This is a genomic window from Micromonospora sp. WMMC241, assembly GCF_027460165.1.
Lineage (GTDB): Bacteria > Actinomycetota > Actinomycetes > Mycobacteriales > Micromonosporaceae > Micromonospora > Micromonospora humi.
In genome coordinates this window covers 6,708,000-6,758,121 of sequence record NZ_JAPZBF010000001.1, presented here as the reverse complement: position 1 = coordinate 6,758,121, position 50,122 = coordinate 6,708,000, and the positions used below count along the sequence as shown (strand labels likewise).

Annotated in this window: 76 protein-coding genes and 1 tRNA gene (1 of these 77 running past the window's edge); 62 read left to right on the top strand and 15 right to left on the bottom strand. The window is 71.8% G+C overall.

The annotated features are described in order from the left end of the window. The 3 genes from O7598_RS31045 to O7598_RS31035 all read right to left on the bottom strand — a co-directional run. Positions 1-255: DNA alkylation repair protein (locus tag O7598_RS31045; protein WP_269694691.1), on the bottom strand; the 255-nt coding region annotated here is incomplete at its 3' end. Between the two features lie 69 nt (positions 256-324). After that, positions 325-1,503, bottom strand: a complete 1,179-nt coding sequence (locus O7598_RS31040; RefSeq protein WP_269689451.1) for a tyrosine-type recombinase/integrase — start codon at positions 1,501-1,503, stop codon at positions 325-327. Between the two features lie 5 nt (positions 1,504-1,508). Then, on the bottom strand, positions 1,509-1,928 hold the full coding sequence (locus tag O7598_RS31035; RefSeq protein ID WP_269689450.1) for a helix-turn-helix domain-containing protein: 420 nt from the start codon (positions 1,926-1,928) through the stop codon (positions 1,509-1,511). 275 nt (positions 1,929-2,203) lie between these two features. Between O7598_RS31035 and O7598_RS31030 the strand changes: the two genes are divergently transcribed. From O7598_RS31030 to O7598_RS30900, 27 genes are all read left to right on the top strand, one after another. After that, the gene (locus O7598_RS31030; RefSeq protein ID WP_269689449.1) at positions 2,204-2,443 is read left to right on the top strand and encodes a helix-turn-helix domain-containing protein; all 240 of its coding nucleotides are present in this window, start codon (positions 2,204-2,206) and stop codon (positions 2,441-2,443) included. Positions 2,444-2,536: 93 nt separating this feature from the next. Continuing rightward, entirely contained in the window at positions 2,537-2,929 is a 393-nt protein-coding gene (locus tag O7598_RS31025; protein ID WP_269689448.1) for a hypothetical protein, read from the top strand. Next, complete coding sequence (locus tag O7598_RS31020; RefSeq protein ID WP_269689447.1) at positions 2,926-3,258, top strand: hypothetical protein; 333 nt, start codon at positions 2,926-2,928, stop codon at positions 3,256-3,258. The genes O7598_RS31025 and O7598_RS31020 overlap by 4 nt, the downstream gene beginning before the upstream one ends. Then, entirely contained in the window at positions 3,255-3,515 is a 261-nt protein-coding gene (locus tag O7598_RS31015; protein ID WP_269689446.1) for a hypothetical protein, read from the top strand. Before O7598_RS31020 ends, O7598_RS31015 begins: the two co-directional genes overlap by 4 nt. Beyond that, the gene (locus O7598_RS31010; protein ID WP_269689445.1) at positions 3,512-3,778 is read left to right on the top strand and encodes a hypothetical protein; all 267 of its coding nucleotides are present in this window, start codon (positions 3,512-3,514) and stop codon (positions 3,776-3,778) included. The genes O7598_RS31015 and O7598_RS31010 overlap by 4 nt, the downstream gene beginning before the upstream one ends. Then, positions 3,775-4,098 (top strand): hypothetical protein, encoded by a 324-nt coding sequence (locus O7598_RS31005; RefSeq protein ID WP_269689444.1) that lies wholly within the window; start codon positions 3,775-3,777, stop codon positions 4,096-4,098. The genes O7598_RS31010 and O7598_RS31005 overlap by 4 nt, the downstream gene beginning before the upstream one ends. Beyond that, complete coding sequence (locus O7598_RS31000; protein ID WP_269689443.1) at positions 4,095-4,538, top strand: hypothetical protein; 444 nt, start codon at positions 4,095-4,097, stop codon at positions 4,536-4,538. Before O7598_RS31005 ends, O7598_RS31000 begins: the two co-directional genes overlap by 4 nt. Next, positions 4,538-4,720 (top strand): hypothetical protein, encoded by a 183-nt coding sequence (locus O7598_RS30995; protein ID WP_269689442.1) that lies wholly within the window; start codon positions 4,538-4,540, stop codon positions 4,718-4,720. Before O7598_RS31000 ends, O7598_RS30995 begins: the two co-directional genes overlap by 1 nt. Continuing rightward, positions 4,717-4,959 (top strand): hypothetical protein, encoded by a 243-nt coding sequence (locus tag O7598_RS30990; protein ID WP_269689441.1) that lies wholly within the window; start codon positions 4,717-4,719, stop codon positions 4,957-4,959. The genes O7598_RS30995 and O7598_RS30990 overlap by 4 nt, the downstream gene beginning before the upstream one ends. Further along, on the top strand, positions 4,956-5,132 hold the full coding sequence (locus tag O7598_RS30985; protein WP_269689440.1) for a hypothetical protein: 177 nt from the start codon (positions 4,956-4,958) through the stop codon (positions 5,130-5,132). The genes O7598_RS30990 and O7598_RS30985 overlap by 4 nt, the downstream gene beginning before the upstream one ends. Before the next feature lie 112 nt (positions 5,133-5,244). Continuing rightward, entirely contained in the window at positions 5,245-5,922 is a 678-nt protein-coding gene (locus tag O7598_RS30980; RefSeq protein ID WP_269689439.1) for a hypothetical protein, read from the top strand. Continuing rightward, the gene (locus tag O7598_RS30975; RefSeq protein ID WP_269689438.1) at positions 5,922-6,185 is read left to right on the top strand and encodes a hypothetical protein; all 264 of its coding nucleotides are present in this window, start codon (positions 5,922-5,924) and stop codon (positions 6,183-6,185) included. Before O7598_RS30980 ends, O7598_RS30975 begins: the two co-directional genes overlap by 1 nt. After that, positions 6,182-6,493 (top strand): hypothetical protein, encoded by a 312-nt coding sequence (locus tag O7598_RS30970; RefSeq protein ID WP_269689437.1) that lies wholly within the window; start codon positions 6,182-6,184, stop codon positions 6,491-6,493. The genes O7598_RS30975 and O7598_RS30970 overlap by 4 nt, the downstream gene beginning before the upstream one ends. Before the next feature lie 73 nt (positions 6,494-6,566). Next, positions 6,567-6,860 carry a WhiB family transcriptional regulator gene (locus tag O7598_RS30965; protein ID WP_269689436.1) on the top strand — a complete coding sequence of 98 codons (294 nt, stop codon included), beginning with the start codon at positions 6,567-6,569 and terminating at the stop codon, positions 6,858-6,860. Further along, entirely contained in the window at positions 6,857-7,393 is a 537-nt protein-coding gene (locus O7598_RS30960) for a helix-turn-helix transcriptional regulator (protein ID WP_269689435.1), read from the top strand. Before O7598_RS30965 ends, O7598_RS30960 begins: the two co-directional genes overlap by 4 nt. Continuing rightward, a complete protein-coding gene (locus tag O7598_RS30955) occupies positions 7,390-7,809 on the top strand; it encodes a WhiB family transcriptional regulator (protein WP_269689434.1) in 420 nt (139 codons plus the stop codon). The genes O7598_RS30960 and O7598_RS30955 overlap by 4 nt, the downstream gene beginning before the upstream one ends. Next, entirely contained in the window at positions 7,806-7,970 is a 165-nt protein-coding gene (locus O7598_RS30950; protein ID WP_269689433.1) for a hypothetical protein, read from the top strand. Before O7598_RS30955 ends, O7598_RS30950 begins: the two co-directional genes overlap by 4 nt. Beyond that, positions 7,967-8,815, top strand: a complete 849-nt coding sequence (locus O7598_RS30945) for a hypothetical protein (RefSeq protein WP_269689432.1) — start codon at positions 7,967-7,969, stop codon at positions 8,813-8,815. Before O7598_RS30950 ends, O7598_RS30945 begins: the two co-directional genes overlap by 4 nt. Beyond that, positions 8,815-9,513, top strand: a complete 699-nt coding sequence (locus O7598_RS30940) for an ERF family protein (protein ID WP_269689431.1) — start codon at positions 8,815-8,817, stop codon at positions 9,511-9,513. Before O7598_RS30945 ends, O7598_RS30940 begins: the two co-directional genes overlap by 1 nt. Continuing rightward, positions 9,510-9,965 (top strand): single-stranded DNA-binding protein, encoded by a 456-nt coding sequence (locus tag O7598_RS30935; protein ID WP_269689430.1) that lies wholly within the window; start codon positions 9,510-9,512, stop codon positions 9,963-9,965. Before O7598_RS30940 ends, O7598_RS30935 begins: the two co-directional genes overlap by 4 nt. A 104-nt stretch (positions 9,966-10,069) precedes the next feature. Next, on the top strand, positions 10,070-10,423 hold the full coding sequence (locus O7598_RS30930) for a hypothetical protein (RefSeq protein WP_269689429.1): 354 nt from the start codon (positions 10,070-10,072) through the stop codon (positions 10,421-10,423). Beyond that, the gene (locus tag O7598_RS30925) at positions 10,420-11,760 is read left to right on the top strand and encodes an AAA family ATPase (RefSeq protein ID WP_269689428.1); all 1,341 of its coding nucleotides are present in this window, start codon (positions 10,420-10,422) and stop codon (positions 11,758-11,760) included. The genes O7598_RS30930 and O7598_RS30925 overlap by 4 nt, the downstream gene beginning before the upstream one ends. A gap of 404 nt (positions 11,761-12,164) precedes the next feature. Then, positions 12,165-12,356 carry a hypothetical protein gene (locus tag O7598_RS30920; RefSeq protein ID WP_269689427.1) on the top strand — a complete coding sequence of 64 codons (192 nt, stop codon included), beginning with the start codon at positions 12,165-12,167 and terminating at the stop codon, positions 12,354-12,356. Next, positions 12,353-12,760: a hypothetical protein gene (locus O7598_RS30915; RefSeq protein WP_269689426.1), complete on the top strand. Its 408-nt coding sequence runs from the start codon at positions 12,353-12,355 to the stop codon at positions 12,758-12,760. The genes O7598_RS30920 and O7598_RS30915 overlap by 4 nt, the downstream gene beginning before the upstream one ends. Beyond that, entirely contained in the window at positions 12,757-13,119 is a 363-nt protein-coding gene (locus tag O7598_RS30910; protein WP_269689425.1) for a restriction endonuclease, read from the top strand. The genes O7598_RS30915 and O7598_RS30910 overlap by 4 nt, the downstream gene beginning before the upstream one ends. Beyond that, entirely contained in the window at positions 13,116-13,244 is a 129-nt protein-coding gene (locus O7598_RS30905) for a hypothetical protein (RefSeq protein ID WP_269689424.1), read from the top strand. The genes O7598_RS30910 and O7598_RS30905 overlap by 4 nt, the downstream gene beginning before the upstream one ends. A gap of 142 nt (positions 13,245-13,386) precedes the next feature. After that, positions 13,387-14,121: a hypothetical protein gene (locus O7598_RS30900; protein ID WP_269689423.1), complete on the top strand. Its 735-nt coding sequence runs from the start codon at positions 13,387-13,389 to the stop codon at positions 14,119-14,121. 36 nt (positions 14,122-14,157) lie between these two features. On the opposite strand, the gene O7598_RS30895 is transcribed toward O7598_RS30900, so the two are convergent. After that, the gene (locus tag O7598_RS30895) at positions 14,158-14,862 is read right to left on the bottom strand and encodes a recombinase family protein (protein ID WP_269689422.1); all 705 of its coding nucleotides are present in this window, start codon (positions 14,860-14,862) and stop codon (positions 14,158-14,160) included. Between the two features lie 345 nt (positions 14,863-15,207). Here O7598_RS30895 and O7598_RS30890 point away from each other — a divergent pair, with 345 nt between their 5' ends. The 15 genes from O7598_RS30890 to gp17 all read left to right on the top strand — a co-directional run bounded on the left by O7598_RS30890 (position 15,208) and on the right by gp17 (position 26,390). After that, positions 15,208-15,609, top strand: coding sequence for an endonuclease domain-containing protein (locus O7598_RS30890; RefSeq protein ID WP_269689421.1), 402 nt, complete (start codon positions 15,208-15,210; stop codon positions 15,607-15,609). 101 nt (positions 15,610-15,710) lie between these two features. Next, the gene (locus O7598_RS30885) at positions 15,711-16,340 is read left to right on the top strand and encodes a DUF7341 domain-containing protein (RefSeq protein ID WP_269689420.1); all 630 of its coding nucleotides are present in this window, start codon (positions 15,711-15,713) and stop codon (positions 16,338-16,340) included. Between the two features lie 719 nt (positions 16,341-17,059). Next, positions 17,060-17,419, top strand: coding sequence for a terminase small subunit (locus O7598_RS30880; protein WP_442929908.1), 360 nt, complete (start codon positions 17,060-17,062; stop codon positions 17,417-17,419). Between the two features lie 91 nt (positions 17,420-17,510). Beyond that, positions 17,511-18,929: a terminase large subunit gene (locus O7598_RS30875; RefSeq protein WP_269689418.1), complete on the top strand. Its 1,419-nt coding sequence runs from the start codon at positions 17,511-17,513 to the stop codon at positions 18,927-18,929. A 19-nt stretch (positions 18,930-18,948) separates the two neighbouring features. Then, positions 18,949-20,175, top strand: a complete 1,227-nt coding sequence (locus O7598_RS30870; RefSeq protein ID WP_269694689.1) for a phage portal protein family protein — start codon at positions 18,949-18,951, stop codon at positions 20,173-20,175. Then, the gene (locus O7598_RS30865) at positions 20,175-21,410 is read left to right on the top strand and encodes a head maturation protease, ClpP-related (RefSeq protein ID WP_269694688.1); all 1,236 of its coding nucleotides are present in this window, start codon (positions 20,175-20,177) and stop codon (positions 21,408-21,410) included. The genes O7598_RS30870 and O7598_RS30865 overlap by 1 nt, the downstream gene beginning before the upstream one ends. Positions 21,411-21,413: 3 nt before the next feature. Continuing rightward, positions 21,414-21,797, top strand: coding sequence for a capsid cement protein (locus O7598_RS30860; protein WP_269694687.1), 384 nt, complete (start codon positions 21,414-21,416; stop codon positions 21,795-21,797). A gap of 22 nt (positions 21,798-21,819) precedes the next feature. Continuing rightward, positions 21,820-22,746: a phage major capsid protein gene (locus O7598_RS30855; protein ID WP_269694686.1), complete on the top strand. Its 927-nt coding sequence runs from the start codon at positions 21,820-21,822 to the stop codon at positions 22,744-22,746. Next, the gene (locus O7598_RS30850) at positions 22,746-23,099 is read left to right on the top strand and encodes a hypothetical protein (protein WP_269694685.1); all 354 of its coding nucleotides are present in this window, start codon (positions 22,746-22,748) and stop codon (positions 23,097-23,099) included. Before O7598_RS30855 ends, O7598_RS30850 begins: the two co-directional genes overlap by 1 nt. Positions 23,100-23,102: 3 nt before the next feature. After that, positions 23,103-23,474, top strand: coding sequence for a hypothetical protein (locus O7598_RS30845; RefSeq protein ID WP_269694684.1), 372 nt, complete (start codon positions 23,103-23,105; stop codon positions 23,472-23,474). A gap of 1 nt (position 23,475) precedes the next feature. Then, positions 23,476-23,904 (top strand): hypothetical protein, encoded by a 429-nt coding sequence (locus O7598_RS30840; protein WP_269694683.1) that lies wholly within the window; start codon positions 23,476-23,478, stop codon positions 23,902-23,904. Positions 23,905-23,917: 13 nt separating this feature from the next. After that, a complete protein-coding gene (locus tag O7598_RS30835; RefSeq protein WP_269694682.1) occupies positions 23,918-25,189 on the top strand; it encodes a hypothetical protein in 1,272 nt (423 codons plus the stop codon). A 12-nt stretch (positions 25,190-25,201) separates the two neighbouring features. Continuing rightward, positions 25,202-25,591: a DUF6093 family protein gene (locus O7598_RS30830; protein ID WP_269694681.1), complete on the top strand. Its 390-nt coding sequence runs from the start codon at positions 25,202-25,204 to the stop codon at positions 25,589-25,591. Continuing rightward, positions 25,591-25,983: a hypothetical protein gene (locus O7598_RS30825; RefSeq protein ID WP_269694679.1), complete on the top strand. Its 393-nt coding sequence runs from the start codon at positions 25,591-25,593 to the stop codon at positions 25,981-25,983. Before O7598_RS30830 ends, O7598_RS30825 begins: the two co-directional genes overlap by 1 nt. Further along, on the top strand, positions 25,980-26,390 hold the full coding sequence (gene gp17 / locus O7598_RS30820) for a tail completion protein gp17 (RefSeq protein WP_442929907.1): 411 nt from the start codon (positions 25,980-25,982) through the stop codon (positions 26,388-26,390). The genes O7598_RS30825 and gp17 overlap by 4 nt, the downstream gene beginning before the upstream one ends. On the opposite strand, the gene O7598_RS30815 is transcribed toward gp17, so the two are convergent. Then, complete coding sequence (locus O7598_RS30815) at positions 26,387-26,584, bottom strand: hypothetical protein (RefSeq protein ID WP_269694677.1); 198 nt, start codon at positions 26,582-26,584, stop codon at positions 26,387-26,389. The two genes, gp17 and O7598_RS30815, sit on opposite strands and share 4 nt — an antisense overlap. A gap of 79 nt (positions 26,585-26,663) precedes the next feature. Between O7598_RS30815 and O7598_RS30810 the strand changes: the two genes are divergently transcribed. The 13 genes from O7598_RS30810 to O7598_RS30750 all read left to right on the top strand — a co-directional run bounded on the left by O7598_RS30810 (position 26,664) and on the right by O7598_RS30750 (position 37,840). Beyond that, entirely contained in the window at positions 26,664-26,999 is a 336-nt protein-coding gene (locus O7598_RS30810; protein WP_269694676.1) for a hypothetical protein, read from the top strand. A 9-nt stretch (positions 27,000-27,008) separates the two neighbouring features. After that, on the top strand, positions 27,009-27,359 hold the full coding sequence (locus tag O7598_RS30805) for a hypothetical protein (RefSeq protein WP_269694675.1): 351 nt from the start codon (positions 27,009-27,011) through the stop codon (positions 27,357-27,359). A gap of 1 nt (position 27,360) precedes the next feature. Next, positions 27,361-27,840 (top strand): phage tail tube protein, encoded by a 480-nt coding sequence (locus tag O7598_RS30800; protein WP_269694674.1) that lies wholly within the window; start codon positions 27,361-27,363, stop codon positions 27,838-27,840. A gap of 73 nt (positions 27,841-27,913) precedes the next feature. Continuing rightward, the gene (locus O7598_RS30795) at positions 27,914-28,453 is read left to right on the top strand and encodes a hypothetical protein (protein ID WP_269694673.1); all 540 of its coding nucleotides are present in this window, start codon (positions 27,914-27,916) and stop codon (positions 28,451-28,453) included. A 110-nt stretch (positions 28,454-28,563) separates the two neighbouring features. Further along, a complete protein-coding gene (locus tag O7598_RS30790) occupies positions 28,564-28,824 on the top strand; it encodes a hypothetical protein (RefSeq protein ID WP_269694672.1) in 261 nt (86 codons plus the stop codon). Between the two features lie 4 nt (positions 28,825-28,828). Next, positions 28,829-32,125 carry a phage tail tape measure protein gene (locus tag O7598_RS30785; protein WP_269694671.1) on the top strand — a complete coding sequence of 1,099 codons (3,297 nt, stop codon included), beginning with the start codon at positions 28,829-28,831 and terminating at the stop codon, positions 32,123-32,125. After that, a complete protein-coding gene (locus tag O7598_RS30780; RefSeq protein ID WP_269694670.1) occupies positions 32,122-33,660 on the top strand; it encodes a hypothetical protein in 1,539 nt (512 codons plus the stop codon). The genes O7598_RS30785 and O7598_RS30780 overlap by 4 nt, the downstream gene beginning before the upstream one ends. After that, on the top strand, positions 33,660-34,046 hold the full coding sequence (locus tag O7598_RS30775) for a hypothetical protein (protein WP_269694669.1): 387 nt from the start codon (positions 33,660-33,662) through the stop codon (positions 34,044-34,046). Before O7598_RS30780 ends, O7598_RS30775 begins: the two co-directional genes overlap by 1 nt. Position 34,047: 1 nt before the next feature. Next, entirely contained in the window at positions 34,048-34,584 is a 537-nt protein-coding gene (locus O7598_RS30770; protein WP_269694667.1) for a hypothetical protein, read from the top strand. A 46-nt stretch (positions 34,585-34,630) separates the two neighbouring features. Continuing rightward, positions 34,631-35,437 carry a PIG-L family deacetylase gene (locus O7598_RS30765; RefSeq protein ID WP_269694666.1) on the top strand — a complete coding sequence of 269 codons (807 nt, stop codon included), beginning with the start codon at positions 34,631-34,633 and terminating at the stop codon, positions 35,435-35,437. Positions 35,438-35,478: 41 nt separating this feature from the next. Continuing rightward, entirely contained in the window at positions 35,479-37,026 is a 1,548-nt protein-coding gene (locus O7598_RS30760; protein ID WP_269694665.1) for a hypothetical protein, read from the top strand. Beyond that, complete coding sequence (locus O7598_RS30755; protein ID WP_269694664.1) at positions 37,026-37,490, top strand: hypothetical protein; 465 nt, start codon at positions 37,026-37,028, stop codon at positions 37,488-37,490. Before O7598_RS30760 ends, O7598_RS30755 begins: the two co-directional genes overlap by 1 nt. Beyond that, positions 37,487-37,840 carry a hypothetical protein gene (locus tag O7598_RS30750; protein ID WP_269694663.1) on the top strand — a complete coding sequence of 118 codons (354 nt, stop codon included), beginning with the start codon at positions 37,487-37,489 and terminating at the stop codon, positions 37,838-37,840. Before O7598_RS30755 ends, O7598_RS30750 begins: the two co-directional genes overlap by 4 nt. Here the strand turns inward: O7598_RS30750 and O7598_RS30745 are convergent. Next, positions 37,837-38,094 carry a hypothetical protein gene (locus tag O7598_RS30745; RefSeq protein ID WP_269694662.1) on the bottom strand — a complete coding sequence of 86 codons (258 nt, stop codon included), beginning with the start codon at positions 38,092-38,094 and terminating at the stop codon, positions 37,837-37,839. The two genes, O7598_RS30750 and O7598_RS30745, sit on opposite strands and share 4 nt — an antisense overlap. Positions 38,095-38,116: 22 nt before the next feature. Between O7598_RS30745 and O7598_RS30740 the strand changes: the two genes are divergently transcribed. Then, entirely contained in the window at positions 38,117-38,476 is a 360-nt protein-coding gene (locus O7598_RS30740) for a hypothetical protein (RefSeq protein ID WP_269694661.1), read from the top strand. An 83-nt stretch (positions 38,477-38,559) separates the two neighbouring features. On the opposite strand, the gene O7598_RS30735 is transcribed toward O7598_RS30740, so the two are convergent. From O7598_RS30735 to O7598_RS30705, 7 genes are all read right to left on the bottom strand, one after another. Then, complete coding sequence (locus tag O7598_RS30735; RefSeq protein ID WP_269694659.1) at positions 38,560-40,482, bottom strand: hypothetical protein; 1,923 nt, start codon at positions 40,480-40,482, stop codon at positions 38,560-38,562. A gap of 83 nt (positions 40,483-40,565) precedes the next feature. Beyond that, entirely contained in the window at positions 40,566-41,531 is a 966-nt protein-coding gene (locus O7598_RS30730; protein WP_269694657.1) for a hypothetical protein, read from the bottom strand. Position 41,532: 1 nt separating this feature from the next. Beyond that, positions 41,533-42,000 (bottom strand): hypothetical protein, encoded by a 468-nt coding sequence (locus tag O7598_RS30725; protein ID WP_269694656.1) that lies wholly within the window; start codon positions 41,998-42,000, stop codon positions 41,533-41,535. A gap of 14 nt (positions 42,001-42,014) precedes the next feature. Then, complete coding sequence (locus O7598_RS30720; RefSeq protein WP_269694655.1) at positions 42,015-42,479, bottom strand: hypothetical protein; 465 nt, start codon at positions 42,477-42,479, stop codon at positions 42,015-42,017. An 8-nt stretch (positions 42,480-42,487) separates the two neighbouring features. After that, positions 42,488-42,781: a hypothetical protein gene (locus O7598_RS30715; RefSeq protein WP_269694654.1), complete on the bottom strand. Its 294-nt coding sequence runs from the start codon at positions 42,779-42,781 to the stop codon at positions 42,488-42,490. A gap of 74 nt (positions 42,782-42,855) precedes the next feature. Further along, positions 42,856-44,232 carry a hypothetical protein gene (locus tag O7598_RS30710; RefSeq protein WP_269694653.1) on the bottom strand — a complete coding sequence of 459 codons (1,377 nt, stop codon included), beginning with the start codon at positions 44,230-44,232 and terminating at the stop codon, positions 42,856-42,858. Between the two features lie 5 nt (positions 44,233-44,237). Next, complete coding sequence (locus O7598_RS30705; protein WP_269694652.1) at positions 44,238-44,507, bottom strand: hypothetical protein; 270 nt, start codon at positions 44,505-44,507, stop codon at positions 44,238-44,240. Positions 44,508-44,603: 96 nt separating this feature from the next. Here O7598_RS30705 and O7598_RS30700 point away from each other — a divergent pair, with 96 nt between their 5' ends. From O7598_RS30700 to O7598_RS30685, 4 genes are all read left to right on the top strand, one after another. Further along, positions 44,604-45,224: a UTRA domain-containing protein gene (locus tag O7598_RS30700; RefSeq protein WP_269694651.1), complete on the top strand. Its 621-nt coding sequence runs from the start codon at positions 44,604-44,606 to the stop codon at positions 45,222-45,224. A gap of 2 nt (positions 45,225-45,226) precedes the next feature. Then, positions 45,227-45,985 (top strand): GntR family transcriptional regulator, encoded by a 759-nt coding sequence (locus O7598_RS30695; RefSeq protein ID WP_269694650.1) that lies wholly within the window; start codon positions 45,227-45,229, stop codon positions 45,983-45,985. 304 nt (positions 45,986-46,289) lie between these two features. Continuing rightward, complete coding sequence (locus O7598_RS30690) at positions 46,290-47,435, top strand: hypothetical protein (protein ID WP_269694649.1); 1,146 nt, start codon at positions 46,290-46,292, stop codon at positions 47,433-47,435. Between the two features lie 130 nt (positions 47,436-47,565). Continuing rightward, positions 47,566-48,003, top strand: coding sequence for a hypothetical protein (locus tag O7598_RS30685; protein WP_269694648.1), 438 nt, complete (start codon positions 47,566-47,568; stop codon positions 48,001-48,003). A gap of 82 nt (positions 48,004-48,085) precedes the next feature. On the opposite strand, the gene O7598_RS30680 is transcribed toward O7598_RS30685, so the two are convergent. Continuing rightward, a tRNA-Ser gene (locus tag O7598_RS30680) sits at positions 48,086-48,172 on the bottom strand. A gap of 72 nt (positions 48,173-48,244) precedes the next feature. Between O7598_RS30680 and O7598_RS30675 the strand changes: the two genes are divergently transcribed. Further along, on the top strand, positions 48,245-49,219 hold the full coding sequence (locus O7598_RS30675) for an NAD(P)H-quinone oxidoreductase (protein ID WP_269694647.1): 975 nt from the start codon (positions 48,245-48,247) through the stop codon (positions 49,217-49,219). Positions 49,220-49,223: 4 nt separating this feature from the next. On the opposite strand, the gene soxR is transcribed toward O7598_RS30675, so the two are convergent. Continuing rightward, a complete protein-coding gene (gene soxR, locus O7598_RS30670; protein WP_269694645.1) occupies positions 49,224-49,667 on the bottom strand; it encodes a redox-sensitive transcriptional activator SoxR in 444 nt (147 codons plus the stop codon). 46 nt (positions 49,668-49,713) lie between these two features. Here soxR and O7598_RS30665 point away from each other — a divergent pair, with 46 nt between their 5' ends. Beyond that, positions 49,714-50,122, top strand: partial view of a transketolase gene (locus tag O7598_RS30665; RefSeq protein ID WP_269694644.1) — the 5' portion only. 275 nt of this gene lie beyond the right edge of the window; 409 of the gene's 684 nt are visible here — the first part of the coding sequence; it begins with the start codon at positions 49,714-49,716; the stop codon falls past the right edge of the window.

The window sequence follows — 50,122 nt, the reverse complement described above, 5'->3', positions numbered from 1 at the left end:
CATCGCGTCCAGCTCGTCCGCCGCGTACGCCTTCGGCCGGCAGATCAGCAGCGCCAGCAGCCGCGCCGCGCTGTCGCCGGTCGCCCACAGCTCCCGGGCCAGCTCATGCTGCGTCTTCAGCCGCTTCGCGATCGCGCGCAGGCTGCCCAGGTTGACCCCGTGGTCGTCACCGTGCCGCTCGTTGACCGCGCGGGCCCTCGGGTCGTCGAGCGCGGCCAGTTCGGCCGTCAGCTCGGCCACCGACGCGTCCGTCACCTGGGCCTCCCCGGCGTTGCGGGCGGAGGGTGTGGGATTCGAACCCGAACCGGGCTCCTGGTGGAGCCGCTACCGCCGTACCTGGCCTGCATTCTGCTCCTGTCGGCTCCGGTCCGCTCCGGTCTGCTCCGGCGGCGTTCCCCCCACCAGCCCCCCATCGGCGGGCGCCGGGAGCATCCCCGCGACCGTCGCCATCACCCCCTCGTCAACCTCGGCGAGCAGGTGCCCGTACACGTCCGACGTGACCGAGATCGACGCGTGACCCATCCGCCGGGACACCGCCGTCAACGGCACCCCCGCACTGATCAGATGCGCGACGTGGGTGTGCCTCAGGTCATGAAGCCGCACCCGACCCAGCCCCGCCTCCGCCAGGACGCGGGGCCACACGCGCTGCCGGAAGTTCCGCGTCACCGCCCGCACGCCATCCAGGTCCCGGAACACCAGATCATCGCGGCCCTTGTCGACCAGCAGCGGCGCCAGCGCATGGCCGACCGCCGGCGGGAACGTAACGGTCCGCCGCGACCGCTCCGACTTCGGATCGGTGAAGATCGGCACCCCGCCGATCCCGTCGTGCATCGCCTCCAGCACCTCCAGCCGGCCGGCGAGCACATCCACCCGGCCCACCTTCAGCGCCACCGCCTCCCCGTACCGCAGCCCCGTCGCGACGAGCAGCGTGACGAAGGGCTTCCAGTGCTCCGGCGTCGCCGCGAGCAGCCGGCCGATCTCCGGCGTGGTCAGGAACCGCATCTCCTGTCGGCGAACCTTCGGCAGGCCGGTCGAGCCAGCGGGGTTGACCCGGATCAGCCGCTGAGCGACCGCGGCGTCGAGCAGCTTGTGGAGGATCGCGTGGCTGTTGCGGATCGTCTTCGGCGTCAGTGGGCGCCCGCCCGGGTACCGGCCGGCGGCGAGCCGGGACACGAACTGCTGCACGGCGAGGGTGTCCACCTCGTCGAGCGGCAAGTCGCCGAGGATCGGGCGGACGTGGTTGCGCACCCGGGAGTCCTCGGTGCGCTGGGTGGTGGCCTTCAGCGTCGCCGCGTACGACGGCCACCAGGCGTCGATCCAGGTGTTGAGGGTGACTCGGCCGGCCCGCGGGTCGATGTACTCCCCCCGCCACCGGTCTGCGGTCATGCGGGTCATGGCGGCCTTGGCGGCGGTCTTCGTCGGGTAGCCGGATTCGATGGTCAGCTTCCGGCCGCCGACTTGCTCGCGGATGCGCCAGCCTGGGCCGTGCTTCTCGACCCACACGGGGGTCAGCCTGCCCGGCGGGAACGGCCCTCGGCCGGGCGAGGCGCGGTGGCCTCGAACCACTCGTTGACTCGCGCCACGAAGCTCAACAGCTCGGCCCGCCGGTTGGGCTCCGCGGTCTGGTAGTGATCCAGCAGCGCCTCCAGCTCCGGGGGGAGCTGGGTGGGGGTGGACGCCTGCGCGAACCCTTCGGCGACACCCGCCCGGGCGGCCAGGTCGTGCGCGGACACGTCGAGCGCTGACGCCAGCTTGGTGATGGCGGCGAGGCTCGGCTTCTGCTTCCCGGAGCGCCAGTTGCTGATCGCGGAGTGGGAGATGTCGGCGGCTTCGGCCAGCGCAACGTCGTAGCGGAACCCGCGGGCATCCTTCAGCCGGTCGAGGTGGGCGACGAACGCCTCACGCTCCGGCCATTCGACTGTGCGCACGCGCACGAGATTAGGGACGGCTGCGCGGGCTGTCACGTGCGTGTGATCACGCACATCGTCGATGCCTTGCGTGTAAGTGCCGAGGTTGGGCGACATCCTCTTGCTCTCCCCGCATTCCTCGGTTGTGCGCGGCTCGCACATCCGACTTTCAGATGATGCCAGACCAGCCCTCCGTACCCCTTGTGCCTGCGCACACATTCGGGCTACGTTCTGTGCGCGGCCAGAAACCGGAGCAGACCGGAGAAGGCCGGAGAGAGATCGAAAGGAGGTACGCCATGACCAGCGAGAAGTGGCTGACGATCGACGAACTCGCCGAGCTGATGAACGTCAAGCGCTCCTGGGTGCGGGACAAGGTCACCGCCCGGGTTCTCCCCCACCGCCGGCCCGCCGGCGGCGTGCGCTTCGCGCCGGAGGACGTCGAGGCCATCAAGCAGCAGCTGTTCGAGCCTGCGGTGACCGCCACCCCCAGCCGCGCCGCTGGCCGCGTTCGCCGCGCCGCTCGCACGGCCGCCTGATCCACCCCGGACCCGACCGGGCCCGGACAGCGAACAGCGCCCCGCATCCCGGCAAGGACATCGCGGAGCGCCGACCGAAAGGCAGGTTACCGGATGACCGGGACCACCAGCACCAAGACCGAACACCCCGCGGACGGGTCGCCCCGCTGGACCGTCGTCGGCGACGCCGGCCGGGTCGTCTACGACACCCTCGGCAACCACCTGGCGCTCATCCCCGCCGGCGGCGACATCGACTCGGTGATGGGGAAGACCCTCGCCCGGGTCCGCGAGTACGCGCAGCTCGGCGAGGACGACGTGGTGTTCGAGATCCTCGGCGAGCTGTACAGCAACGAGCTGGAGTTCCAGGCGATCGTCGAGACGTCGTACACGGACAGGCGGTGCCGCCGCTGCGGTGCCACGCAGGACCTGAAGACGCTGTACTCCGGCCTCGGCTACTCCCAGCGGGAGTGGGAGTGCTGGGACGGCTGCAAGGGTGGCCTCAAGTGACCGCCGCGCCCACCATCCCGAGCTACCCGCACTTCGCGCCCGGCGAGCACCGGCAGGCCATCGCCGAGATCGTCCGCTGGCTGCGCACCAACGGCTGGCCCCGCCTCGGCTCCTACGGCTACCGGTACAACGCCCCCGACACGGCCGACGCGACGATGTGCATCGGCTGGTCGGACGCCTGCGAGCTGATCGGCGTCAGCCGGCGTAGCGGGGGCGGCGAGTGGCAGTTGACGCCGTTCCACCACCGGGTGACGCACCCCGCCGAGGCCGTCAGGTGCCTAATCGCGGTCGGTGTGCTTCCCGTCGGCTTCGAGCAGGTGTCCCGGTGACCGCCCCGACGCGCCCGCCCCGCGTGGTCGACGTCTACCGGGCCGCACACGCCAGCGGCGACCCCGCCCAGCTCCTCGCCGCCGCGATCCTCGCCATGGCCGAGCGCTGCGCCCGCGCCGCCAGCGACCACGGGTACGCGTGGGCGGCGGGTGACTCCGCCGGCCGCACCCGGGCGATCCGGGCGATGAAGCGCCGCTGGGTCGCGCTCAACCGGCTCACCGCCGCCCACACCGCCCTGACCGGGGGTGCCCGGTGACCGCCCCGACGCTGCGGGAGGTCGTCGTCACCGACGCCTGCCACGCCGAATGCGCCGCGATTCGCCCCCTCACCGTCGCCGACGCCTGCCGCCGCTACGCCGTCCGCCTCGTCCGCATGACCGACGAGCAGCTCGCCGTGGAGGCCGCCCGCGTCGAGGCCCTGCCCGGCTCCGAGTACCGGGCGCTGGTCGACGAGCAGATCCAGATCCGTCGGGCCCAGGGCACGGTCCTGCGCCCCACGACCACCGGGAGCACCCGATGAGCAACGACCCCAACGTCCTGCGCGAGCGTCTCGCCACCGAGCTGCACCGCATCGCCTACGACATCGTCAACCTGAAGCTGCCCGTCGCCGACCTGATGAGCGCCCGCCTCTCCGTCGGGGTGCTCGACAGCCGAGCCGACCTGGAGCGGTGGGCCGACCACCTCGGCGTCGAGATCGAGGAGGACGGCGGCACCAGCGGGGACATCCCCCGCATCGAGCACGTGACCCTCTTCGATGGCGAGCGGTGGGGGCCGTCGTTCTCCGTCCACGCGCAGATCCAGCCGGACGGCGGAGCCGCGACTGAGGACGGCACCCGATGACCGGCCCGCTCGACCTCGCCGCCGTCCTCGCCCACACCGGCTGGACCGTCCCCGCACCCCGCAGCGAACTGGAACCCCGCACCCCCACCAACCCCATGCCCAACACCCCCGGCCCCAACGCGTGGCCCGCCACCGCCGAACCCACCACCCACCTCGACCACTGGTGGCGGAACGGCAGCAACGACTTCCCGGTCGCCACCGACCCGGCGCTCGCCGGCCACAACCCCGACGCGCCCACCGCCACCGTCACCCCGCTGCTCCCGGCGGGTGTCGCCGAAGACGCCGAGATCGTCGGCCGGCTGCGGTTCCTCACCCGCGAGATCGCCCACCTCGCCGGCGAGCACCGGGTGCCCGCCGACCTCGCCCAGCTCATCGACCAGGCCCGGCGGATCGCCCACGGCGACCTGCCCCGCACCACCGACACCCGGAGGGCCGCCTGATGACCGCCCCGCTCACCGTCTACATCACGCCCACCGGCCAGCCCGCCGGCATCCCGCCGTGCTGCCCCAACAGCCCCACCGGCTGCCCCGACGACGAGACCGCCTGCGGCACCTGCCTGAACGGCTGCCCCGCCCCCGCCGGCGAGCGGTGCTGCCTCGACGGCCCGGAGGTGACCCAGTGAAGACGCTGCTCATCTCCGCCGGGGTCCTCACCCCCACCATCGCCCTCCCACCCGCCATCACCAGCCGGATCCTCGTCCTCGTCCTGCTCCTGCTCGCCGTCCGCGCCTGGCGGCACGCCCGCGCCGCCGACGGACTCCGGCACCGGCTGTGGGCCGCCGACATCGCGATCCGCGACCCGGAGCTGCGCCGCCAGGCCGCCGCCGACGCGCACCTTCCCGCCGGGCGGCGGGCGGCATGACCACCACCGGCTGGCTGATCGTCACGCTCCTCGGCGTCCTCTGCGCCGTCGTCACCGCTGCGCTGTGGCAGGCCGAGGGCGACCTAGACAAGGTCACCGCCGAGCGCGACGCGGCCCGCCGGCACATCGCCCAACTCCACGCCGAACGCCACGCCACCCGAGGTCACCTGTGAACCGCACCTTCTGGGCTGTCGCCCTCGCCACCGGCGCAGCCCTCTACCTGACCGTGTGGGCCGCCCAGACCGCCACCTGGCGCGTCCTCAACCTCCTGATCGGAGCAGCAGCATGACCACCGACACTGTCACCCCCGCCGACATCGCCGCCGAGCTGATGCTCAACGCGGCCCGCGACATCGACACCCTGACCATCAGCGAGCGCCTCGACGACACCGAGATGCCCGACGAGCCCGACGGGTTCGCCGAGCAGGTCGCCGAGCTGGTCAAGACCGCCAGCATCAGCATCGACTGGCCGGACACCACCGACGGCACCGTCAACGTCGGCGACGGCCTGGTCGGCGCGCTGGTCGCCAAGCTCGGTCAGGAGCGCGACGCCCTCGGCGTCAAGGCCGACGACCAGGCCGCCGAGCTGGACCGGCTCCGCGCGCAGCTCGCCGAGAAGCACGCCGACCTCCACCGCGCCCAGGCCGAGATCGCCAGCCACGCCCAGGCCGTCACCCACTGGGCCAACCAGGTCAACGAGCTGAAGACCGAGCTGACGGCGATGCAGGAGAAGGCAGCCAAGACCGAGCGCGAGCAGGCGCTGGTCGTCGAGTTCAACAGCCGCCACCTGATCGGTACGCCCGTCCGCTACTGGAAGGGCGCGCGCGAGGGCGAGGGCCGCACCAGCAAGACCCGCACCGGCGCCCAGATGCTCAGCGGTCACACCGCTGTCGTGTGGGTCGAGGACGAGGGGGCGTGCATCGCTCTCAGCCACATCGAACCGGTCGAGACGGCGGCCGTCTGATGCCCGTCGGCGACGTCGTCACCCTCACCGCCCTCGGCACCTGCGTCATCGCCGCCGCGCTCCTCCTGGCCGACGCCCTCGCCGAACTCCGACGCGAAGGAAACGGCGTCGCCGACACCGCCCGGGCCGCCACCACCGCCATCCACAACCGCGCGAAGGCCGTGCACCTCACCCACGCCCAAGAGGCAGAACTGGCCCGCTTCCGGGCGTGGATCGACGACACCTCACCCGCCGCGTTCACCTGGAAGGACCTGCTCCCGTGACCGACACCAACACCACCGGCGGCCAGCACCGCTGGCGCAAAGGCGACCCCATCAACGAACACGGCCGCCGCACCATCAGCACCTCCAACTGCGTCTCCGCCGGCTACCGGCCCCCGCCCCGCGACGACGACAACCGGGCCGTCCGCGCCGTCGCCCCCGTCGTCAGCCACGAACGCATCCGCGACGCCATCCGCGACCAGCTCGACAAGCTCCGCGCCGACATCACCGACCCGACCGCGCCCATGCGCGTCGTCCGCGAGGTGTTCGCCGCCGCCGGCGCCGACGACACCCAGGAGGCGACGTCGTGAGCACCCTCCTCGCCATCGCCCTACCCGCCATCGGCACCTACCTCCTCCTGCACCTGCCCACCCGGAGAAAGCCATGAGCACCGGACCGATGAAGCTCGGCGAGTTCCCCGCCTTCCTCGACGAACCCGACGCCGACCCCGCCTGCCGCGGCCAGAACACCGACCTGTTCTTCAGCGACAAGCCCACCGACATCGACGCCGCGAAAGCCATCTGCGGCGACTGCCCCCTGCGCATCCGCTGCCGCCGGTGGGCCATCGACCAGCCCACCGACAAGGTGTACGGCGTGTGGGGCGCCACCAGCCACGCCGACCGCAAAGCCATCAAGCGCCGCAAGAACAGCGGCCGACAGCTGGGGGTGGCGGCGTGATCCTCTTCGACGACCTGCACCCCGACGACCACACCGCCCGCATCAACCTGCGCAACATGCTCGTCGAGCGGCGCGTCGACCTCGGCTACAGCCAGGCCGCCCTCGCCCAGCACATCGGCGCCAGCCAGGGCTGGGTCGCCAACATCGAGACCGGCACCAACTGGCACATCGCCGTCCTCCAACGCCTCGCCCGCGGCATCAACGCCCGCATCGTCCTCTACCCCGACGGCGTCCCCGGCGGCCCCTACGACAACCCCGCCGCCGGCCTGTTCCGCCCCACCGACCCCACCGACGCCGACCGGTGGGACCAGCAAAACCTCCTCGCCGACCTCGCGACCGCCCGCGAGGCGACCGGCCTCACCCGCCGGCAGGTCGGGGAGCGGCTCGGCTGCTCGGGTAGCGCCGTCGGCAACTACGAGCGCACCCGGACCGGCCTGGTGCTGATCAGCCCGCAGCGGTACTGCCGGGCCATCGGCGGGCGGCTCGCCGTCGAGCTGGAACACCTCGACGCGGCCGTGGCGGTGCCGGCATGAGCAACTACCCGGACTTCCTCAACGCCACCACGGCCGCCCCGGCGTGCCGCGGCGTCGACACCACCCTGTTCTTCCCGCCTCGCGGCCAGGACTCCACCGAGGCGAAAGCCATCTTCCGCCGATGCCCGCTGCTCGCCCGCTGCCGGCTGTGGGCACTCGACCAGCCGGTCACCGAACTGCACGGCGTGTGGGGCGGACTCAGCCACGTCGAGCGCATCGACCTGAAGCGGGTGCAGCTGCGCCGGTGGCGCGGCGGACCCGGCGAGCACCACGACCAGATGGTCCAGATGCGCGCCAACGGCGCCACCTGGTCGGAGATCGCTAAGGCGATCGGGTCGACCACCGAGAGCGTCAAGTCGTACTGGAAGCGCCAGCGGCGCGTCCGGCGGATCGCTCAAGAGCAGGTCGCCGCATGACCGCCCCCGCCGAACCCCGCGCCCTCTGCACCGGCTGCGGCAGCCTCCTCGACCCCGCCGCCGCAGCCGGCTGGGACGGCACACCCGCCATCTACGACCGACACCCCGGCTGCGAGAAGCGCGGCGGACACCTCCGACTCGTCAAGGGAAGTGGCAAGTGAAGATCCAGCGCGTCAACCGAGGACGCAACCACTGGTACGTCGACCTCGACACCGGCCAGAAAGTCGACGGCGTCACCACCACCACCGGCAACGGCCTCCCCAAGCCCGCCCTGCTCAACTGGGCCGGCGACGCCACCGCCGAATACGCCGTCGACCACTGGGACGACCTCGCCAAACTCCCCACCTCCGAACGCCTCAAGAAGATCAAGGGCGGCCGGTACGAGAAGCGCGACGCCGCCGCGAACAAAGGCTCCGAGATCCACACCCTCGCCGAGAAGCTCGTCGCCGGCGAACGCGTCACCGTCCCCGACCACCTCACCGGCTACGTCCAAGCCTGCGTCCGGTTCCTCGACGACTTCGACGTCCGGCCCCTCCACGTCGAAGCCGTCGTCTACTCCGAAACCCAGCGGCACGTCGGCACCCTCGACCTGATCGCCGACGTTCTGCTCCCCGACGAGGCGCGCTACGAACACATCCCACGCCGCGACGACGGCTACGCCCGCGGCCTCGTCGACTGGAAGACCGGCAAGTCGGGGATCTTCGGCGACGTCGCCCTCCAGCTCTCCCCGTACCGGTTCTCCGAGTACCTCATCGGCGCCGACGGCGAGCCCGTCGACATGCCCAACGTGGACTTCTGCGCCGGCGTGCACCTGCGCCCCGACGGCGTCTACGACTTCGTGCCGCTGGAGTGCGGCGAGGACCAGTACCGGGACTTCCTCTACGTCAAGGAGGTCGCCCGGATCGTCGGCAGCCTCCGCGACCTGGTCGGTGAGCCGATCGTCGCGCCGACCGCCTCCACCTACGTCCTGGCCAAGGCCGACGAGACCGAAGAGGTGCCGTTCTGATGACCACCAGCCCGCTGCTCGCCGCGCTCGCCGACTTCCAGGCCAAGCCGCCCACCCTCACCAAGAACAAGGCCGGACACCAGTCGAAGTACGCCGACCTCGTTCAGGTCAACGAGCAGGTGCTGGCCCGCCTCAACGAGCTGGGCATCGTCTACACCTGCGCGCCGACCCTCGACGACGACGGCAAGTTCGTCCTCGCCTACGAGCTGACCCACGTCGCGTCGGGCGAGAAGCTTGCCGGCCGGTACCCGCTGAAGCTGGCGGAGAACCCGCAGCAGATGGGCTCGGCGATCACCTACGCCCGCCGGTACGTGCTGCTGGCGCTGACGGGTGTCGCCGCGGAGGACGAGGACGACGACGGGCAGGCCGCGTCGGGCCGGCGCACCGCCCAGCGCGCCCAGCAGAACCGCCCCGCACCCGCCGCCACGGCGGCGCCGGAGCGGGCCACCGCGCAGCGCTCCCCCCGCCCCGCCGGCCCGCCGCTTCCCGGTGACAGCGACGGCATCACCCCGCGTCAGCAGTCCCTGCTGCACGTCCTGCTCGGCAAGGCCGGCAAGGGCCAGCGCGAAGCCGGGCTCGGCTACATCAGCGACGTCCTGGAGCGGGAGATCACCACCACCAAGGAACTGAGCAAGGACGACGCCAAGCGCGTCATCGACCACCTCCAGGCCGCCGTCGACCAGCAGGAGCAGCAGTGAGCAACGAGACCGTCATCACCGTCGTCGGCAACCTGACCGACGACCCCGAGCTGAGGTTCACCCCGTCCGGTGCCCCGGTCGCCAAGTTCCGCATCGCCTCCACCCCCCGCATGTTCGACAAGCAGTCGCAGGAGTGGAAGGACGGGGAGCCGCTGTTCCTGTCCTGCAACGTGTGGCGGCAGGCGGCCGAGAACGTCGCCGAGTCCCTCACCCGTGGCACCCGCGTCATCGTGCAGGGCCGGCTGCGGCAGCGCTCTTTCGAGACCCGCGAGGGTGAGAAGCGCACCGTCATGGAGATCGAGGTCGACGAGATCGGCCCGTCGCTGTTCCGGGCCACCGCGAAGGTCGAGCGCAACAGCAGCGGCGGCGGGGAGCGGCGGCAGTCCCGGCCCGCGCCGGCCCGGCAGGACGACGGCTGGGGCTCGACCCCCGAGGGCGACATCCCGTTCTGATCCACCGGCCCCGCCCGGGCGGCACCACGCCAGGCCGGCACCGCGCATCGAGCGCGCGACGGGGCGCCAACCCGACCACCAGATCAAGCACCAAGGGGGACCTGATGACCAGCACCACCCCGAGCGCCGGCGACATCCTCGCCGCCGCCGACTCCTTGCAGGGCCCTCAGCAGACCTACACCCGAGACGAGGTGGCCCTCCTCATGCACCTCGCCTACGACTCCGGGCGCACCGCCCAGTACGTCGGCGACATCGCCGAACTCCACGCCACCTGGGCCCGCAACCCCATCCACCGGCCCACCGCCGAGGAGCGCTACCGCGAACGGATGGCCGAGATGGACGCCCTCGGGCAGGCCCGCGCCGCCGCCGAAGGCCGCCCCTACCGGCTGCACCCCGGCGGGCCCGTCGACTGGGAAACCGGCCGCGTGCTGGCACCCGGCGAGGACGTGAACGCGTGAGCCTCGACACCGATTGGGACCGCTGGGAAGGCATGGACGTCATCGCCCCCGTCGAACCCAACCCGTTCGACCCGCAGCGGCACCCGGACGAGCACGCCGCTTTCGAGCGGCAGACCGCCGGCGCCCGCGAAGAGGTCGAGCAGGCCAAGGAGCGCCGCCGGCAGGAGCGGAAGGAGGCGAAGGCCCGCTACCTCGAAGACGAGACCGAACGCGAGCTGGTCCGGCTGAAGGCCCGGCACGCCGCCGAGCAGCGGTGGACGCAGGAGCAGGCGGAACTGGCCAAGGCTGCCGCCGACGACGCCGCCCGCGTCCACGACGGCGCCACGTTCCTGCTCGACCTGCCGCCCACCCCGCCCGCCCTGTGGGGCAAGGGCGAGGACATCCTGTGGGCCCGCGGTGAGGCGCTGATGATCGCCGGCCCGCAGGGCGTCGGGAAGACCACCATCGCCGGGCAGCTCCTGCGCGCGGTCGCCGGCATCACGGGGGACGTCCTCGGCTACCCGGTCGAGCCGTGCGAGCGGCGGATCCTCTACCTGGCCATGGACCGGCCCGAGCAGGCCCGCCGCAACCTGGCCCGCATGTTCGCCGACGCCGAGGTGGAGATCGGCCGGGACTACCTCGCCGAGATCCTCCGGTTCTGGTCCGGGCCGCCGCCGTCGGACTTCGCCGCCGACCCGGCAGCGCTGCTGCGGCTGGCCCAGCAGCACGACGCCGACGTGGTGTTCGTCGACAGCTTGAAGGACGCCGCGGTCGGTCTGTCGAAGGACGAGGTCGGCGCCGGCTACAACCGGGCGCGGCAGCTCGCCCTCGCCGAGGGTGTCCAACTCGTCGAGCTGCATCACGTCGTCAAGTCCGGCGCGGACGGAGCCAAACCGAACAACATCAACGGCATCTACGGCTCCACCTGGCTGACCTCGGGCGCCGGATCCGTCGTCATGTTGTGGGGCGACCCGGGCGACCCGGTGATCGAGCTACTGCACCTGAAGCAGCCCATGAACGAGGTGGGGCCGCTGAGTGTGCGGCACAACCGGGAGACGGGGCTGTCGGAGGTGTTCCACGACGAGGACACCGACGTGGTGGCGCTGGCTCGGCGCTGCGCGGAGACGGGTGTGTCGGCGGCTGAGGCTGCCCGGTGCCAGTTCTCGACGGAGACCCCGTCGAAGGCGCAGGTCGAGAAGGCTCGGCGGAAGCTGCGGCAGCTGGTGAAGCAGGGGCTGTTGACGGAGCGCGCCGCGACGGATGGGAAGGGCGGTCGGGGCAACGGTGACCGCTGGTTCGCGGTCGCTCCGGCGTCGTGGGTCGTGGGTGAGGAGGCCCCCGATGACCGATACCAGTAGTGATGCGGCGGGCACGCATCGTGCCGAAGAAAGTCACGGAGAAAGTCACGCGTCGATGTCTGCCCGAAAGTCACGAGGAAAGTCACGCGTCGATACCCCCGTCGAGTTTCCGCAGGTCAGAAAGTCACGCACCGCCGTGGAGAAAGTCACGCGGCCCCTCCCTCGGAAAGTCACGTTTTCCGCCCTTCCTTTAGGGAGGGCGGAACGTGACCCCGAGAGGGGGGAGGTCAACAAAAACCCCACCGCGCCGGCCGCCGCGGACCCCGAGCCCGTCGGCCCCTCGCTGCGCAGTTCCTCGACCGGCTCGCCGCGCAACAGGCCGACCCGGACCTCGCCGCCCGACGACGCGAAGCCCTCGCACGCCTCCGCCAGCAGAAGCCCGCCATCCGCACCAAGGAGCAGCCGTGACCCAGCCGATGCCCGCCTGCGACTTCCCCGGCAAGCCCGGACCCGCCGGCCACATCCCCGCCTGCCAGCTCTGCCCCAACTCGCCCACCTACTGGCGCAACCAGCTCACCGCCGAGGAGCGCGACCTGGCCGCCGCCGTCGACGCCGGGCAGTGGAAAGCCCCGACGCCCGCCGAGGCCACCCCGTGACCCCGCGGACCCTCGCCGACATCCACCGCCACCGCCCACCCCTGGAGCCCGCCATGGCCACCCACCCCATCGCCGACCCCCGCCACACCACCGTCGAACGCCTCCGCCGCGAACGCGACGCCGCCCGCCTCGAAGCCGACGCCCAACGCGCCCGCGCCGACCGCCTCGACGCGCAACTCGCCGCACTCCGCGCCGACCGCGCCACCCTCCCCGCCGCATTCCACGTCACCCGCGGCACCTGGCCTGGCTTCCCCGAAGCCAACTGCCCCTGCCCGAAGGAGCCGTGCGGGTCGGTGGACACCCGGCGCGCGGACCCGGCGTGCGAGCAGCACCCCGCCGGGCGGGCACGGACCATGCGGCAGATGCACCGCGCCGACCGGTGCCCGGCGGAGGTGACCCGGTGAGCCACTACCAGGCGGGTACGAGGTTTGAGCACAAGATCCGCGACGACCTCCGCGACAACGGCTACGAGGTCATGCGAGCCGCGGGGAGCAAGGGCGCATCCAAGGTGGACCTCGTCGCACTGAAGCCCGGCCAGCTCCTGTTCATCCAGGCCAAGCGCTCGGGCACCCTGCCGCCCGCCGAGTGGGACCGGGTGTTCGAGGTCGCCGGCTGGGTCGGCGCCGTGCCGCTGCTCGCCGCGAACGGGCCCCGCGGTCGGGGTGTCGTCTACACGCGGCTGCTGGGTCGGAAGGTGCCGAGGGCGCGGACCCAGCCGTGCGAGCCGTTCCTCCTCGACCAGATCGCGCAGGCCGCGTCGTGATCCCTTCGTGCGCCGTCGAAGCCCACGCCCGCTGGCAGTCCACCCCGCTGCTACGCCGCGCCCGGATCCTCGCCCTCGCCCGCCGGCGTCGGGCCCGCCTGACCGCCCGCCTCTGGAGGAACTGACCATGCGCCCCCTGCACGTCGCGAAAGCGGCCGCTCACGACGCCTGCCACTGCGGCCACGGCCAGTGGTCCCACAAGCGCGGCTCGGGCACCTGCACCGAATGGCCCTGCCGCTGCGACCGCTACGAGCCCAAGGAGGAAGCGTGAAGCGGCCGCTTTTGCTCGACCTGTTCGGCGGAGAAGGCCTCGCCGCCTACGGCTACGCCCTCGCCGGATTCGACGTCACCAGCGTCGAGATCAACCCCGAGCGCATCGCCAACCACGTCCGCCACCCCAACGTCACCGTCGTCGAAGGCGACGCCACCACCTTCCCGCTCGACGGGTTCGAGGTGGTGGTCGCCTCCCCGCCGTGCACCGACCACACCACCCGCGCCACCCTCGCCGAGCACCGCCGCGGCGCCAGCACCGACACCGGCTGGATGCTGCCGCACACCATCAACCGCCTCCGCGCGTGGGGCGACGCCACCGGCGGACTCTGGGTCGTCGAGAACGTCGAGGGCGCCAAGACCATCATGGGATCCCCGCTGATGCTCTGCGGCACCATGTTCGGCCTCACCGACGGCGGGTGGCACCTCGCCCGCCACCGCCTATTCGAGTCCAACGCCCTCCTGATGGCGCCCGGCCCGCACCGGTGCCGCAACCGGGGTGTACGGATCGTCGGCGTCTACGGCGACCTGACCAAGAACGACCGGGCGTGCGGCGGCCGCAATCGACCCGGAGGTGACGTGCGCGCCGGAGTCGACCGGGCCCGCCGGCTGATGGGCGCCCCGTGGGCGTCGCCCCGCGGCCTGGCCCTCGGCATCCCGCCGGCGTACACGCGGTTCATCGGAGAGCAGATCCTCGACCACCTCGGCGCCCGAACCCGCACCGCCGCCTGACCTGATAGCTCCCAGAGACCGGTGAGATCAGCTATGTCAGCTCAGACCAGCCCGTCGGGCCACCGACCGGACCGCCATCGCGGACCATCGGTCGGCCCGGCGCGGCCGGAGCCCAGCGGCGTCCAGCGCGGCGGCAATGACCCGGTACGACTCGCCGGCCTTCCGGCGACGCACGACCTCGTCCCGGGCCACCTGCTCGGCGGGGTTCGGCGCGGCGTCACGCTCGCGCCCCTTGCCCTCACCCCGGAGGCCGAAGGCGTACTGGCCGACCGCGTGCCGGCCCGCCTCGGCTTTGGCCTTGCGGCCGTCGCGCATCCGCTTCACGATCATGCGCCGCTCCAGCCCGGCGAAGACGCCGGCCATCTCCCGCATGGCGGTGCGCATCGGGTCGTCGGGGTCGTCGCGGAGCACCTCGCCGCCGTCGACCGCGAACACCCGGCCGCCCTGGCGCCACACGAGCGCGAGGGTGGCCTCCTGGACGGTGACGGCACGGGCCAGCCGGTCAAGCCGGGGGACGAGCAGACCCTCAGCGGTCCGGGACTCGATGTCGTAGAGCGCGGCGGACAGGCCGGGTCGGTCGGCGGCGTCCTTCGCTCCGGAGATGCCGGCGTCGGTGTGGAGCGAGACGAGGCGGTGCCCGTTGGCGCGGCACCAGGACCGAACGGCCTTTTCCTGGACGTTGAGCCCGAACCCGTCCATCTGGGATTCGGTGCTGACGCGGAGGTATCCGGTGAGCTTCATGATGCCCCTGACCTGCTATGTAAACGAAACTCCAGATTACTTTACAATGGACCTGTGGACGACAGCGACGTAGAGGCGTTCCTGAGCCGGGTTCATGGTCTCCCGCCTCGGCATATCAGCGACGCTTGTGAGGCGCTCACAGGCGCCCGCGAGGCCCGATCCTGCGGTCGTCCTACCCGTCGAGGCACCGCATGCCGCGCCCTCTGCGCCCGCTTCACCCCGGCCTGCTCCGCCCACGCAACGGAGGAAGAGCAGCTCGTCGCCAGGGTCGAGGCCGAGCGACTGTCCTCCCTCATCGTCGAGTGGGAGGACAGTCTCGCGCCGGCGTGCCATGGCTGGTCTGTCATGGATGAACACCGAGCGGAGGCGGCGGCACTGGCCGACATCGGCGACGAGCTGCGCCGATCCCGCCAGGGTCAGGATCTGCTCTGGAAGTGGCAGCGCGGACGGTGCGCCATCTGCGGAGGCGGCGGCCACCAGTGGGCGCCGGACTTTGGTGCCGGCCCGGACTTCGTGGTCGACCACGACCACCACACCGCGCTGGTCCGGGGGTGGCTCTGCCGGTCCTGCAACATCGGCGAGGCTCGCAGCGACCGTGGGGATGCCGCGAAGTACCGCGATCGGCCGCCGGCCGTGATGCTCGGCGTCGCCGTCCGGTACGAGCACCCGTGGTACGGGCTGGTTGAGCCGCAGGAGACGAATGCCGAGTGGTTCGCCCGCACTGTGACGAGCCAGCCGCCGCCCTGAAACCAGCGGTGGGCCGGTCGGGGTCGCCCACCCCGCCGGCCCACCAACGCCACCCGCAGGTAGCCGCCCAACCGCCGGCAAGCCTACAAGGGGGGACCACCATGGACCGGACGCAAACCCTCACCACCATCACCGGCCTCGCCGAGCAACTCTGCGACCCCGGACAACACACCGAACGCATCCCCTACTGGGACGACAACCGCAACCGCAAATACCGCGAATGGCGGACCATCCAACCCGGTCTCCTCGAACAGCTCCACCAAGCCGCTGTAGAGCCCGCAGACGGCCGTACAGAGCCCGGCCCGCGCCCGGTGCCGCGCAGCCGTCCCCCGCTCGCCCTCGAAGCGCTCAGCACCCACGCGGCGATCTGCACCCACGCCGCCCACTGGTGCACATCCCTGGGCATCGACCTCCGCGACACCGTGGAAGCGAACATCCGAGCCCTCGTCGGCGCCGCACCGCAACTCGACGACGACGACCTGCAACTGCTCGCCGGGGAACTGCGCACCTGGCGGCGCTGGGCCGCCGTCGCCACCGGCTGGATCGCCCCCCTCTACCAGCCGCACGTGCCCTGCCCCGCCTGCCACACCACCGGCAAGCTGCGCATCAACCTCACCGCCCAGGCGGCGCACTGCCGGGCCTGCCAAGCCACCTGGGCCGCCGACGACGGCAGCCTCCACGCCCTCGGCGAGTACGTCACCAGCCGCAGCGAACGCGTCACCGCGGCGTGACCAGCGGGTCAGCTTGACGCCAACGCGAGTTGACCTACGATGAATGCCAGCAGCACCACTGTCTCCGAAGCCCCGCCGCATCCCCCAGGACGGCGGGGCTTCGTCATGCCCGGGGGTGAGCCGGTGGCCAGGCGCAGCACCGCAGCCCGCGGCTACGGCCGCAAGCACGAGGATCTGCGGAAGCAGTGGGCGCCGAAGGTGGACGCCGGCACGGTGGACTGCTGGCGGTGTGGTGATCTGATCCAGCCGGGCAGGCCGTGGGACCTGGGCCACGATGATGACGACCGTGGTCAGTACCGGGGGCCTGAGCACAGGACGTGCAACAGGCGAGCCGGTGGTGCGAACGGTGCGCGGGTGGCGAACGCGGGTCGCGGCGTCGGAGTGCGAACGTCCCGTGAGTGGTGACAACGAGTCAACGTTACTCTGCGTGACGTTCGGCAATGTATAACTATGCAATGGTTATGCATAGCGGTGACGGAATGTCCGGTTCAGAAAAATTCGGCAGCAGGCCAGGGGACCACCGGGGCAGTCGCGGAAATCTCCCCCCGGCCAACCCCGTGCCCCCCACTGCATAACCATGCATTGCATATTCATGCATCACATTCCGTGACATACCCACAGTGACTTTCCGTGAGGAGGTGCCGGTCGTGCCGCCTCGCGCTCGCCGCCTCGCAGCGGTTTCCGCCGACCCGGAGGCCACCCGGGAAAGAACCCCTGACCTGCGTGATGCTGTCCGGTCGACGGTCGACGCCATGGACTGGCTCACCCCGACCGACGAGGCGTTGAAGACCCTCGCCCTGCGACAGGCCGAGGAGATCGAGGGGGCTATCGACCGGGCGCGCGAGCTGGAAGCGCTGCGCCGGGACTTGGCCGGCGACGAGTCGGCGTACAAGCGGCTGAAGGCACTCGAAGCGATGTGTGAGGTCACCAAGACCGTCGGCTGGCTGGGCCCGCAGCTCCAGGGCGTGCTGCGCGACCTGGGCGGGACGCCGGCGGCGCGGGCGGCGATGAAGAAGGACAAGCCGGTGGGGGGTCGTCTTGCTCAGATCCGCGCCGCTGCTGGGCAGCACGACTCCTAGGATCTGGACGCCGCCGCTGGTGGTCGGACCGCCTGGGCCGTGTGGCTGCGGGTGCGCGCTCACTCCGGCGACGTCGCACGGCTTCTCGGCTGTGGAGTTCGCCGAGGAGGTGCTCGGCTTCCACCTGATGCCGTGGCAGCGCTGGCTGCTCATTCACTCGCTGGAGCTGCTCGCCGACGGCCGGTTCCGCTTCCGCACGGTGTTGGTGCTGGTGGCCCGCCAGAACGGCAAGACGACGCTGGTGGAGGTCAAGAACCTCTGGAAGATGTTCGTCCTGCGGATCCCGCTGGTCATCGGCACGGCGCAGAACCTGGACGTGTCTGAGGAGTCGTGGGACAAGGCCGTCGAGATCGTCGAGTCGGTGCCGGAGCTGGCCGCCGAGGTCCCGCGTGACGGCGGGATCGTGCGGGTCAACGGCAAGAAGTCGCTGAAGCTCGCGCACGGGTCGCGGTGGAAGGTCGCCGCGGCGTCCCGCAAGGGCGGTCGTGGCTTGTCGGGCGACGACGTGAACCTCGATGAGCTGCGCGAGCATCACACGTGGGAGTCGTGGGCGGCTGTCACGAAGACGACGATGGCCCGCCGCAAGGCGCAGATCTGGGCGTTCTCCAACGCCGGTGACGACCGGTCGGTGGTGCTCAACGCGTTGCAGGAGAAAGGCCGGGCGACCGCCGAGGATCCTGCCGCTGATGCGTCGATGGGCATCTTCGAGTGGTCGGCGCCGGATGACTGCCCGGTCGACGACCCGCAGATGTGGCGGTTGGCGAATCCGTCGCTGGGCTACCCGCAGGGCATCTCGTTCGAGGCGTTGCGGGCGGCGCTGGAGACGGACCCGGAGCCGATTTTCCGCACCGAGTGCCTGTGTCAGCGGGTGCCGGACCTGGAGCCGTCGAAGATCCCGCTGACGGCGTGGGTGAAGTGCGCGGATCCGTCCTCGCGGATCGTCGGGCCGGTGGTGCTGGCGTGGGAGGTGTCGTGGCATCGGGACCGGGCGGCGATCGCCGCGGCGGGTCTACGCGCTGACGGGCTGCCGCATGTGGAGTTGGTCGAGTACCGGGACGGCACGGACTGGGTGGCGGGCCGGCTGGGTGAGATCGCGGGCCGGCAGCCGGTGACGGCGGTGCTGGTGGACCCGTCGGGGCCGGGTGGGTCGCTGCTGTCGGAGGTGACGGAGCGGCTTCCGGCGCGGCTGGATCCGACGCCGCTGACGATGCGTGGTCTGGCGCACGCCTGTGGCCGGCTGTACGACGCGGCGTTGACCGGCCAGTTGCGGCAGTTGGGCGATGACCGGTTGCTGGAGATGCTGCGCAAGTCGTCGACTCGGCAGTTGGCGGATGCGTGGGCGTGGGACCGCAAGCACTCGGGCGGTGACATCTCCGGCCTGGTCGCGGTGACCGCCGCGCTGCACGGGCTGGGCACGGCGGAGAAGCCGCAGCCGCCGGCGGCGCCGGTTATCACTGAGACGTTGACGGTGCGATCCGAGACGAACGAGCTGGCCAGCGCGGGTTTCTGAGAGAGGGGGTGTCGTACCGATGACCGCACCGGTGAACGAGATCGGATACGCCCACCTCGGCGGCAACTGGTGGACCTCTGACGATGAGCCGACGCCGGAGCTGCGGTGGCCGGAGTCGGTGGCCGTGTACGACGCCATGCGCAGCCAGGACTCGCAGGTCGGGTCGGTGCTGCGGGCGGTCACCTATCCGTTGCGGCGGACACCGTGGCGTCTGGACCCGGCGGGCGCCCGCGATGAGGTGGTGCGGCTGGTCGCCGAGGACCTCGGCCTGCCGGTGGCGGGCCGGAACCCGGAGCCGATGCCGCGCACCCGGGACCGTTTCTCCTGGTCTGAGCATCTGCGGCTGGCGTTGCTGATGCTGCCGTTCGGGTTCATGCCGTTCGAGCAGGTGTACCGCATCGACGAGCAGGGACGGGCGCGGCTGCGGAAGCTCGCAGAGCGGATGCCCCGCACCATCGAGAAGATCGATGTGGCGCCGGATGGTGGGCTGGTCTCGATCACGCAGTACGGCGCGAAGACCGAACAGCGGGCCCGCCCGATTCCGGTGGACCGGCTGGTCGTGTACGTGTTGGAGCGTGAGGGCGGCAACTGGCTGGGCCGGTCGGTGCTGCGGTCCTGCTACAAGAACTGGCTGATCAAGGATCGGCTGCTGCGGGTGCAGGCGCAGACGATCGAACGCAACGGCATGGGCGTGCCCTTGTACGAGGGCGCCGAGGGCGAAGAGGACCTGACCAAGGGCGCGCAGATGGCGCAGGCCTGGCGCGCCGGGCAGTCCGCCGGGTCGGCCATCCCGCACGGGGCGAAGATGCGTCTGCTGGGTGTCGAGGGATCCCTCCCGGACGCTGACAAGCCGATCCGCTACCACGACGAGCAGATCGCCCGGGCGGTCCTCGCGCACTTCCTCAACCTCGGCACGCAGACCGGCAGCTGGGCGTTGGGCACGACCTTCGCGGACTTCTTCACCCTCAGCTTGCAGACCCTCGCGCAGCAGATCGCGGATGTCGCCACGCAGCACATCGTCGAGGACCTGGTCGATCTGAACTTTGGGGAGTCGGAGCCGGCGCCGCGGGTGGTGTTCGACGAGATCGGTTCGCGGCAGGCGGCGACGGCTCAGGCGCTGAAGATGCTCGCCGACGCGGGGATCCTGCTGCCGGACCGTTCGCTGGAGGAGGCGGCCCGGCAGGCGTACGGGCTGCCGCCGAAGGACTATCCGCCGCGGACCCCTTCGATCGAGGAGAATCCCTGATGGCTGAGGTTGCCCTGCCGGAGTTGCCGGCGCACCTGGAGCGGCTGCGGGCCCGGCCGACGGCGAAGGCCGGCGACTGGTACCGCATCGAGGCCAAGGCCGGCGCCCGGTCCGCCGTGGTGTCGATCTACGACGAGATCGGTTGGGCCGGCACCACCGCGAAGGACTTCGCCGCCGAGCTGCGCGCTCTGGACGCCGACGACATCACGCTGCGGCTGAACTCCCCTGGCGGGGACGCCTGGGACGGCATCGCGATCTTCAACGCGTTGAAGGACCACCGGGCCAGCGTGCACGTGGTGGTCGACGGGCTGGCGGCGTCGGCGGCGTCGTTCATCGCGCAGGCCGGCGACCGGGTCACGATGAACCGCGGCGCGCAGATGATGATCCACGACGCGGCGGGTCTGGCCATCGGCAACGCCCGGGACATGCGGGACATGGCCGAGGTCCTCGACCGGGTGTCGGACTCGATCGCCAGCATCTACGCGGCCCGCTCGGGCCGCCCGATGGCGGAGTTCCGCACCGCGATGGCCCGCGACACCTGGTACACGGCGCAGGAGGCGGTGGACGCCGGTCTGGCCGACGAGGTGGCCGACGACCCCGACGCGACCGCCACGAACTCCTCCCGGCAGAAGGTCACGGCCGCGGAGGCCGCCCGCCGCATCCACGCGGCGGCGCAGCGAACCACCCCCGTCAACCAGGCGGGGGACGCACCAGAGAAGGGAGCCGGCCGCATGGATCCGGCGAAGATCCGAGAGGCGCTGGGGCTGGCTCCCGGTGCTTCCGACGACGAGGTGAAGGCGGCCCTGGGCTCCGCCGGTCTCGTCGAGAACAGCCAGCCCACCCAGCCGGCCCCGAGCCCGTCGCCGTCCGAGCCCGCGCCCGCGCCGTCGTCTCCCCGCCCTTCGGCGGCCGGGACGATGGTCATCGACGCGAGCGCGTGGGAGGCGCAGCAGGAGGCGATCCGGCAGCTGCAGGCGGCCGACGCCCGGCGTCGCCGCGACGAGCGTGACGAGGTCGTCAACCAGGCCGTGCGGGACGGCAAGTTCGCGCCGGCCCGCAAGGACCACTGGACGCGGCTGTGGGACGCCGACCCGGAGGGCACCCGCGAGGTCATCAACGGCCTGCAGAAGAACGTCATCCCGACCGCGGCGCTCGGCTACGCCGGCCCGGGCGACGACGCCGACTTCGAGATGGAGTTCGCCGGGCTGTTCCCGCCGAACCGGAAGGGGGCCTGAGTCATGGCCGACTACAGCCCGGTCTACGCCGGCGGCGCGCAGCCGATGACGAAGACCGCCAGCACCACCATCACCGGTGGCCAGCTCGTCGAGGCGACCACCGCCAGTTCGGTCGGTACCGCCGGCGCCGCGTCGACGAAGGTCGTCGGGGTGGCCGCGCACGACGCGGCCAGCGGCGCCCGGGTCACGGTGTGGCCCCTGAACAACGTCGAGCACGAGCTGACCTCGACCGGCACGGTCGCCGTCGGTGACGGCATCGTGTCCGCGGCGTCGGGCGTCGCCACCACGGCGTCGGTCGCGACCGCCGCGGCGGCGGGCACCCTGCTCGGCCGCGCCACCACCGCCGCCACCGGCGGCGCCAAGGTCCGCTTCGTCGGCGGCAGCTGAGAAACTCGAAGGGAGATAACAAGTGCCTGGCACCTACCCGGCAGCGGCACCGACCCTTTCGGGCGACTCGCTGACCATCTCGCGCTTCCTCCAGAACCCGGCGCTGATCCAGCGTCGGCTGCGCGACTACCGCGACCTGCGGTTCGTGTCCGACCAGCTGCTCACGCAGCGGTTCCGCACCCAGGGCGGCGCGGTGCTGTACGAGCAGTCGGAGCCGTTCCTGACCGACCGGTCCGTCGAGGCCGTCGGCGCCGGTTCGGTGTACCCGTACGCCAACCTGGCCACCGGTACCGCTGCGGTCGCCGCGATCTCGAAGTGGGGCCAGAAGGTCCTGCTGACGGACGAGGAGATCGCCCGCAACGCGTTCGCGGGGTCGGCGATCGACCGGGCGATGCGCAAGGTCGTCAACTCGATCATCAAGCAGGTCGACGCGATCGCCATGTCGGCGATCCAGTCGGCCGCCGCGGACACCGCGACCGCCGGGTCGTGGGACAACGCGACGGCCGCGAACCGTAAGCCGCTGGAGGACATCCTGCTGGCGGTGCAGCGGATCGAGGACCGCAACCAGGGTTACCGCCCGGACACGCTGGTGGTGTCGCCGAAGGCGTACACGTACCTGATGCTCAACGACGCGATCGCGCAGCTGCGGCAGCGGGAGAGCACTGACAACCCGGTGTACACCGGGGAGATCGAGAAGGTCGCCGGTCTGACGGTCATCAAGACGCCGTCGCTGACGACCGGTGCGCTGGTGCTGGACTCGCAGCAGGTCGGCGGCATGGCCGACGAGACCGACGGGGCCCCGGGCTACGCGGTGTCGGACCTGGCCGTGCAGGTCAAGGCGATCCGCAAGGACGACCAGGACGCCTGGGACCTGCAGGGCCGCCGCAAGACGGTGCCGGTCGTGCAGGAGGCCGGCGCCATCGAAGAGATCACCGGGGTGGTGTCCTGATGAAGGCGTACAAGGTGACGGCGGCGTACGTGACGCTGCGGGTCAACAACGATCTGGGTCAGGACGTCGTGCTGGGTTTCCACCAGGGAGCGGTGCTGCCTGATGGTGTGCAGCAGGAGGACCTGGAGCGTCACGTCCGCAAGGGCATGGTCGCGGAGGAGGGCAGCCGGGAGGCCGACCTGCTCGCGGTTCCGGCTGGCACTCCGGTGCCGGGTGAGCCGCCGAACGTGCCGGTGTCGGAGGCATCGGGGCTGAACCTGGGCACCGCGGACCGGGCTCGGCGGGCGCAGGACGCGTCCGAGGACGGCCGGCGGGCGCGCCGGCAGCGCTCCGGCGACGAGGCCAAGGGCTGAGTCGTGGCGGATCTGTTCGACCTCGGGGACCTGCCGTCATGGCTTCAGGTCCCCGAGGTCGACGCGGAGACGGCGACGCGGGTCCGGCGGGCGGCGAACGGCTGGTTGCAGAACGCCACCGGGCTCACCTCGTGGCCGGATCCGGTTCCGGATCGGCTGTGGGCGTGGGCGGTGGAGCTGGCGGCGATCGCGTTCCGGAACCCGAGCGCGGCGTTGAGCGAGCGGGTGGATGACTACGAGTTCTCGGCGGACCGGGCGCGGCGTGCGGAGATCCTGGCGGACGCGCGGCGGGCGTATCCACCAGCCGGGTCGGGTCCGCAGTGGTCGTTCCCGGAGCCGGATTGGTCGTGGACGAGTAGCACGGTGAGGGGCTGAGATGGCGAACGGCTACTACACGACCGCGGCTGAGGGTTTCATCGCGGGTGAGATCGATCTGGACACGGCGGTCATCAAGGTTGCCCTGGTCAGGGGTTACACGTTCTCGGCGGCGCACAAGTTCGTCTCGGACGTGACGGGTGCCGGGGGCACGATCAACGGCACGTCGGCGGCGTTGGCGAACAAGACGGTGACGGGCGGGGTGTTCGACGCTGACGACACCACGATCAGCGCGTCGGCGTCGGCCAGCAACCACGGCCTGCTGCTGTTCCAGTCGAGCGCGGTGACGGGCGGCGCGGACGTGGCGGCCGGTTCGCAGCGGGTGATCGCCTGGTACGACACGGGGACGGGTCTGCCGATCCAGCCGGGCACGGGCACCGTGACGATTGTCTGGCCCGCTTCCAACCCGAAGATCCTGAAGGTGGGCTGACCGGGAGGTCGTCGTGGCGGTCTCCATCGTCGGCACTCCCACCTCGGGCAACTCGGGTACGGCGAACAACGACACGTTCCCCACCACGTTCCCGGTCGGCTGGGCTGCCGGTGACGTGGCGGTGCTGGTCGGGCACGTCTCCGCGACGAACCTGACCATGGACGCCGGTGCGGGCTGGACGTCGGCGCCGGGGGTCAGCAACCCGACCAACCAGGGCACGGCGTCACGGGCGTACGTGTGGTGGCGGACCCTGCAAGCCGGCGACAGTCCGCCGACGATCGCCAACAGCGGGTTCATCACCGGCGGCTGGTCGATGGTGGTGCTGCGGGACGCCGCGTCGGTGGTGCAGGCGTCGGCGGCGGTGGTGTCGGCGGCGTCGGTGACCCTGCCGACCCTGTCCGGGGTGGGCGCGGGTTCGGCGCTGGTGTGGGCGGCCCACGTGCGGGTCGCTACGGGGACCATTCCGACGGATCTGTCCGCGAACGTGGTCTACACCGAGTCGGTGGATCACGCGACGTCGCGGGCCACGTCGAGCGCGAATGTGCGGATGGCGGCCGGGTATCGGCTGGTCGGTTCGGCGGGCAGCTACGGCGGCGAGGCCGTGTCATCGACCGGTTCGGGGTCGATGGTCGGCGTGCTGCTGGAGGTGTCGGCGGCGTCGGTTGACGCGTCGGTCGGCCCGGACGGTGTGGCGGTGCCCGCCGAGGTGGGTTCCCCGGCGGTGGACGGCACGCTGGCGGCTGCGCCGGATGGTGTGGCCGTGCCGGTGGATGTCGGCGCCCCGGCGGTGGATGGCTCTCTGGGAGTCTCTCCGGCCGGGGTGTCCGTGCCGGTGGCGGTGGGTGCTCCCGGTGTCTCCTGGGCGCTCTCAGCGGCCCCGGATGGTCTTTCGCTGCCGGTGGCGGTGGGTGGCCCGTCGGTGGGCTGGTTGGGTGCTGTCGGGCCGGACGGTGTCGCGGCGCCGGTGGCGGTGGGTGGCCCGGTGGTGGGCTGGTCGGCTCAGGTCGGCCCGGACGGCGTGGTGCTGCCGGTCGAGGTCGGTGACCCGGGGCTGCTCGGGGCGGTGCTCGGCCCGGATGGTGTGCCGGTGCCGGTGCTGCTCGGTGATCCGTCGGTGGTGTGGGCGGGCGAGGTGGCGCCGGATGGTGTGGCCGTGCCGGTGCTGGTCGGTGCGGCGGGGACGTCGGTGCCGGGCCGGCGGGTGTTGCGCCCGTACGCGGGCACGGTGGCCCGGCCGGTGGGTGTGGTGTCCCGGCCGTCGTCTGGTGTGGTGGTCCGACCGTAGAGGGGTGGCCTGGTGGATGCGCTGCTGGCGAGGGGTCGGGCTGCTGCTGAGGCGCTGATGGTCGACGAGTGTGTGGTGCGCCGGCCGACGGGCGAGGGGTCGGACGATGACGGCAACGTGGTGAAGACGTACGAGGACTTGTACGCCGGGAAGTGCCGCTTCCAGAAAGCGTCGCGGGGGCAGGCCGCGCAGGCGGACGTGGGCGAGGACTATGTGCTGTTGCAGCGCGTAGAGGTGCAGTTCCCGATGTCGCTGACCGGGTTGAAGGTCGGCGACGAGGTGCTGGCAACGGTGTCGCAGCTCGATTCGGATCTGCCGGGGCGGGTGTTCATCGTGCGGGATCTGGCGCATGGGACCCACAAGACGGCGCGGCGGGTGGGCGTGACGGAGCGGACGAGCTGATGGCCGCCGGGTTCGTGCACGAGGAGCTGGACCGGTGGGTGGCGAAGCTCGATAGCGTGCTGTCGGCGGCGCCGAAGGAGGTCACGCAGGTGGTGGCCCGTGGCGCGCTGAACATCAAGAAGGATGCGCAGGCGAGGGCGAAGCGGATCGGCCGGCACGTGCGCCGGTATCCGTATTCGATCGGCTACGACCTGCGGCAGGGCCTGCGGGGTCCGGTGGCGGAGATCGGCCCGGAGGTGGGCCGTGGTCAGGGGTCGCTGGGCAGCATCTTGGAGAACGGGTCGCCCACCAGTCCGCCGCATCCGCACATGCTGCCGGCTGGTCAGGCTGAGGCGCCCAAGTTCGAGCGTGCTCTCGAAGATCTGGCGGCGCGGCTGCTGGAGGGGCGATGACGGTCCGGGCGCACGCTGACGCGGTGCTGGCGCTGCTCGCTGCCGCCCCGGGCAATCCGCTGCGGGTGCTGGACGGGGCGGTGCCGACCGGTGTGACCGCACCTTACGTGCTGGTGTACTTCGGTGACGAGGACCCGGAGTTGCCGGACTCCCGGCCGTTGGAGGGCGTCAGCGAGCGGTTCGTGCTGCGGGTCTATGCGCACAGCGTGGGCGGGAACGCGGCGGCGGCGCGGGCGCTCGGTGAGCGTGTCCGTGCGGCGCTGCTCGACGTCACCCCGGCGATCGCGGGCCGTGCGTGTTGGCCGATCCGCCGCGAGGAGGGCTCCCCGCCTCAGCGTGACGAGTCCACCGGGACGCTGGTCATGGACCGCGTCGACATTTACAGGCTCGAAAGCGTCCCGGTCTAGAAGAAGCGGCGGGCGACGTACGTCAGCACGCCGTAGGTGACCGCGAGGGCCAGCACGAACACGATCACGTGCGCGGTGCCGGTGGCGCCGGCCAAGGCCCCGATCATGCCGACGAGCAGGGCGATGAGCACGGCCAGGGCGACCCGGTTGCCGGTGTAGGTGAGGGACCACCGCGACGGGTGCTGATCAGTCATGCCGCGCACCGTACCGGCCGCGCGCCAGTAGCCCCGCCCCCTGTGGCGGATATCCGATCAAGAGAAGGGGGTGCGCCGGATGGCGCTGCTCACCGCAACCTCGGTCACCAGCGCGGCGACCACCGTCACCGCCGCATCCATGACCACGTCCGACACCGTCTCCGGCTCCGACATCGGCCAGAACGGTGCCCTGCTCCAGGTCATCAACGGCGCCGGCTCGCCGGTCAACGTGACCCTGGTCGATCCGAACCTGACCGCGGTGGGCAACGCCGGCACGGCGGTCGCGCAGGCCGTCCCGAACGGGTCGGACCGGTGGTTCCGCCTGTCGCCGGCCCACGTGAACCCGTCCACCGGCGTCGCGGCGGTCACCCTGTCGTCGGCGACGTCGGTGACCTACAAGCTGATCCGCTGCTGAGGAGCACCGATGGCTGAGAAGAAGACGTACTGGCTGACCGACGGCTACGGCACCCACGCCCTGGTCGAGGGCGCCGCCGAGCGGGACCGGTGGGTGCCGCGCGGCTGGTCGGAGGCCGACGAGCCGGCCGGCGCGGAGATGGTGTGGATGCACCACCCGGACACCGACGGCCGGCAGATGTTCGCTGCCGGTGTGGTGGAGACGTGGCGGGCGCTGGGCTGGGTGCCGTCGGCGCCGCCGGAGCCCGTGGACGTGCTGCACGACGCGCAGCTCGTGGATGTCGCCCCGGCAGCCGTGCCGGTGGCGGAGAGCACCAGCAACACCGAGTCCGCCGCCAGCGGCAACGTGAAGGGGAAGTGACGTGCCGGATATCACCGCTGACGGTAAGACCCGGGTCGCCTGGGTGCCGTCGATCAGCAACATCAACGCGCCGACCACGACGGAGCTGAACGCGGGGATGCTGTTGCAGTCCACGCTGACGGCGGATGGTCTGGTGGGGCTGCGGCCGGAGACGGCGGACGTGGACACGTCGGCGCTGGACTCGACGTTCTCCACCACGGTGAACGGCCGGACCAGCTTCTCCGGCACGATGCTGCGGCTGAAGAAGCAGTCGGGCACCGACACGATCTTCGACACGCTGGTGCGGGACGCCGCCGGCTACCTGGTGGTGCGCCGGTCGGTGACCGCGAGCACGGCGTGGGCGAGCGCGCAGAAGGTGGAGGTGTACCCGGCGCTGTGCGGTGAGGTGGCGCGGGTGGACCCGGAGCCGAACACGGTGGAGCGGTACGAGATCCCGCTGAAGATCACGTCGTCGCCGTCGCTGCGCGCGGCCGTCGCCTGACCCTGATCGTGCCCGGCCGGTCCTGTCCCGGAGCCGGCCGGGCACTCCATCCGGGACCCGGGACGGGAGAGTCATGATCGACTTCAAGACGCTGCTCGCCGGCGCGAAGCTCCCCGAGCGGACGGTACCGATCTGCTTGAGAGGGGACCTGACCGCCGAGTTCGAGGCCCTCGAAGAGCAGCTCGAAGAGGCCCTGCGGGTGCCGGCGTCGTCGCTGGAGGGCGACGGGTCGGCGGGCATCGCCGAGCAGATCGAGGCCCTGCGGGAGCAGATGCAGGCGCACACCTACCGCTTCCGGCTGCGGGCGATGCCGCACCACGTGTGGATGGCGTTCTGCGCCGACCACCCGCCGCGCAAGGACGACGACGGTGGGGTCGACGAGCGGGACAAGCTGCTCGGGGTGAACGCGGAGACGTTCTGGCCGGCGCTGGTCCGCCGGTCGGTGGTCGACCCGACCCTCGACGACGGCGAGTGGGCGACGCTGGGTGAGGCGTTGACGGACCGGCAGTTCAACGCGCTCGCCGACGCGGCGTGGGCGCTGAACCGGCGGGAGATCGACGTCCCTTTCTCGCCCGCCGCCTCACGGATGACCAGGGGTTCCGCGACCGAGTAGAGGCGGCCGAGCGGCTCGGTATCCCACCGTCACGGTTCGACGGCCGGGAGCCGGTCGAGACGACGACGTACCACTACAGCCGGCGGGGCCGGCTGGTCCGGTCGGTCACCGTGCGGGAGCCGGAGTGGACGGAGCAGGACCGGGCGGAGATCCTCGCGCTCGGCCTATACCGGGCGGGCCTGTGCCCGCTTCACGGCGGGCCCCTCTCGGAGTGCACGACGCCGGAGGAGTCCGGGGCCCAGTTCGAGGCGGACCGGTCGACGTGCCGGGCCCGCCTGGCGTTGATCGAGGCGCAGCGGGCCGCCGACGACGGCAAGGCACCGGGCCCGTACGCGGGAGCCCGGGTGTGGAAGCTGCGCAAGAGGGGGTGACGGGGTGGCGCTGCGCACTGTAGGAGTCCGGCTGACCGCCGAGGTCGCCGGCTACATGAACAACCTGAAGCAGGCCGGCACCGCCACCCGCAGCCTCATCGGGGAGATCGACAAGGCGGGCCGGGCCGGGCACCTCGACCAGGTCGCCGACCGGGCCGCGCTCGCTGGCGCCGGGCTCCTCGGCCTCGCCGGGGCGGCCGTGAAGTTCGGCATGGACTTCGAGAAGCAGATGTCAGCGGTGTCCGCGGCGACGCACGCCTCGGCGGGTGACATCGAGCGGCTGCGCGCCGCCGCGCTCCAGGCCGGCAAGGACACCGCCTACAGCGCGACGGAGGCCGCGCAGGGCGTCGAAGAGCTGGCCAAGGCCGGCGTGTCCACGGCGGCGATCCTCGGCGGTGGTCTGCGCGGCGCCCTGGACCTCGCCGCCGCCGGTGGCCTGGACGTCGCCGAGGCGGCCGAGACCGCCGCGTCGGCGATGACGCAGTTCAACCTGCAGGGCTCCGACGTGCCGCACATCGCGGACCTCCTCGCCGCCGCCGCCGGTAAGGCGCAGGGCTCCGTGCACGACATGGGGTACGCGCTGTCGCAGGCCGGTCTGGTGTCGCACCAGATGGGCCTGACGGTGGAGGACACCACCGGCACCCTCGCCGCGTTCGCCTCCGCTGGGCTGCTCGGCTCCGACGCTGGCACCAGCCTGAAGACGATGCTCCTGGCGCTGACGAAGCCGTCCGAGGACGCGTCGAAGGCGCTTCAGGCGGCCGGTATCGAGGCCTACGACATGCAGGGCAACTTCATCGGCGTCACGAAGCTGGCCGGGGAGCTGCGCACCAAGCTCGGCGGGCTGACGCAGGAGCAGCGCAACGCCACCCTCTCCGTGGTGTTCGGGTCGGATGCGATCCGCGCCGCGTCGGTGCTGTACGAGCAGGGCGCCGAGGGCATCCAGTCGTGGATCGACAAGACCAACGATGCCGGGTTCGCCGCGGAGACGGCGCGGATGCGCACCGACAACCTCGCCGGTGACATCGAGCGGCTGAAGGGCTCGCTGGAGACGTTGGCGATCGAGTCGTCGTCCGGGGCCAACGGTGGGCTGCGGGTGTTGACGCAGGGCCTCGATGGGGTGGTCGGGGAGCTGTCGCAGATGCCGCCGGCGGTGGGCAGCACCATCACGGTGCTCGCCGCGCTCGGCGGTGCGACGACCTTGCTCGGTGCCGGGTGGGTGAAGACCCGCCGGGCGAACGCGGAGTTCCGGGCGGAGTTGGAGGCCACCGGCCCTGCTGGCGCTCGGGCGGCGCGAGGGTTGGAGACGGCGTCGAAGTGGGCGGGCAGGGCGGCGGTGGCGTTCGCCGCGTTCCAGGTCGCCGGCATGGTCGTCAACAAGATGGTCGGGGATCTGAGCCCGCAGATCGACGCCATGGCCACGGGCCTGGAGTCGTGGGGTAAGTCCGGCACGCTGGCCGGTGAGTCGGCGCGGGTCCTCGGCGCGGACATGGCCGACCTGAACGTGGGCCTGAAGTTCCTGGCCGACACCGACAACGACCGGCGGAAGTTCGTGAGGTGGGGTCAGGACCTGCTGGAGGGCCTGGTCCCGGGCCTCGACTCGACGAACACCAGCCTGACGCGCACCCGGGAGCGGGTGACGGCGATGGACGCGGCGTTCGCGCAGCTCGTCTCGTCGGGGAAGGCGGACGCGGCGCGGCAGGCGTTCGACCGGCTCGCCGCCGAGGCCGCCAAGTCGAACGTGTCGATGGATGAGCTGCGGAAGCTGTTCCCGCAGTACGCGGCGGCGATCGAGACGGCCGCGGGCGCGACGAAGGACGCGATCGCCCCGACGGACGCAATGGGCTCGAAGACCCTCGGATTCGCGAACGCGACCGAGGCTGCCACCGCGGCGGTCGACGGGCAGCGGGACGCCCTGGCGGCGCTGTCGAAGATGATGAAGGCGGAGACGGACCCGGTGTTCGGGTTCGCGGACGCCCAGCAGAAGCTGGCGGAGGCGCAGAAGGCCGCCGCGAAGGCGACCCGCGAGCACGGCCGTAACAGCGCTGAGGCGCGTGAGGCGACCCGGGCGCTGGCCGAGGCCGCCATCGAGTTGCAGGGCCGGGCCGGGGTGCTCGGTGACGCGTTCGATGGCAAGGTGAGCCCGGCGCTGCGGGCGACGCTGAAGGCGGCCCACCTGACGGACCGGCAGATCGCCGACGTCGCCGCGCAGTTCCGGCAAGCCAAGGCGGACGCGGAGAAGTACGACGGCAGCTACAAGGCCAACGCGTCGGCGCCGGGTGTGACCGAGGCGGACAAGCAGCTCAAGAACGCGAAGAGCCGGGCGGACGCGTTCGACGGCTCGTACAAGGCGGCGGTGGAGCTGGTCGGCTACCCGATGGCCCTGGACCGGTTGAAGCGGCTGTCGACGTACCAGCAGGCGTTGAAGAAGGGCACGATCCCGGCGAACTTCCAGGGCCCGGTGCAGGGCAAGGACTACCACGCGGGTGGCTGGACCGGTCCGGGCAGCAAGTACACCCCGGCCGGTGTGGTCCACGCCGACGAGTTCGTGATCCGCAAGGAGTCCCGGCAGCAGATCGAGCAGCGGCATCCTGGGCTGCTCGACGAGATGAACGCGACCGGGCAGGTGGCCGGTTATGCGGCCGGCGGTGCGGTGCGGTGGCCGTTCCCGGCGACGGCGGCGAAGACGCGGATCCCGTCGCGGGCCGAGGCGGCTCGGGCGGTGACTCCGGCGTTCGGGGACTGGCCGGCGGGCCCGGGCTCGCAGCGCGGTGACTCGGGGGTGTGGCGGGGCATCGTGGCGATGATCCGCGCCACCGGCCCGCTGTCCGGCGAGTTCGGCAACTCCTACCGGCCTGGTGATCCGCTCTGGCACGGGTCGGGGCGGGCGGTGGACTGGATGGGCTACAACCAGAACGCGCTGGCGTCGTTCCTGGCGGGCAAGCGGCCCCTGGAGCTGATCCACCGGACGAACTCGCGGGACTACGCGTACACGCGGGGCCGGAACATGGGCTCCTTCAACAACTCGCTGATGGAGGCGCACCGCAACCACATCCACATCGCGATGGCCAACGGCGGCGTCATCCAGGAGCCGGTCTACGGGTACGGCCTGCGGTCCGGCAACTCCTACTCGTTCGGGGAGCGGGGCCCGGAGCGGGTGTTCCCCGGCCTCGGCAGCTCACCCGCCGGCACCACCGTGGTGCAGGTGACCCTCGTCAACCAGGGTGTCATCGGCTCCCGGCAGGAGACCGAGAACTGGCTCGCCGCGTCGCTGGACACCCTGAAGCGGCAGGGCCGGGCGTGAACGCCGACTACGAGGTGGCCGTCGACTGGGCCGCCGATGGCACGTTCACCGCCGCCGGTGACGACGTCACCGCCCGGGTGTTCGACCGGGGCACCCCGCTGACCGCCCAGTACGGGCGGGAGCAGGCCCGGGCGTTCGCGCCGCTCGCCGGCGGCCGGGGCCAGTTCGAGCTGAACAACTTCTCCCGTGACTACCTGCCCGACAACACGGCGTCTCCGCTGGCCGGGAAGGTTCGGCCGGGTCGGGAGGTGCGGATCCGCGCCACCTACGGCGGGGTGACGTACGGGCTGATGCGCGGCGTGGTCGACGACATCGAACTGCTGCCCGCGATCGAGCAGCGGTCGGTGCAGGTGAGCGTCCTCGACGGCCTGTCGAGGCTGCGGCGCGTTCAGGTGTCCACGCCCCTCTACCAGGGGTTGCGGACCGGTCAGGCCGTCGGCCTGCTCCTCGACGCCGCCGGCTGGCCCGCCGGGCGCCGGGACCTCGACGTGGGCGGCACCGTCATGCCGTGGTGGTGGGCCGACGGCACGGATGCGTTCACCGCGCTGCAGGCGATCCTCGACGCGGAGGGCCCCGGGTCGCTGGCCGCTGTCGACATCGACGGCCGGCTCGTGTTCCGCGACCGGCACCACCGGCTGGTCCGGGCCCGGTCGACCACGGTGCAGGCGACGTGGCGGTCCACGGGCATCGAGCCGTGCTACTCGGCGCCCGCCTCCTACCAGGCGGGCTGGGCGGACATCGTCAACGACGTCACCTACCCGGTGGCGGTGCGGGTGCCGTCGGGGCAGATGGCCACGGTGTGGCAGATGACCGGCCCTCGGTCGCTGGTCGACGGGGAGACGATCGCGTTGACCGCGCAGTCGGGTGACCCGTTCTTCGGCGCGGTACCGCCGGTCGCCGGCGTCGACTTCCAGCTGGTGTCCGGTGCGGTCACCACCGCGCTGTCGCGGACGTCGGGCCAGTCGGTGACCGTGCTGGTGACGGCGGTGGGCGGGCCGGTGCAGCTCGACGGGATGGCCGTGCGGGCGTACCCGGTGCCGGTGCAGACGACGGTGGAGGTGCACGCCGAGGACCCGTCGAGCATCGCCGAGGTGGGTCGGCAGTCGTGGCCGTCGGATCGGGCGCCGACGCTGGCGTCGCTGCCCGACGCGACGGCGATCGCGGACGTGATCCTCGCGGGTCGGGCTCGCCGGCAGCCGACGATGACGGTCACGTTCCGCGGTGGCGTGCCGGCGCGGCTGCGGCAGCAGTTGGCCCGGGACCTGTCCGACCGGGTCCGGGTGATCGACGGCGGGACCGGTCTGGACGCGGACTGCTGGGTGGAGCGCATTGAGCACTCCGTGTCCGGCGCCGACCATGTGACGGCGTTCGGGGTGGAGCGGATCCCCGCTCAGCCGGCCGGTGTGCTGGTCCTCGGCGACACGATCCGCGGGAAGTTGGGCACGGGTCGGCTCGGTACGACAGGTCTGGACGACCCGGCGGCGGTGTTCATCGTCGGTGCGGGGGTCCTCGGCGCGAACCTTCTGGGGCACTGATGACGACGACGATGCTGCAGGCGGTGGCGAGGGTGCACTGGGGTCGGTGGATCGCCGACTGCCCCCGGCCGGGCTGCGTGAACGCCGAACACCACGGCCGCGACGCGGTGACCGGGCACGTCGGCGGACTGACCGGTGGCCGGTTCCGCTGCGCCCACTGCCTGCTCGTCTGCGAGGTGGTGTGGCCGGCGGACGTGGACGACATCAGCCGGGTCCTCGCGAGCCGTCCGGTGCCGGCGAACCGGAACTGGGCGCCGCCGGAGACCGTGCACGACCTGCTGGTGGAGAACCTCGTGCACGGCATCCTCCCGGACGCGGACGCGCTGGGGGGCGGTTTCCAGGTGTCGGGTGCGGCCCGGCTGGCGCTCGAATCGGGAGTGATCTGACATGGCGTGGACGTCGCCTCCAACCTTCACCGACGGCAGTGTGCTGACGGCTGCGCAGCTCAACCTGCTGCGCGACGACCTGAACGAGACGGCGCCGGCGAAGGCCACGCAGGCGGGTCGGCTGATCGTGACGACCGGGTTGAACAGCGTCGCGGAGCGGGACGTGGTGTCGTCGGCGATCGCGACGACGCAGACGACCGGGTCGACGAGTTTCGTGGACCTGACGACGCCGGGACCGACGGTGACGGTGACGACCGGGTCGGCGGCGATCCTGCTGTGGTCCGCGCTGATGTCCAACTCGACCGCGAACGCGAAGACGTACGTGGACTACACGGTGTCGGGGGCGTCGAGCAGGTCGGCGCAGGACGCGTCGGCGCTGCGCTTCCAGTCGGACTCGGCGAACCAGGAGGCCCGGTCGGGTCAGGTCATGTTCGAGGGTGGCCTGACCCCGGGCAGCAACACCTTCAAGCTCCAGTACCACACCAACGGTGGCACCGGCAGCTTCTCGGACCGCCGGTTGACCGTCATCGCCCTCTGACGGGCGCTCTCTTCTCATCTGCTTGCCCTGTCCTGGGGAGGATGCTGTGCGTCGTCGTGCCCTGCTCGCCGCTGCTGCCGCCGCTGGTGTGTCCGCCGCCGTCGGTACGGCGGGCGCCGCCCAGGCGGCGACCGGCCGCCCGGCCCTGTTCGTGATCCCGCACCCGGACGACGAGACCCTCGCCGCCGGTGTGGTCATCGCCGAGCATGTGGCGGCGGGCCGGGACGTGCACCTGCTGCTGCTCACCCGCGGGGAGAAGTCGGCGGTGATGGACGGCCTCAACGGGACCGGGACGATGGGCTGGTGGGGTGTCACCCACAACCCGCAGGTGGAGGGCTACGCGCCGCTGACCGAGGCGACGTTCGGGGAGGCGCGGCGTCGGGAGATCACGGCCGCGGCCGGGGCGCTCGGTGTCCCGGCGGACCACATCCACGAGGCGGGCCTGCCCAACGAAGGCGTGACCGTGGCCAGCGCGAAGGCGGCGATCGTGGCGTGCGCGACCGACATCGGCGCGGACGTCGGACTGTGGGCGCCGTCGCACACCGTCGACAACCACGCCGACCACCTGGCCGCCGGGCAGGCCGTCCGCCAGCTCGGCACCGAGGATCCGGTGCGCTGGTGGGACCGCCGCTACTACGTGCTGCCCATGTACTGGTCCGACGCCCGGCTGTCGAAGGTCGACTGGTGGTGGGACTACGCCGCGAACGCGCAGGTCACCAACCGGGCCCGCAACGCGACCAGGGCGTACCAGGGCTGGCAGCCGGCCAACGGCATGTTCGCGATCGGCTGGCACTCCACGTACAGCGCGTTCCGCACGATCGAGGCCGACCCGAAGTGCCTGGTGCACCGATGATGCCCACCGGCTGGTGCCCCGGGAACAGAGGCATCGGCGAGATGGCCCAGCTCTACCAGGACACCACCGCGGTCCGGGTGTTCTTCGCCCCCGGCGAGGGCCTGCCCGCCAGCGCGTGGACCGACATCACCCGGACCGGCCGGCAGCGCCTGTCCGCCCTACCGTTCGGCTGTCGCCTCGTCGTCTCCTTCAAGGACGCCCAGGTCGACCGGCGCCCGTTCGTCGAGGCGTGGCTGAAGTACCGGCCCGACGTCACCGTTGACCTCATCACCCACCACGAGCCCGAGCAGCAGACCGGAGGGGACCCCACCCCTGCCCAGTACCGGGCGTCGTGGACCCTCACCCGCCAGCAGCTCGCCGACCACCCGGCCCGCGCCGAGGGCCGGTTGCGGCTGGCCACCTGCTGGACGTTGCAGTGGATCCGCAAGGGCGGCACCTGGGCGCTGTGGTGGCCGGAGCACGAGGCCGACGCCGTGGACCTGCTGCTGTTCGACTGGTACCCGTTCATGGCGGGAGAGCCGAACCCGTGGAAACCGCGCGTCTACGAGGACCCGGCCGCCGCCATGCGGGTGCCCATCGACATCGCCGCCCAGATCGGCCGGGTGTGGGGCATCGCCGAGATCGACCACCCGCGGATCCTGCGCGCGAACGGCTTCTCCGTCGACCTCGACCCGACCGGGTCGCTGGCCGCCGCCTGGTACCGGCAGGCGCACTCGGTGGCCCGCGACGCCGGCTGCCAGGTGTGGGCGCACTTCCACGCCGACGAGGGCGCCGCCGTCGGTGACCTGACCAAGCGGCCGGCTGAGCAGGCCGTGCTGCGTGACCTGATCGCACAGGAGGCGGCCACGGTGTGGAGCAAGGGGCAGAACTGGCGGACCGTCCGGTCGCTGGACCGGCTCAACGAGCAGATCCGCGCCGCCCACCCGAGGGCGGTGCCGCCGGCCACCGACCCGGCGTCGTGGGGGGCGATCGCTGACGGCGCGCACTCGTCGACGTCGGACCACTACCCGCACTTCTACTCGGCGCTCGGCCAGACGGCGGTGGTGTGCGCCCGGGACTTCCCGCACGCCCCAGGCCTGGGCCTCGACTCCCACCGGATAGCCGAGCAGCTGCGGCTGAGCCGGGACCGGCGGATCGGCTACATCATCTCCAACGCGCGGATCACCGGCCCGAACTACGGCTGGGAGTGGTCCACCTACCGGGGCTCGGACCCTCACGACACGCACATCCACGTGAGCACCGTGCACACCGCCGCCGCGGATGACCCGGCGGACTGGCCGATCGGAGAGGACGAGGACATGCCTACCGCCAAGGAGATCGTGGACGAGCTGCTCAACCGGGAGCTGCCGTCGCCCACCCTCGGCACGTTCACGGTCGCGGACCACCTGAAGGGCGGCCGTATGGCCGTCCGGGACATCGGCAAGGCCCGCGCCGAACTGGCCGCGGCCGTCGGCCGGGACCTCGTCGACGAGCCGGCCATCATCGCCGGTGTCCTCGCCGGCCTGTCCCCGGAGGCCATCGCCGCGGCCATTCCGAAGGGCCTCGCGAAGCAGGTCGCCGACGAGCTGGCCGCCCGCCTGGCCTCGTAGTGCGCCCAGTCACGATCGGCCGCGGCCGGCAGCCGTTCGAGGTGGCCGTGCTCCTCGCCGCGCTGCTGTCCGGGTTGACGCTGCTCGCCACCGGCACCCGACCCGCGTCCGTGACCGCCGGCATGCCCACCAGCGTCCAAGCCGTCTGGGAGGTCGGGCTGATCCTCGCCGGGGTCATCGGCCTCACCGGTGTCAGCATGCCCGGTAACCGGCTCGCCGCGTCCCTGGGCGTGGAACTGTGCGGCGTCGCCGCCCTCGGCACCGTCACCACCATGTACGCCATCGCCTTGTACGCGGTCAGCGGCAGCGCGGCCATCGCCGCGGGGGCGTTCGTGGCGTCCACGGCGGTCGCGTCGTGGTGGCGGGTGGCGCAGATCGGGTTGGACCTGCGGCGGGTCACCATCGCGGTCGAAGCCGGCCAGGTGGCGGACGTGTCGCTGCTGGTGGAACGGGAGCGGCCATGAGCTGGGTGGAGACGGCGACGACGGTGGTGGGTGCGCTCGGCGGGGCGGTCGGCGCCGCGGGTGGTCTGGCGGTGCTGGCGTCTCGGAAGAAGATCCGCGCGGAGGCGGCCGACGTTCTGACCGATACGGCGTTGACGCTGCTGGAGCCGTTGAAGGTGCGGGTGCATGAGCTGGAGGCGGAGGTGAAGACGACCCGCGACAACATGGTCGAGTTGTCCGACTCGGTGTCGGGGTTGACGGCGACGTTGCGCCGGTGGCGGGCGGCGATCCTGCACCCGGACGCGAAGGTGGAGGCGCTGCGGAAGATGGTCACCGGCGAACCCGTCGGCGCGGGCCGGGAGCAGGGCTAGTACGCGTCGGGTTGGCGTACCCGCCACGTCCCGTCCTGAGCGCCGTCGGCGTAGATCCGCGCCACCTCCGCCCGCGCCGGGCCCTCGCCGTCGAACACGGCCACCTGCGAAGGCTCCGACGCGGGCGAGTTCAACCGCACCTCCCACCGGCCGCTGCCGTCCACGTGCTCGAACAGCCTGACCAGCGCCAGCGGCAACGTCGGATCCGCGCCATACAGCCAGCCCGCCTCGCGGAGCTGCGAAAACCCAGCCACAACCTCACTGTAGGAGACCCCCATGGATCGCTACGGCAAGGCCCTCGCGTCGCTGCTCGGCGCCGTCCTCGTCGCCCTGTACGCCGCCCTCGGCGGCGACAACCACATCGACTCGGAAGAACTCGTCCAAGTCGGCATCGCCGCCGCGACCGCCGCCGGCGTGTACCTCGTCCCCATCGCCCCCCAGTACCGGTGGGGTAAGACCGCCGTCGCGGTCGTCCTCGCCGTCCTCCAGGCCCTGGCCACCACGGTGCTGGGTGGGCTGGACTCCGGGGAGTGGATCGTCCTCGTCCTCGCCGGCCTGACCGCCGCCGGTGTGGCGGTGGCGCCGGCCGTGTCGGACAACGGCATCGGCTCGAAGACCCCGACCGTCTCGGACTGACCCACCGCACGCTGCACAGACTGCGGCCCCCCTCGCTTGCCCGATTCGGGCAGGTGAGGGGGGCCGCTTCTGCGCGCCCGGGGTCAGGCGGCCACCTCGTACTGGCGGCCACCGCCCCGAACCCGGCCCGCCTCGACGAGGGTGCCGAGCAGGTTGTGCACCTGCCGCACGCCCAGCCCGATGTGGTCGGCGATCCGCGCCGGGCTCGTGTGCCCGGCCGCGATGGCGTCGAGCACCTTCGCGTGCGACGGGCCCAACTCCTTGCGGGCCTCAGCCTGCATCGACGCCACGAACGCAGGCCACGCCGGCGGGAACGCCACAGCCCCGAACGCCTCCAACGCCGCACCGTCCCCACCGGTGGCCGGCTGAGGCTCCGGCTGGCGCTGAGCCGGGACCGGCTGCGCGAGACCCACGAAGCCCACCGGCATACCGTCCTTCACCGCCTTCCGATCCGCGAACGTCCGCTCCCGCTCGCCGTAGCCCTTCATCGCCGCACCCGCCGACGTCCCGTCGAACGACCGCCACACGAACCGGCCCGGCCACTTCGCCTTGGCCTGGTCGTCGAGGTACGTGCTACGGAACAGGGCCTGCCGGGCACCCGGGGCCGGCTTCGCCACCAGCCCGTACCCGCCACCCACCGGGAACTCCTTCGGGTTCTCCTTCACCCCGAAGATGACCCGCGCGTTCGGGTCATCGCCGGCCAGCATGATGCCGTTGCCGGTGAGCAGGCTCGACCGCAGCGCCTCGCAATACCGCGACCCGGCACCGCCGAACGCGTTCAGCGTCGGCTCCTGGCTGGCCAGGATCAGCGCCACACCGACCTTGCCGCCCTCCCGGCTGATGGTGGCGGCAAGCTGCTGCGTGCGCTTCCAGTACTCCGGGTTCTCCGCCTCCAGCAGCGGCTTGTGGCACTCGTCGATGATCCCAAGCAGGCCGGGCCGGTCCGCCGTCGGCGTGAACCCCTCCCAGCCGTGCTCGACGTTCTCCCGCTGCCGCAGCAGCATCACCATGTGCATGGCCTCGACCATGGCGAAGATCCGCTCGAACGTGCCCGCGAACAGGTCTGCGTGGCGCATGAGCAGCGGCGACGACGCGCCGCCCTGCCCGTCGGCGTAGAAGATGACCGTCGGGTGAGTGGTGCTGGCCGCCAGCGACATGGCCAGCGAGTCGATGAGCCGGGACTTGCCTGACCCGGTGCCGCCCTGGATGAACCCGCCCCACAGCCGGTTGTCGGTGTACGCCCGCCAGGTGGCGGTGCCCTCACCGTCGGCGTACGGGCCGAGTTGCACCCGGCCGGTCTCCGGGTCGAACGCCGACGGGCCCGGCCACAGCACGCCGGCCTTGACGGGGGAGTTCGTGACGATGGTCAGCAGCGCGGTGGGCTCCGGCTCCGTCGGGTGGGCCTCGACGATGAGCTGCTGGTCGGGCCGCAGCTTGAGGCCGCCGCGGACGGTCTTCATCTTGTCGACGACCATCCCGACGTGCTGCTTGCCGGGTCGCAGCCGCAGCGCGTAGCGGATTCCGGCGGCGATCTGCTCCGGGTTGCTGAGCCGGGATCCGGCGAGCACCCCGTCGGAGCAGCCGACGTTCTCCGCCCACAGACGCTGGTACTCCGACCGGGACACCTTCGGCTGGATCAGTCCGACCGGGTGCTGCCGCCACCAGTGCATCGACAGCGCGTACCCGACCGCCATCAGCACACCCACCGCACCCCACGACAGGCCGGTGAGGGTGACCGTGGTCAGCCACCCGCCGGCGACGGCGATGAACTGCAGCGCGCGGCGGCGGGCCTTCTTGTCCAGCACCCGACGCCGCACCCTCGTAGCCGCGACCACGCCGATGACGAACGCCGTACCGGCCACCCACGTGGCCACGACCTGCTCGTCGCCGGCGTAGTGCACGGCGACCTGGCACGCCGCGGCGGCCACCACCAGCGCGCCCACGGCGACGTGCGGCACCGCGTGCGGGCGCGGACCACCTTGGGTCGGCTGACTCGTGCTGTCCATCGATCTACCTCCGGTTTGGTGCTCCGGCCTTCCACTGCGGAGGCGCAGACCCTGCGGCCTGCGCCCCACGGAAGCTGGCCGGGTCAGCCGCGGAGCAGGTAGTCCTTGTCCGCCGCGTCCGGCTGCGCCAGGTAGGCGTCCTTCACCGTCATCTGGTCCTCCAGCTTCGCCCGGTGCGCCGCCCACTTCTCGGCGGCGGTCCCCGACGCCTCCATGGCCTCCCGGGCGGACGACAGCGCCTCGCCCTTCATGCCGCCGTTCTCCAGCGCCGCGACGTACGTCTCGGCGCCGCCGGCGGCGAACGACTGGTGGGCGTTCGTCGCGACGTTGGCGTACGCGATCGCGTGGGTCAGACCGTTGGCCTCGTTGCTCATGTCGATCTCCTTCAACTGGTTGATGGTGGGGAACAGGTAGATACGGGCGGTCGGGGAGTCGTCGCCGGAAGAGGGGTTGTGCTGCTGGCAGGGCGTGCCGAACGGGTTCGGGGCCCCGCAGTCGGGGCATCGCATCGCCTCCTCCTCCTGCTTCTTCGCCTCCGCGATCTGCTTCTTCGCCTCCGCGATCCGCAGGTCCAAGCCCTCGTCCTCCGGCGTCTCCGGCGGCTGAAACTCGACCCGGGGCGCGCACGGGCAGAACCGGCTACGCGGACCGTTCTCCCAGACGCCCTGCCGCATCCGCGGCATCTGGTGCTTCTCGCACCAGTCCTCGTCGCCGATGTCGCCGACCGGCCGGGACGGGAAGACCGGAGCCCGGGCCGGCTGCGGCTCCCGGACCGCCTCGGCCAGGTCGTCGATCGGCTGCGCCTTCGCCGCCGCCGACTTCCGCCGCCGCTCCGTGTGCGCCACCAGCGCATCCGAGTACAGGTCGCCGAACCACTCCCGCGTCCCGTACCGGGGCTGCGCCGCCGGCCGGGCACCCGCCCCCCGGGCACGCTGCTTGCGCAGCTCGTACCGCGGGTTCGGGGTGCCCTTCACCGCGTGCACCAGATCCTCGGCGCCGCGCTTCGCCATCCAGGCGAGCACGAAGCACCACAGCAGCACGATCTCCACGTCACGCCTCCGCGGTCGCGCCGGCGGACTTCTTGATGACCCGGCGGGCCATCAGCACCGCGGCGACGATGCACGCCACCGCCAGGCCCACCGCGCTGTCCGTGCCCAGCCACTGGATGAGCGTGGAGTTGACCCAGTCCATCAGCGCGTCGAACCAGCCGCCGACGGTGTCGCCGAACTTGCCCGGCGCCGCCTTCGCCACGGACGGCATCGCGATCACCGAGTAGACCGCCGCCTTGTTCGGCAGCAGGTCGATGAGCAGGTCGATGACCGTGGTGATGAACAGGATCGCCAGGATCAGCGGTGCCATCCACTCCCAGGGGAGCCAGCCGAACACGTTGTTGATCCAGTCACCGATGAACGTGCCGGCGGCGGCCGTGCCGCCGATCGACGCGACACCGAGGGTCAGCCAGGCGAGGGTTCTCACCCCCTTCGACTGGATCTTCTTCACCGTCTTGTTCTTCGACACGAGGGGATCTCCTCTCACAGGAACACCCGCAGCGCCAGGTCGGCGCCGGGGTGGATGACGTGGTCGACCAGCCAGGCGACCGGGGGCAGGAAGCTGAGCGCCTTGACGGTGGCGGCGACCAGCAGGAAACGGGCGGGCCGCTCGGTCAGGTGCTCGCCGAGCCGCGCCAGCACCAGACCGGGAATCGCGACCCCGCGGCACCAGGCGATGCCCAGCGCGCGGACCGCCCCGTGGAGCTGGCTGGTGTAGCGGCCCCGCAGCGCGTACTCGCGCATCGTGTCCACCGCCGGCCGGCGTTCGGTCAGCAGCTCCGGGACGGTGCAGTGGCGGCCGAACTTGGCCAGCCAGTCCGCCGACGACCACGGGCGACGCTCACCGTCCGTGATTGCAGAGTGCAGACTTTCCGGCCGCCCAGAGCCGATCTCACGCTCAGACAGCCCCGGCGCGGACTCTGCAGTGCAGACTTCAGACTTACCCACCGTCACGGTCACGGCTGGCCGCCCTCAGCCCGACGCCGCGCCCGCAGCGCCACCAACGCCAGCACGAACAGCACCACCATCGCGCCGTACGTCACCGGCGAATCCACGGCGACCCGGCCGGTGAAACCACCCGCCACCAGCCCGGCGCCGAGCAGCGCCATCGCCGTGACCGCGCCGTTCGCGGTCATCTGCGCCGGGCTCGGCCACCGCGTGTGCACGTGCGCCGGGGCCGTGACCAGCACGATCTCGCCGGCCGGCTGCTCGGCGGCCCGGTACTCGCGGGCCAGGACGATGTCCGTCATGATCAGGGTTCCTTCCTTCTGGGAGGGGTGCGGTGCCCGGCCCGGCTGTAGGAGGTAGGACCGGGCACCGCGGTCTACTTCTTGGACCGCTCGGCGCGGACCAAGTTGATGGCGGTCTGGGCGTCACCAGCGCTGGTCCAACCCATCCGGTCCATGACCGTCCGCCGGCCCGGGATGTCACCCCGGTACGCCTTCTTCAGCTCCCGGACCATGTCCCGGATACGGGGCGCGATCTCCCCGCCAGCGGCCGGACTCACCGGCTTCGCCCGGTCCACCCGGACCGTGGTCCGCGCCTCCGGACTGGTCCGCTCGGCAGGCACAGACCCGCTGATGACAGGCTGGTCCACCGGAGCAGGGATGGTCCGCGACTGGTCCACCTCGCTGGTCCGCGACTGGACCACAGGGCGGTCCAACGGCTGGTCCACCCGGCTAGTCCGGATCTGGTCCGCGACACTGGACCGCATCTGGACCATTCCGTTGGACCACATCGGCTCCCCGGACTGGTCCGCCTTGAACGCGCGGATCCCGTCGGCGCGGAGGTTCGTGGTGGCCTGCCGCATCACCAGACGCAGCTCGTCCATCAACGCCCGCTCACGCTCCGACGGCTGCGAGTCATCGCGGAACAGCTCGGTCTCCGCGTTGAGGATCAACCGCAACTGCTTGCGCGCAGCCGCCATGTCCTCCGGCGTAGCCGCCTTCGTCAGCCGCTGCACCCGACGCCGCGCCACAACCAGCGGGTCCTCCCGGCGCCGCCACGACCGCTTGCCCGGCTCGGCGGACTCGGTCCTCGCCGCGCCGGCCTGCTGCTGGGCGTGCAACTCCAGCCCTGCGTCGACCAGCGCGGCGATGCGCCGGGTCGCGAACACCTGCGACAGGTCGTCCACGGCGCCGGGCTTCTTCAGCCCCCACCGCACCAGCAGCCGGTCCGGCGTCCAGATCCAGTTCGAGTCCGCCCGCTCCGTCGTGCCGCTGCGCAGCTCCAGCACCTTCTGCGTCCACAGCGCCGCCGCGACCATCGGGGAGAAGAACCGGAACAACTGGGTGGTCAGGTTCCCGCCGGCGGTGGACACGGTCAGGGCGGCGGCGATCGACAACGCCCAGATGATCGCCAGGTAGGTGCCAACCCGAGCCTTCGGGTTGGCAGTCAGCTTCCGGATCGCCATCCGGCCCTGCGAGTAGATGACCACGTCGAACGCGGCGAACATCGCGATGGTCAGGCCGATGTTGACGCCGAGCTTGTGGTGGACGACCTCCCACATGCCCTCGGTGGTGACCACGCCGAACAGGACGACGCCGAGGTTCGCGGCGAGGTCGTCGTGCTCCCGGGTCTTGGTGAACCGGCGGATGGCGTAGGCGGCCAGCAGCATGCCGACGGCTCCGGCGCCGGCCGCGATGTGCGGCGCGTACGCCTGGGCCTGGTCGGCGATGGTGCTCCAGTCGGGGATGCCCATGACCGTCACCGACCGCCCTGCGGCTCGCGGCCCGGCAGCACCTGGTAGCCGGTGATGCCGCGGCGGCGGACACACCGCCAGCAGAAGCTCTCCCCGATCGGGGAGCCCGCCGACGGCGCCGTGACCACGTCCGCCATCCACGCGCCGCAGCCGACGCAGCCGAACGCAGGGCAGTTGGCGACGGCATGCGGGTCGACGGCGGCGAGCCGGTCCTGCAACTCGAAGACGGCGGCCTGAAGGTCAGCGAGAGTCCGGGAGCGGATCAGACGCAGCATCAGCGCCCACCTCCCCTGTCGATGTCGGCCTTGAAGTCCATGAGAGCGACCATACTGCCCTACTGCGTAAGACAGCAAGCCTGTGTACAGTGCGAGTTGCCGAAGAACTTGCACGATCAGGCAGTAAGGTTCAGCGAAAGATCAGCCCAGCCGAAGGAGCGCCGGATCATGGGACAGCCGAGGTGGACGACCACCTCCGACCAGTACCTCAACCCGACCACCGGCGACGCCTGGGCAGCCGAAGCCGCAGAAGCCGGCCAGCAGGGAAGTCAGCGCATCCTCGACGCCAACACCACCTACGCGACCGCCGAGATCGCCGCCCACCTCGCCCTCGAAGCCGAGCACCCGGCCGTAGTGATGCGTCGCCGCGTGATCCTCGCCGACGGCGAACCCGTCGAGATCGCCGCCTCCTACTGGCCGGCAGCCATCGCCGAAGCGACCATCCTCGCCCAGCGCGAGAAGATCCCAGGCGGCGCCGCGCGCTTCCTGGCCGAGATCGGATACACACCCAGCGAGGTCCGCGAAGACGTCACCGCGAGGATGTCGACCCCCTTCGAACAGGTGGTGCTCCAGGGGCGCAACCTCCGCCTGACCGACCCCGAGCCCGTGCTGGTGCTCACCCGCATCCTGCTCGACCACACCGGCCAGCCCTACCAGGTCGACATCAACGTCATGCGCGCCGGCCGGCACATCCGCTACGTCCGCAAGGCAGGCTGACCATGCCCCCGCCCCGCGACCCCCGCCCCCGCAGCCAGCAGATCGCCGCCGAGCTGCGCGCCGACATCATGGCCGGCGAGCACCAGCCCGGTCAGCGGCTACCCTCCACGGCCGACCTCATGGCCACCTACAAAACCGTCAGCGCCACCATCCAGAACGCGCTGAACATCCTCAAGGCCGAGGGCTACCTCGAGGGCCGACCCGGCATCGGTGTGTTCGTCCGCGCCACCCAGCAGCAGACCATCACCCCCGCCGACTACGCCCGCCCCTACAGCCCCGGCGAGCCCTACGCCTGGATCACCGCCGCCGCCGAACACGGACGCCGCGGCGCCTACCGACTACTCGACGTCGGCGAGGTGCCCGCCCCCGTGCAGGTCGCCGCCGCGTTCAACCTCGACCCCGGCGCGCCGGTGCTGCGCCGGCAGATGGTCGGCACCATCGACGACGAACCCGTCGAGCTGGTGTGCACCTTCTACCCGCTCGACCTGGCCGCCGGGACCGCCCTCACTCAGAAGCGGCTCATCAAGGGCGGTAGCCCGGCGGTGCTCGCCGAGCTGGGCGTGGAGCCGGCCCGCTTCGAGGACGTCATCTCCACCCGCCCGCCGACGTCCGAGGAGTTCGTGGCGTTGGAACTGCCGACGGAGGTGCCGGTGCTGCGAACGTTCCGCGTGGCGGTCGCCGCGTCGGGGCGGCCGGTGGAGTGCCAGCTCATGGTGAAGGCCGGGCACCGGCACGAGGTGCGCTACCGCTGGCCGTCGTAGGCGACGCGCACGCCGAGTCCCGAACCCGACACCACCTGCGTGATCTTCAGATGGTGGGAAGTGACTCTCGCGTAACCGGCCCAGACCCGGACACGACCGGCACACATCAGCCGCGATCTTGCTGACCGAACGGTCACGTGCGATAGCTACGCGTGCAACTTGCGCGCGACTGCGGCACGATGTCGGCTTACCGCCGGACACGAGACACTTGCCCGGCGACAACCACCCGTGGCGAGTTGAGACACCAGCTCACCACACCGCAGGGGTCCCATGGATCAGACCCCGTAGGCCGCATCGGGGGGTGATGGCCATCCGCACCACGATCCGCCGCTGGGCCATCGCCGCCGCCCTCACCGCCGGCGCCGGCCTCGGCCTCGCCGCGTACGACGCCGCCACCCACGCCGCGTCGGCGGACGACAAGCCGCAGGCCGCGGCCGAACGCCCGGGGGGAACGCCCGACCGCGGTCTTCCTGGCGAGTCCGTGCGCAAGCTGGTCGACGCCGTCACCGACGTCGTGCCGGTGAAGGTGGACAAGCCCGAGCCGCCCGCGAAGGATGAGCCGGCCGAGGAGCCCGCCACACCCCCGGCCCCGAAGCCCGAGCCGACGCGCGAGGCGGAACCCGAGCCGACGCGGCCCGCCGAACCCGAACCGACGACGCCGACCCGCGACACCGACCGGGCACCCGACCCCGAACCGGAGCCGATCGAGGCCGCCCCGGAGCCCGAACCCAGCAGCCCGACGCCGGCCCTCTGCGACGTGCCGCTCGTCAATGGCATCTGCCAGACCGTCGAGGACGTCACCGAGGTGGTCGACGAGGTCGTGCCCCCGGTCACCACCCCACCCGTCGTGGTCGACGTGCCCCCGGTCGTCGTCACCGTGCCGCCCGTCATCGTCGACGTCCCGCCGCTCGTCGTGGACGTGCCACCGATCGCCGTCATCCTCCCCAGCACCCAACCGGCCACCCTCCCCGACGCCGAAGCGCTACCCGCGCAGCCGCAGCCGGCGCCGGGCATCCTCCCCCGCATCCTGCCGACCATCCTCGGCCCCACCATCGGCCACACCATCGCCACCGCCGCCCTCACGGCCCTCGGCGAACTCCCCGCCGCCCTGCTCGAAGACCCACCACCCGAATGCGGGGAACTGGTCAGCCCCACGGACGCCCACTACCAGGCCCTCCTCGACCGCCTCACCGCACTCGCCCAGCGACCCCAGCCCTCAGCCCGCCCGAAACCAGGCTGCCCCGGCACACCCGGCCAGCCCGACCACCCCGAAGCCGGCTGCGACAACGCCACCACCAGCAACACCGGCGGCGACCGGCAGGCTGGGCAGCCCACCGGCGACCTCGCCGGCACCATCGGACTCCCCGCACACGGGCGCCTCGACCACCTCCGCGCCCGATCCCAGCTGCCCGAATCGCGGCATACCTGCATCGAGCCCGGACCAGCCTGAGCCTCCCGCGCCCACCCAGGTGGGCCACGCGCCGGCAGCCCCGCCACCACCACACCGGGCCCCGGCAGGAGGCGACCGCTACCGCCTCCGATCACCCTCCCCAGCACAACCGATCGGAGCTGATCAGACCGTGTACCACCACGCCAAGCGAGCCACACCCGCCCTGTGGAGCATCGCCGGTGGCATCTGCGCCATCGCCCTCATCGCCATCACCGCCCGGGTCCTGGTCGCCTTCACGTCGTTCACCATCGCCGAGCCCTTCAACATGCTCTCCGTCGTCCTCGCCGGCACTTGCGCGCTCGGCGGTCCGGCCATGTGCGGGTGGCTGCGGGTGGTGGACCTGCGCCAGCACACCCAGGCCCTCATCGCCGAAAACCGGCGGCTCCGGCAGCAGCATGAGGAGCGAGAGTCCCTCGCCGAGAAGATCCGCCTCTGCGACCAGGAGGTCGAGGTCGTCAAGGTGAAGGTCGACAAGGTGCTCCGGCTCCTAGAGGAGCAGCAGATCCCCGTCGGCGACACGCAGCCCATTGCCCACCTTCACTCCATCAACGGCGGTGGGGGTGCCTGACTTTCCCCACCAGCCCCCCAGCAGCACTCAGCCCCGGCCTAAAAACCGGGGCTGAGCTGCGCAAACAGGGGTGAGATGATCGCGGAGGGTGTGGGATTCGAACCCACGAAGACATCGCTGCCTTACCGGTTTTCAAGACCAGCGCCATCGGCCACTAGGCGAACCCTCCCGGCGTGCTCCCCGAAGGGGAACCCGACCGCGCACAGTCTGCCACGAACACGCGATCGGGTAAGACTGAGCCATGCGCGCGATCACGATCACGGAACCCGGCGGACCCGAGGCACTCGTCTGGGCGGAGGTGCCCGACCCCGAGCCCGGCCCCGGCGAGGTGGTCGTCGAGGTGCGGGCCAGCGCGGTCAACCGGGCCGACCTGCTGCAACGGCAGGGCCACTATCCGCCGCCGCCGGGCGCGCCCGCGTACCCCGGGTTGGAGTGCTCGGGGACGGTCCGTGCGCTCGGCGCGGGCGTCGCCGGCTGGTCGGTGGGTCAGGAGGTCTGCGCGTTGCTGGCCGGCGGCGGCTACGCCGAGCAGGTCGCCGTGCCGGCCGGGCAGTTGCTGCCGGTGCCGGCCGGGGTGGACCTGGTGGACGCCGCCGCGTTGCCGGAGGTGGCGTGCACGGTCTGGTCGAACGTGGTGGACCTGGCCGGCTTGGCGGAGGGGGACACGCTGCTGGTGCACGGCGGCGGCAGCGGCATCGGCACGTTCGCGATCCAGCTCGGGGTGGCGCTGGGCGCGACGGTGGTGGTCACCGCGCGCGGGGCCAAGCACGAGCGGCTGCGCGAGCTGGGCGCCGCGCACACGATCGACTACCGGGAGCAGGACTTCGTCGAGGAGGTGCGCCGGGTGACCGACGGCCGGGGCGCGGACGTGATCCTCGACATCATGGGCGCGTCCTACCTGCCCCGGAACGTGGCGGCGCTGGCCACCGGCGGCCGGCTGGTGGTGATCGGCATGCAGGGCGGGCGCAAGGGCGAACTCGACCTCGGGATGCTGCTGGCGAAGCGCGCCTCGGTGCACGCGACCGCGCTGCGGTCCCGCCCGGTCGACGAGAAGGCGGCGATCACCAGGGGCGTACGCGAGCAGGTGTGGCCGCTGGTGGCGGCCGGGAAGGTCCGGCCGGTGGTGCACGCGCGGGTGGACATGGCGGACGCCGCCGACGCGCACCGGCTGGTGGAGACCAACGACCACCTGGGCAAGGTGCTGCTGGTCCGGTGACGCCTCAGTCCCGGGGCAGCATCAGACGCGCGCCGGGGCCCTCGGCGGCCAGCGAGTCGCCGGGGTTGTAGAGCGTGCAGCGCTGCAACGACAGGCAGCCGCAGCCGATGCAGCCGTCCAGGTCGTCGCGGAGCTTGCCGAGCAGCCGGATCCGCTCGTCCAGCCGGTCCCGCCAGGCGCGGGAGAGCGCGGCCCAGTCCTCCGGAGTCGGCGTGCGCCCGGAGGGCAGTGAGTCGAGCGCCTCCCGGATCTCGTCCAGGGAGACGCCGACCTGCTGGGAGATCCGGACGAAGGCGACCCGGCGCAGCTCGGTGCGGGCGTAGCGGCGCTGGTTGCCGCCGGTGCGGGCGGCATGGATCAGGCCGAGCCGCTCGTAGTAGCGCAGCGCGGAGGGGGCCACGCCGCTGCGGTCGGCGAGCTGGCCGATGGTCAGGGTTGCCTCGTGCATCACAGGACCTTGAGGTGAAGTTCGGTTGAGGTCCGAGGCTATCGGCATGACGACGACCACCGCCACCGAACTGGGTGCGCTCCTGGACCGGGTACGCGCCGGCCGCGAGTTCGGCGCGAACGTTCACTCGACGCTCGACGTCCTCCAGGTTCTCTACGACCGGGTGCTCCGGGTCACCCCGGCGACCGTGGACGACCCCGACCGGGACCGGTTCCTGCTCTCCAAGGGGCACGCGGTCGCCAGCTACTACGCGCTGCTCGCCGCCAGGGGCTTCATCCCGGTCGAATGGCTGGACGACCAGGGCGGTCCGGGGAGCCGGCTCGGCGACCACCCGGACCGGCTGCTGGTGCCGGGCGTCGAGATCGGCGCCGGGTCGCTCGGCCACGGCCTCGGGCTGGGCGTGGGCACCGCGCTCGGCCTGCGGGCCCAGGGCCGCACCGACCCCCGGGTGTACG

Coding starts and splice junctions, on each gene's coding strand:
- O7598_RS30795 (WP_269694673.1), top strand. CDS start 27,914: ATGATCGACTTCAAGACGCTGCTCGCCGGCGCGAAGCTCCCCGAGCGG.
- O7598_RS30860 (WP_269694687.1), top strand. CDS start 21,414: ATGGCCGACTACAGCCCGGTCTACGCCGGCGGCGCGCAGCCGATGACG.
- O7598_RS30815 (WP_269694677.1), bottom strand. CDS start 26,584: ATGACTGATCAGCACCCGTCGCGGTGGTCCCTCACCTACACCGGCAAC.
- O7598_RS30850 (WP_269694685.1), top strand. CDS start 22,746: ATGAAGGCGTACAAGGTGACGGCGGCGTACGTGACGCTGCGGGTCAAC.
- O7598_RS30740 (WP_269694661.1), top strand. CDS start 38,117: ATGGATCGCTACGGCAAGGCCCTCGCGTCGCTGCTCGGCGCCGTCCTC.
- O7598_RS30825 (WP_269694679.1), top strand. CDS start 25,591: ATGGCCGCCGGGTTCGTGCACGAGGAGCTGGACCGGTGGGTGGCGAAG.
- O7598_RS30770 (WP_269694667.1), top strand. CDS start 34,048: ATGGCGTGGACGTCGCCTCCAACCTTCACCGACGGCAGTGTGCTGACG.
- O7598_RS30750 (WP_269694663.1), top strand. CDS start 37,487: ATGAGCTGGGTGGAGACGGCGACGACGGTGGTGGGTGCGCTCGGCGGG.
- O7598_RS30760 (WP_269694665.1), top strand. CDS start 35,479: ATGGCCCAGCTCTACCAGGACACCACCGCGGTCCGGGTGTTCTTCGCC.
- O7598_RS30975 (WP_269689438.1), top strand. CDS start 5,922: ATGCCCGTCGGCGACGTCGTCACCCTCACCGCCCTCGGCACCTGCGTC.
- O7598_RS30735 (WP_269694659.1), bottom strand. CDS start 40,482: ATGGACAGCACGAGTCAGCCGACCCAAGGTGGTCCGCGCCCGCACGCG.
- O7598_RS30980 (WP_269689439.1), top strand. CDS start 5,245: ATGACCACCGACACTGTCACCCCCGCCGACATCGCCGCCGAGCTGATG.
- O7598_RS30985 (WP_269689440.1), top strand. CDS start 4,956: ATGACCACCACCGGCTGGCTGATCGTCACGCTCCTCGGCGTCCTCTGC.
- O7598_RS30705 (WP_269694652.1), bottom strand. CDS start 44,507: ATGCTGCGTCTGATCCGCTCCCGGACTCTCGCTGACCTTCAGGCCGCC.
- O7598_RS30695 (WP_269694650.1), top strand. CDS start 45,227: ATGCCCCCGCCCCGCGACCCCCGCCCCCGCAGCCAGCAGATCGCCGCC.
- O7598_RS30840 (WP_269694683.1), top strand. CDS start 23,476: ATGGCGAACGGCTACTACACGACCGCGGCTGAGGGTTTCATCGCGGGT.
- soxR (WP_269694645.1), bottom strand. CDS start 49,667: ATGCACGAGGCAACCCTGACCATCGGCCAGCTCGCCGACCGCAGCGGC.
- O7598_RS30940 (WP_269689431.1), top strand. CDS start 8,815: ATGACCACCAGCCCGCTGCTCGCCGCGCTCGCCGACTTCCAGGCCAAG.
- O7598_RS30710 (WP_269694653.1), bottom strand. CDS start 44,232: ATGGGCATCCCCGACTGGAGCACCATCGCCGACCAGGCCCAGGCGTAC.
- O7598_RS30805 (WP_269694675.1), top strand. CDS start 27,009: ATGGCTGAGAAGAAGACGTACTGGCTGACCGACGGCTACGGCACCCAC.
- O7598_RS30965 (WP_269689436.1), top strand. CDS start 6,567: ATGAGCACCGGACCGATGAAGCTCGGCGAGTTCCCCGCCTTCCTCGAC.
- gp17 (WP_442929907.1), top strand. CDS start 25,980: ATGACGGTCCGGGCGCACGCTGACGCGGTGCTGGCGCTGCTCGCTGCC.
- O7598_RS31025 (WP_269689448.1), top strand. CDS start 2,537: ATGACCGGGACCACCAGCACCAAGACCGAACACCCCGCGGACGGGTCG.
- O7598_RS31005 (WP_269689444.1), top strand. CDS start 3,775: ATGAGCAACGACCCCAACGTCCTGCGCGAGCGTCTCGCCACCGAGCTG.
- O7598_RS30675 (WP_269694647.1), top strand. CDS start 48,245: ATGCGCGCGATCACGATCACGGAACCCGGCGGACCCGAGGCACTCGTC.
- O7598_RS30870 (WP_269694689.1), top strand. CDS start 18,949: ATGACCGCACCGGTGAACGAGATCGGATACGCCCACCTCGGCGGCAAC.
- O7598_RS30955 (WP_269689434.1), top strand. CDS start 7,390: ATGAGCAACTACCCGGACTTCCTCAACGCCACCACGGCCGCCCCGGCG.
- O7598_RS30890 (WP_269689421.1), top strand. CDS start 15,208: ATGGATGAACACCGAGCGGAGGCGGCGGCACTGGCCGACATCGGCGAC.
- O7598_RS30775 (WP_269694669.1), top strand. CDS start 33,660: ATGACGACGACGATGCTGCAGGCGGTGGCGAGGGTGCACTGGGGTCGG.
- O7598_RS30895 (WP_269689422.1), bottom strand. CDS start 14,862: ATGAAGCTCACCGGATACCTCCGCGTCAGCACCGAATCCCAGATGGAC.
- O7598_RS30810 (WP_269694676.1), top strand. CDS start 26,664: ATGGCGCTGCTCACCGCAACCTCGGTCACCAGCGCGGCGACCACCGTC.
- O7598_RS30715 (WP_269694654.1), bottom strand. CDS start 42,781: ATGACGGACATCGTCCTGGCCCGCGAGTACCGGGCCGCCGAGCAGCCG.
- O7598_RS30690 (WP_269694649.1), top strand. CDS start 46,290: ATGGCCATCCGCACCACGATCCGCCGCTGGGCCATCGCCGCCGCCCTC.
- O7598_RS30930 (WP_269689429.1), top strand. CDS start 10,070: ATGACCAGCACCACCCCGAGCGCCGGCGACATCCTCGCCGCCGCCGAC.
- O7598_RS31030 (WP_269689449.1), top strand. CDS start 2,204: ATGACCAGCGAGAAGTGGCTGACGATCGACGAACTCGCCGAGCTGATG.
- O7598_RS30865 (WP_269694688.1), top strand. CDS start 20,175: ATGGCTGAGGTTGCCCTGCCGGAGTTGCCGGCGCACCTGGAGCGGCTG.
- O7598_RS30995 (WP_269689442.1), top strand. CDS start 4,538: ATGACCGCCCCGCTCACCGTCTACATCACGCCCACCGGCCAGCCCGCC.
- O7598_RS31000 (WP_269689443.1), top strand. CDS start 4,095: ATGACCGGCCCGCTCGACCTCGCCGCCGTCCTCGCCCACACCGGCTGG.
- O7598_RS30885 (WP_269689420.1), top strand. CDS start 15,711: ATGGACCGGACGCAAACCCTCACCACCATCACCGGCCTCGCCGAGCAA.
- O7598_RS30950 (WP_269689433.1), top strand. CDS start 7,806: ATGACCGCCCCCGCCGAACCCCGCGCCCTCTGCACCGGCTGCGGCAGC.